The sequence below is a fragment of the Vibrio sp. Isolate34 genome (assembly GCF_022397915.1).
Classification (GTDB): Bacteria; Pseudomonadota; Gammaproteobacteria; order Enterobacterales; family Vibrionaceae; genus Vibrio.
Window position 1 is genome coordinate 1 of record NZ_JAKEUO010000028.1, and the last position, 41437, is coordinate 41437.

Genomic DNA, 41437 nt, shown 5'->3' on the forward strand with positions numbered 1-41437 from the left:
AGAAACGGTAATTTGCCAAACGCAATTATGGACAAGATATAGACAAAGGCAGTATGGATTGGTGTCTATACAAGTATCGTCACTTGGTCGAAAATGCCTTTGGGAGAATTAAGCATTATCGAGCTATTTCAAGTAGATATGACAAGCTAGAAAGGAATTATGCCAGCATGTTATCGCTGGCATTCATGTTAATGTGGCTACCGATGTATTGTTGAACGTAAAATGTACAGCAAAGATCAACACACCCTAATAATTATTGAATAAGGAACAGGCTCATGAATATTACAACGCATATTCTTGGCTACCCACGTATCGGCGAAAAACGCGAACTCAAATTCACACTAGAGAAGTACTGGCGCGGTGAAATTGACCAATCACAGCTTAAGCAGCTCGGCAGCGAACTGAGAAATCGTAACTGGAATGTACAAGCTGACGCGAATCTAAGCTTTGCAACTGCGGGTGACTTCGCATGGTACGACCATGTGTTAACAACAACTTTGCTTTTGGGTCATGTGCCAAAACGTCACGCTGGTGGATCTGAAGAAGAAAAAGCCTTCCCAGACTTAGATACCTTGTTCCGCGTTGGTCGCGGGCAATCTCAAACTCAAATACAATCTCAAAAACAGCCAACGTGTTGTGGCGGGAAACATGGTTCAGAAAGCGCCAAAGATGGTGCTGCAGCATCTGATATGACCAAGTGGTTCAATACTAACTATCACTACATTGTTCCCGAGTTCAGTAAAGATGATTCGTTTGAAGTGAGCTGGCCACAACTGTTTGATGAAGTGAATGAAGCCATTCAAGCTGGGCATAAGGTTAAGCCAGTCCTTCTTGGCCCGCTGTCTTACTTGTACTTGGGTAAGGAAGTAGAAGAGGGCTTTGATCGATTAGCCTTACTTCCACGTCTACTTACTGTCTACCAAGCGATTTTAGCTAAGCTTGCCAAATTGGGTGTTGAGTGGGTTCAAATCGACGAACCTATTCTGTCGCTCGAGCTTGAAAAACAGTGGGCAGATTCATTCAAATTGGCTTATCAAGTGATTCAAGGTGATGTGAAGTTACTATTGACCACTTACTTTGATTCGGTAACGGACACCTTAGACAAAATCGTAAAACTGCCAGTGAACGGTTTACATATTGACTTAGCCGCTGCGCCACAACAGCTCGATGAAGTCTTGAGTAAACTACCGGAAGAGTGGGTGTTGTCTGCTGGTGTCATCAACGGACGCAATGTTTGGCGAGCAGACTTGGCTACTCAGTTAGCGAAACTGCAACCTGTGAAAGAGAAGCTAGGTGATAAGCTGTGGGTGGCAAGTTCATGTTCGCTACTGCACAGCCCAGTTGACTTAGAGTTAGAAGATTCACTTAGCGATGAAGTGAAAAGCTGGTTTGCTTTCGCGAAACAGAAAGTCACAGAGGTTAGCTTATTGGGTGCGGCGCTAGACGGCGATCAAAATGCCATTTTAGCGTGTGAGACTTATAGCCAGCCGATTGTGGCTCGTAAGAGTGCAACTCATGTTAATAAGCCGCAGGTACAGGCTCGTATTAATACTATTACTAAAACATTAGCGGAGCGCAGTGCACCTTATGCAGAACGCGCCGCGCATCAATCAGAGGTACTAGGTTTACCTTTATTGCCAACTACAACCATTGGTTCGTTCCCACAGACAGGCGAGATCCGTGTTCAACGCAGCGCTTATCGCACTGGAAAGTTGAGTGAAGCGGAATACACCACCGCACTAAAAGGTCACATCGCGGACGCGGTCAAGCGCCAAGAAGCACTCGGCTTAGATGTGTTGGTGCATGGTGAAGCGGAACGTAACGATATGGTGGAATATTTTGCTGAAAACCTCGCAGGCTTCCAAACCACTAAATTTGGTTGGGTACAAAGCTACGGCTCTCGCTGCGTGAAACCAGCGATTGTGGTGGCAGATATCGAGCGTGAAAAACCGATGACGGTGGAGTGGTCGACCTACGCGCAATCACTGACTTCAAAGCAGATGAAAGGCATGCTAACTGGACCTGTCACTATCTTATGCTGGACGTTCCCACGTGAAGATATCTCACGTAAAGAGATCACTAATCAGTTGGCATTTGCGCTGCGTGATGAAGTGTCTGATTTACAAGATGCAGGAATCAACATTATTCAGATTGATGAACCAGCGATTCGTGAAGGTTTGCCGTTGAAAAAACGCGACCATGCAGAATATTTAGAGTGGGCGGTAGATGCCTTTAAGATCTCGGCTGCGAGTGCTAAGCCAGAGACTCAGATTCATACTCACATGTGTTACAGCGAATTCAACGAGATCATTGATTCAGTGGCCGCACTAGACGCCGACGTGATCACCATCGAGACTTCTCGCTCGAACATGGAACTGCTTAAAGCGTTTGAAGAGTTCAATTACCCGAATGCGATTGGTCCAGGTGTTTACGACATCCACTCACCAAACATTCCATCACAAGAGTGGATTGTTGATTTACTTAAGAAAGCGGCAGAGAAAATTCCAGCAGAACGCTTATGGGCAAACCCTGATTGCGGGCTGAAGACGCGGAATTGGGCTGAGGCGGAAGCGGCGCTGACTAACTTAGTTTCGGCAACTAAAGCATTGCGTAAAGAGTGGGAATCAGCAGAGGCATAATTCAGTCTAGTATTTAGATTGACCCGCTATTCCACGATGAACCACAAAAAGGCCTCGCAAATGCGAGGCCTTCTGGTTTTATACTTGTTCGATCGAATCTAGCTGCTGCTCTGACACGTCTCTTTGCTGATCAACTTCTCAACCATCAGTTGTCCGCGAGTGTTGCGAATCTTGATGTTGTAAGCCAAGCCCATATCGAGGTTTGCTCTCACTTCAGAGTTGGTGCAGTAGCTATTCACACTTATGTCTACAACTTGGTTTAAAGGTTTCGCACCTTTAGCATCTTGGTTGTAGATCATCATGATTTCAATCACGGTGTTTTTTGCGAGTACTCGCATGACCGACAGCGGGCCATATTCAATCGGTAGGCCTGCAGATAAAACACCAGCTCGGTGCTGCGCCATCATCTCGAGTTGTCTTTGTTGGTCTTGCTCACTTGAAGCACAGCCTGCAAGCAGAGCCATTGCTAGTGAGCCAATAATCCATTTTTTCACGTTAAAATACTTTCTTGAATGGTTTTACGATGACATTTTGGTAGACACCAGCTTCGATGTACGGATCTGCGTCTGCCCATGCCTGTGCGTCTTCTAAAGAGTTAAACTCAGCAATCACAGTAGAACCTGTGAAACCCGCTTCGCCAGGGTTATCCGAATCAATAGCTGGCATTGGACCTGCTGTCAAAAGTCGGCCTTCATCGTGAAGTGTTTGTAGGCGTTCTAGATGTTGTGGGCGAACACTTAGGCGCTTTTCTAATGAATTTTCGACGTCTTGAGAAAAAATCACGTACCACATATTGAGATATCCTTATTTTACTTCACTGAATTGGGGCGTTTAAATTCGCTATCTTGCTAATTTACGCGAACTAATTGGTATTGGAAGGGCTAATGATAAGAAATTGTGAAATGGTGCGAGAGAGCAGTATGGTCGTTAGGGCGTGTTGACCTTTCGTGGTTAAATTTTGTTCGGGTGGGGACGCCTAGTCAAAAGCGTTTTAATCGCGGCGAGGGGGAAGTAGCCTAGCATTCTAAGCAAATCTCCCTCAACAAAGAGTAAAACGCTTTTAGCTGAACCCTTCGGGCAGCGTTTGCTGGTCATTTCTACTACGTTATCGGCTTCTTATGGAGGCTAGCTACACATCAAAGCCTCTTCCTTGTATAAATACCCAGCAATTCGCTGCAAAAATCAGCTCGAAAGGTCAATACGCCCTAGTAATTTCATTTGCTGAAACTAAAGACCACTGACGTATATGACTTAGTGAAAAATACTATTTGTTGATAGGGCGAGGCTTGCCACTTTCATCAACAGCCACGTAGTTGAAGGTCGCGCCACAAACTTTGTAACGGTCGCCTATGCCGTGATCAAGCACAGGCTTAACCCATACTTCTAGGTCGATATTCATCGAGCTACGGCCAATTTTGGTACAGTCGCCATACACACACACCACATCGCCAACCGATACAGGTTGTTTGAATTCAATGCTTGATACTGAAACAGTCACAATCTTGCCGTTAGAGATCTCTTTCGCCAAGATGCCGCCAGCTAGGTCGAGCTGAGACATTATCCAACCACCGAAGATCTGACCCGCAGCATTGGTGTCAGAAGGCATCGCTAATGTGCGAAGAAGTAAAGAACCAATAGGGTTCAAAGTTGATTGAATCGTCATTGTAGTACTCTTGGTGGTATTGATTATCTTAAATAAAAACTGATGTGTTGACTGGTTAAGCACATTGGCAAATGAGTGCAATGAACAACAAGAAACCAGATGACCGCTAATTTAGTGAGATTATCATTAAATAATAGGTTTTATTTTGACCAGTTTCCGCAACACAAAAAAGCCAGTGGCCAATGATCACGAGTATCATTGGCCACTGTTAAATAGCATATTGATAAGAATTGTATCAAAAAGGGAATGAGGACTCATCCCTTAGGGTTACTTCTCGTCGGTATTTTTATCCGTTAACTCTTTCTGCTGGTCTTTTGGTAAATGCTGCTCTTTTGGTAAGTGCTTATAGATGTACACACCTGTCAGTAATGTGAACAACAAGGTCGCGATGAGCAAGCCAAACACCTTGAAGTTAACCCAGACATCCAACGGCAGGCTGAAAGCAACGTAAACGTTGAGAATGGCGCATAGGGTAAAGAACAGAGTCCAAGCCCAGTTGATTTTTCCCCATACGGCATCAGGCAGTGTGATCTCTTTCCCCAACATGCCTTTAATGGCTGATTTGCCCATGAGGTGGCTGGCTGTCAGGCCAATAGCGAACAGAGCGTAAACGATCGTCACTTTCCATTTAATGAAGTTGTCGTCGTGTAAGAAGATGGTCATGCCACCAAATACGGCAACCATAAGGAACGTGACCACCTGCATTTTCTCTACTTTTTTGTAGATGAAGTACGTCAAAACAATCTGTACTGCAGAGGCAACAATCAAAGCACCTGTCGCGGTGTAGATGTCGTACATCTTGTAGAGCGCAAAGAAAATGATGAGAGGGATGAAATCAAGAATTTGTTTCATGTGGACTGACTATCCAGTTAGTTGAGTTGCTAACAGTCTAACTAAAATTGCCCCGATGCTAAATAGCCCGAGGCAATTGGCTGTAAAACTAATTTTGTTAAGCACGAGTCAGCGGATTGACGACGTTTGGTAGCGAGGAATCAACTTCTTGATATCTTCTAAATAGCCTTCGCTTTTCAGATTATCTAAGGTGTTCTCTAGTTCTTGCTCGCTCATGGCGAAACACGTTGATTTTCCCGTCGTCAGGTCGAGATACTCGTGATATTCACGCTCAGTAAAGTGACCAACTCTATCCATTAGCAAGGTCTTAATTCCGTGGTGAATCAAGCCGTAATACGTATGTCTTTGTAAGGTCATAGCCTATCCTCCGTGACAAGCTGCATGATGAATAAGATGCAACCTGCTGTATATTGGTTGGGTTATCTATGACAAAGCAATTCGAATGCCATTTTCTCAATGAGGACAGATCTTTTAACCTAACGAAATGATTTGATTTGTATTTTCATTGAGCTAAAAGAAGGTTTCGTCTGCTCTCACCCAAACAATACGTTGCGGAAGAGGAATAGTTTTATTTTGAGAATCGATTTCTTACATCAATTTGGGAATCACTTGATTCTCATTCTGACGAGCTAGGGCGCTTTCCCTTTATAACGCCTTGTTTAAAATGATTTTATTTGATTCGTTTCAATTATTCCTTTAATCAACGAGCCAATCTACCAGAGTCGATAATGACGCATTTTGACGATTCTTAGGTTGCAGCAAGAAGTAACCGTTGCCGGAGAACACACTGCCTTCACTTACTTTCACCAATCTCCCCAAATCGATATCTTGCTTAGCGAGCGTAATATCGCCTATCGCTATACCAAATCCTTGAATGGCCGCGTTCATCGCTTGGTCGAGCGTGGCGAACTGTTGGTTGTTCTTACTGGAAAGATCATGGCTGCCGATGTGTTCTAACCAAAGTCGCCAGTCACTTTGTTCATTGTTGGCATGTAACCAAGTGTACTGAGCAAGCTTGTGTGGCTTGATAACAGTTGAAGTGCTGTCAATCAGGTGGCTTGGCACAATGCTCTGTGCTTGGCAGATAGGGGCGAGTTGTTCGTTGAACAGCAGTTGACTAACAATTGAGTGCTGGCTTGGTTTCTTGCCATAGGTGATCACCGCATCGAAGGGATCAAAGCTTGGCTCAAAAACGTGCTTGATGGTCGATGTGAGCTCGACGTCAATCTCAGGATAGGCCTGTTGAAACGACATCAACTTAGGTAATAGCCAAGAGGTAATACAACTCGGGGCATTGAGCTTTATCTTAGAGGGAGAGCTCGCGACCTGATTAAGTGCCGATTGCAGTTGTTGAATTGTCCCTTGAATGAGAGGAACCAGTTCTTCTCCTTTAGGCGTTAATGACAAACCACGAGCATGGCGATAGAAGAGATCACACCCCAGATTGTCTTCAAACGACAACACCTGGCGGCTCACTGCCCCTTGCGTCACATTGAGCTCATGTGCTGCGCGTGTAAAGTTGAGATGCCTTGCCGTAGACAAGAATGCGAGCAAGGTTTTGGTTGAAGGGAGTGTGTTGTTCATATCATTACCTATGACTTTTTATCATGGCTATTATGTGATTATTTCGATTCATTTATCAATAGTGTTCTGTTTGAATGTAAATACTTACTCATCATTAGTGATTCAATATGTGTATAAATCACATTTTTTGAATATGAAAGCAGTGGTGAAGACATTGTGACTATGTGAAAGGGATAGCTTCTTGACATCTTTTATTGATAACTTAGTGCCTCAGGCTGTAAAAAAATTAATACCTTATCAATCAGCAAGAAGAATTGGTGGTGATGGACGTGTCTGGTTAAACGCAAATGAATTGGAAAGCGCTTTGTTTCAACGAGAAGCCAGTCATAATCGTTACCCAGACTTTTTACCGCAAGACATTGCCAAGGGTTACCAAGCTTATTGCGGAACTGACGTTGCAACCGTTGCGGTGCGTGGTGCCGATGAAGCGATTGATTTACTGATCAGAACATTCTGCAAACCCGCTCAAGATAATATCCTTATTTGCTCACCAACGTATGCCATGTATGAGTTTTGCGCTGATGCATTAGCGATTGAAACGCTTGATTCTCCTTTGCAGGAAGATTTCAGTTTAGACGTTGCTGATATTCTGAATAAAGCTGAGTTGGCTAATATCGTTTTCCTTTGTTCGCCGAACAACCCAACAGGCAATGTGATTCCGAAATCGGATCTGATTCAGGTGCTTGAAGGGACTCAGGGTAAATCTTTGGTTGTGGTGGATGAAGCGTATATTGAGTTTGAACCGCAAACATCAGCCGTGAGCCTGATTGAACGCTACCCACATTTGGTTGTAATTCGCACCTTGTCTAAGGCATTTGGACTTGCAGCAGTACGCTGTGGTTTTATCTTGGCGAGTCAAAATGTGATGCAGTATGTCTCAAAGCTCATTCCGCCATATCCAATGCCAGATTGTTCGTCTCAGATAGTTCTAGAGGCGTTATCTAATGAGCGTGTAACTGTGATGCAAGAAGCAACCTCAAAGTTGGTTGAACTACGTAATCGCTTTGCTTCTGAACTGAATCAGTTTGATTTCATTGAGCGGGTTTACCCGTCTTCTACCAACTTTGTGTTAATACGCCACAAGCCTGAACATGAGCTGTTTAGTGTATTGGCGAAAGATGGCATTGTGACAAGGAATCAACATCATGAGCCTGCATTACGTCACTGCGTTCGAATCAGTATTGGTAGCCCAGAGAGCATGGCGGAAGTGATAGCGTCACTTACAAGTTACCAGACCGGATTAGAAAAGAAGCAACAAACTCAACAGCTTCAAGATAAAGAACCTCAATTTCAACTCGACAAAGATCATATCTAGGATGGCAATGATGAAAAAGATAATACTAGGACTTGCTTGTGCGGCCGCTTTACTTGGTACAACGGTACAGGCGAAAGAAATCCGTTTGGCGTCAGATTTTACCTATCCGCCATTCAACTACAAAAATAGTGAAGGCGTGCCTGTCGGGTTTGATATTGAGATAGCTGATGCTTTGTGTGAGCAAGCTAAACTAGATTGTACTTGGGTATCACAAAGCTGGGACTCTCTAATTCCAAGCCTATTGGCAAGAAAGTCAGATGTGATAATGGCTTCTATGCGTATTACCGAAGAGCGTAAACGCAAAATCTTGTTTACTGACAAGTACTACCAAACACCAGCTGTATTTGTTGCTGCCAAAAGCACAGAGTTTGCAATTGATGAGACAGGTTTAGCGGGCAAAACCATCGGTGTTCAGCAAGGCACAATTCACGATCGTTACGTAACAGATAAATTTGGTAGTGTTGCCAACATTAAGCGTTATACCGGGCAAGATGAAGTGTATCTGGATCTGAAAAATGGCCGTTTAGATCTCACCTTCGGCAATTCCGATCAACTGTCACTCGCTTTCTTAGATAAGAAAGAAGGAGAGGGCTTTGAATTCAAGGGTAAAGCGGTAACCGACAAAGCCTACATTGGCGAAGGCACGGCGTTAGCACTAAGAAAGCAAGATTCAAAACTGGCAAAACAGTTCAACAACGCCATCGAAGAGATCAGAGCCAATGGTACTTACGACAAGATTGCTTCTAAGTACTTCACGTTTGATATCTATGGTAGTGATTTGTAATTGAGCTAGCGCCTAAAGTTAAATCACCAAAAAATCCGAGAGCTGTTAGGCACTCGGATTTTTGTTACAAACAATTCTACCCAGTAAGATTCCCACCATTGCCCTCATACCCGTTGATCCACTCTTGTACACAAAGCTTTATCTTTATTTCCTCTCCCAAGCGCAGTTAACATCCCACTTTTCGACCGATGAAACCTTCTTTGTCCATGCTTTGAAATTGGGTTTTAAGTCTTAAAATAACACAAGTTTACGTGTGGTTTTTAGTTAAGAGCTTGTTCTTGAAGCAGTTGAAAGTACCCAGAATCCCAAATAAATCCTAAAGTAGGCTAATTAATGGCTCAAATAGTGCCAAATATGATTGGTATCACAATCAAATAAAGCATCAGGCTCACATACGAACCTTAGTTCACAAAACGTACAGGTGCTATTGTAATACAAAATTCATAAGGTAAGAATATTGTAATGAAGCGTTACACGAGTGAGCGGTATGCAATTGATTTTTAGATCTCAAGCTCGGCTCTAACGTGACATATAAAACTGTACCTCTTACAAAAATGGATTCTGGAGAAGAACATGAAAAAACACCTACTGACGATTGCTGCAGCATCAATTCTCATGACATTTGGAGCTCAAGCAAAAACTTTGACCCTAGGGCATGCAATGTCACTAGAAAGCGCTGCTCACCAAGGCATGGTGATCATGGCTGATAAAGTTAAAGAAAAATCGAATGGTGACCTTACGATTAAGATCTTTCCGAACGGTCAACTAGGCTCTGAGCGTGACCAAGCTGAGCAAGTTGTTACGGGCGCGATTGATATGGCGAAAATCAATGGTGGATTAGCTGAATCTTTTGAACCAACGTTTAAGGTTAATGCACTGCCTTTCTTATTCCGTGATGTTCCACATATGAGAACGTTCATGCGAAGTGAAGCTGCACAAGAGATGCTACTTTCAAGCGAAGGTAAAGGTTTCATTGGACTTACATTTTATGATTCAGGTACACGTAGCTTCTACGCTAAAAAAGCAATTAACTCGCCGGCCGATCTTGCAGGAATGAAAGTTCGAGTGCCTGGTTCTCCAACCATGATGGAAATGGTCAACCTATTAGGTGGTAAAGCAACACCTGTACCTTTCAATGAGGTATATACAGCACTGCAACAAGGCGTAATTGATGGTGCTGAAAACAATATTTCTAGCTTAGTTGAAATGAAACACAGTGAAGTTGCTAAATTTTACTCTATGGACCAGCACATGATGACACCCGATGTGATCATCATTTCAGAATATAAATGGGCTTCACTAACGCCAGACGAACAAAAAATCTTAAAGGAAGCAGCAGCAGAGTCTCTTGAAGAGCAGATCAAGATCTGGGACGCAACAGATGACATGAACAAAGAGAAAGGAATGAAAGCAGGCGTAACGTTTGTTGAGGTTGATAAAGCCCCTTTCCGTGCAGCTGTTAAACCTATGATTGATGAAGCGAAAAAAGACCCTAAATTAGCTTCATTCATTGAAAAAATTGAAGTTCTTTAACCAGTATTAGTGAAAATATAATTTTGCCTTGGCTTTGCTAAGGCAAAATTTTTTGAGGTATCACCCCATGTTAGCAACTTTCAGAAACCTACTTGATAGGTTGATTCTTTTTGTCTCTTCTTTTGCACTCATGTTACTGGTCGTGACGGTCACTTGGCAGGTTTTTAGTCGCTATGTGTTGAATGACCCAAGTAACTGGACTGATGAACTTGCTCGTTATGCGATGGTATGGCTGGGGTTATTGGGAGCAAGTTACTTATTTGGTATCAAAGGACACTTAGCAATAACGTTATTGGATGGTTATCTTAAGGGCAAAGCACACATAGCACTGCATTTACTCATCAATGTAATTTCTGGCGCATTTGTCTCTTTAGCAATGCTTCAAGGTGGTATTGCCTTAATGGGAAGAACCACACAACAACTATCTCCAGCACTGCAATTACCGATGTCGACGGTCTATTCAATATTGCCAATTTCAGCCGTTATTATCCTCATCTATTTGGTCATGAATACGTTTGATCTTTTTTGTGAACCCAATAAAAAGTAAGTTATAAAAGGACCTTATATTATGGATTTGTCCATTGGTGTTTGGCTGCTAGGCCTCTTCTTATTCATGATCGCGATAAGCATGCCCATTGCGATTGCAATTGCTATGTCATCTTTAACGATCATGTATTTCATCTTACCGTTTGAAGTCGCAAGTATTACTGCGGGTCAAAAAATTATTACCGGTATCGATAGTTTCAGTTTATTAGCAATCCCTTTCTTTATCCTCGCTGGGAATATAATGAATGTGGGTGGTATAGCGAGTCGACTGATCAACCTTGCAAAGCTCTTGGTGGGTTGGATTCCTGGTTCACTTTTCCACGTTAATATCTTTGCAAATATGATGTTTGGCGCCGTTTCAGGATCAGCCGTTGCAGCTGCAGCAGCGGTAGGCAAAACCTTAGGCCCTGAATTAGAAAAAGATGGTTATGATAAAAACTTAGCAACAGCAGTAAACGTTGCATCTTGCCCGGCTGGTTTATTAATACCGCCGAGTAATTCGCTGATCGTATTTTCAGTGGTATCGGGTGGAACATCCGTTGCGGCACTGTTTATCGCAGGTTATGTCCCAGGTATTTTAATGGGTCTAAGTTGTATGGTCGTAGCCTATTTCATCGCTAAAAAGAAAGGCTATAAAACAAGTGCCAATGACGGCTTTACAACGAAAGATGTGCTTAATATTGTTTGGCAAGCAACGCCAAGCTTGGGGCTTATTGTTGTTGTTATTGGCGGTATTATTGGTGGTGTGTTCACTGCAACAGAAGGGGCATGTATAGCGGTTCTGTACTCTTTTATACTGTCACTCTGTTACCGAACCCTCAAGTGGGAGCACTTCCCGGTAATTTGCAGAGAAACCGTTCAGGTGACTGGCATTATGTTGTTCTTGATTGGTGCTTCTACCATTATGTCATGGGCAATGGCTTTTACTGGTCTACCAACAATGATCAGTGATTGGATGCTCTCTATTTCAGATAATCCGATTATCATCTTTATTCTGATGAATCTGATTCTACTGATTGTGGGTATGTTTATGGATTTGACGCCAGCCGTATTGATCTTTACCCCTATCTTTATGCCGATAGCCGAGCATTTAGGCATGCATCCCATTCACTTTGCGATGATGATTATCTTCAACTTATGTATTGGCATTGCCACGCCACCCGTTGGTACTGCGCTATTTGTAGGCTGTAGTGTCAGTGGTTCTAAAATTGAGAATGTTATAAGAAGTATCATGCCGTTTTGTGCCGTATTGATCGTCACATTGTTGGCCATTACTTTTATTCCAGAAATCAGCTTGGCTCTTCCTCGTGCATTTGGGTTAATCAATTAACCTTTCAAGTACGAGATTAATCGACTCAACTAGAATAAGTATCTAATAAAAAACCGCCTTAAAATAAGGCGGTTTTTATTTATTCATTCAAAGTGAACGACAAGATTAAGCTTGCTGTTTTTGCAGCTCAGCTTCTTTCGCTTCGTCTTCGATTAGAGAATCAACGATGACTGCACATGCTGCATCACCAGTGATGTTCAGAGCAGTACGGATCATGTCGAAGATACGGTCTAGAGCGAACAACAGAGGTAGACCTTCGATAGGAATACCAGCCGCTAGAAGAACTGCAACCACTAGGAAAGAAGGACCTGGAACACCTGCTTGACCAACTGCACCTAGTGTAGACGTAACGATGATAGCAACGTAAGCGCCCATAGATAGGTCGATGTTGAATAGCTGAGCGAAGAAGATAGCCACTAGGCCGTAGTAGATCGCGTTACCAGACATGTTGATCGTTGCGCCAAGAGGCAGAACGAATGAAGCGGTAGAGTTACGAACGCCAAGTTCTTTCTCAACTGTTTCCATTGTTACTGGTAGTGTCGCCATTGATGAAGCCGTTGATAGTGCAACCGCTTGAGGCTTCTTCATTGCGACTAGGAACTTCTTAGCTGAAGTCTTAGTGAAGATTTGAATCATCAGTGGGTAAGCAACAAAGCCGAAGATAAGGATTGCAGCGATGTAAACGATGAACAGTTTGAATACAACCATTAGTGCGCCAAAACCGAACGTACCTACTGCTTCTGCCATTAGACCGAATACGCCAAGTGGTGCAATGATCATCACTTTGTTGATCATCCATACCATAGCGTCAACAATCGCGTTTACGCCATTGATGATAGGGTCACGTTTTTCTTTCGCTTGCTTAGAAAGCGCGATACCAAAGAATAAGCAGAAAACTAGAATTTGCAGAATGTTTGCTTCGTTCAATGATTGGAAAACGTTGGTAGGGATCATGCCAGTAATGGTTGCCCAGAACGTTGGAAGTTCGCCTTTCGCAGCGTATTCAGAAGAGAACATGCCTTCTACGCCAGAAACATCGATACCACGACCCGGTTCGAATACTTCACCCATTACAAGCGCTAGTGCTACAGCAAGTGCAGACGTTAGTGCGAAGTAACCCAGTGTTGTCACACCGACTTTACCAGCCGATGAGCTGTTACCTAGACCAGCAGCACCTGAAATTAGGGCAACCGCGACTAGAGGGATAACCAGCATCTTGATCAAGTTGATGAAGATAGCACCCAGTGGAGCGAACATAGTTGCGCTGTCACCCATCATCGCGCCGACTACGGTACCGATGATCATTGCAATAACGACTTGAACGCCGATGTTGCTTAGTAAATTCTTTTCTTTTAACACTTCCATAACCTCTGTGCTACTAAATATAAAAATCCCAGAACTACCCACCAATGTACGATGTACCATTGGATAAATATTTCGCGAAGAGTTTTACACGTATCCTTTACATTTATCAATATGAGCAGAGGTGAAAGACGTCTAAAAATAGGAAGTCTAATGTTATCTGTCGTTTTTTTGTACCGGTGCAAACGTTTGCTTTTGTTTTTATTGGTTAGTTATTTGTCGAGTTTATAAATGTAAATCTATCTGGTGTTATGTGAATGATTTCTATGCTTCGGTATTTAGTGGGTTTTGTTAACATTTTCGTTTCATCTTTGCGTTTTTTTTGCTCGTTGCGAACGAGGTGAGATTTTGAGCTGTGTGTTGTGTGAAATTCAGCCTGAACTATGCTTAAGATATCTATTTATTACCAAGATGTTACCTCTACGCTTTAAATAAAACGTCTATCTAGCATCTCAGTTGTAAGGAGAGGGGCTATGACTTTTATATTAAAGTGCTTGTTCGCGTTTCTTCTGTTGTTCGCCTCTGCTAATGTTCAGGCCGATGATGTCTGGGTGATAGAGGTGAATGGAGGTATAGGTCCGGCGACCAGTGACTACCTCACGAGAGAAATAGAACAAGCTCACGACGAGCAAGCTAAGCTCATCATATTGAAAATGAACACGCCCGGCGGGTTAGATACGTCGATGCGTGACATTATCAGATCCATCACCACGTCACCGATTCCGATAGCAACTTGGGTTGGACCAGCAGGTTCACGCGCAGCAAGCTGCAGGGACTTATATTTTATTCGCCAGTCACATCGCATCTATGGCTCCCGGAACCAACTTAGGCGCCGCGACTCCAGTGTCTCTTGGTGGAGGTAAAGGCCCTTCTAATCCGTTATCTCCACAAGAAGACGCCAATAAAGACGACAGCGCCACAGCCAGTGAGCAAAGTTCACCTAAAGAAGATAACTCTGAGCAAGTAAAAGCCACAACGGCGATTGAGAAGAAGGTGATCAACGATGCGTCCGCTTACATTATTAGCTTGGCTAAATTGCACAATCGTAATGAAGAGTGGGCAGAAAAGGCGGTAAGAGAAGCGGCGAGTTTAGATTCAGAGAATGCGCTCGAACTTAACGTCATTGATTTCATCGCGAGTGATTTACAGCAGCTAGTGGAAATGAGCAACGGACGCACCATCACAATCAATGGCGTCAGTCAGCAAGTTCAATTAAGTGATGTGGCGTTTGTCGAGCGAGAACAAGACTGGCGCTTTAGTTTGCTTTCTGTGATTACGAATCCAAACGTTGCTTATATCTTAATGCTGATTGGTATCTACGGCTTGTTGCTTGAGTTTTATAACCCAGGTGTCGGCTTGCCAGGGGTACTTGGTGGTATCTGCTTGGTGTTAGCTATGTACTCCTTACAAATGTTGCCTGTGAGCTATGCAGGTCTCGCCCTCATTCTACTCGGTATTGCCTTGATGGTCGCCGAAGCCTTTAGTCCGAGCTTTGGTATTTTTGGCTTAGGGGGCGTTGCTGCGTTTTCACTTGGTTCCATCATGTTGATGGACACTGAGGTGCCGGGTTACCAAATCGCATTACCGTTAATTATCGGAATCAGTTTGTTCTCTGTAGCGTTTATCGTCGTAACAATATCAATGCTAGTCCGAGTAAGAAACAAGCCAGTGACGACTGGGATGGAAGCGGTTGTCGGTGAGATTGGTAAAGTCGTCAGCGGTTTCCCAGGTGCGGGTCGTGTGCTGGTTGAAGGTGAGATCTGGCAAGCTAAGTGCGCTAATGAACTGAAAGCAGGGCAGAGTATCAGAGTCACCAAGCTCACAGGGCTTTCTTTGGATGTTGAAGCGCTGCCCGATGAGACACCATCGAAATCTAGTTAGCGCGAACTGTTAGCACGCACTGTTAGCGCGGAATGCTAGCACAAATTTGATTGAATTATTAATTGCTTAGCCATCGTTACCATTAGGGGGCGGTTATGTTTATACACACTATAGGTATTGTCATCGTGCTCGTTGTCTTGTTGATAGCCAGCATGTTCCGAGTTCTGCGCGAGTACGAGCGTGCAGTGGTGTTCTTCCTTGGGCGCTTTTATGGTGTGAATGCAGACACTAACCGAGGTCGCGAATGAACGCACCACAACCATCGTATTCCCGATGCCTGTCGATTTGGTGGATAAAATCACTGACCCGATCAAAGCGACACTCAATGAGGCTGCGATTAAGAAAGCGATGAAGTCGGAAGATTAACAAGTTTTTCCGACAGAAATAAAAAAGGCACCACATCTGTGGTGCCTTTTAGAATCTAAAGTCGTGTTTAGCGAATGCTAAAGATTACTTCTGTGTTGCGGCTTTCATTGGCGTTACAAACTCAGCCAATGCTTTAAGCATTGCTTCTGGTTGTTCAACATTGTTCTCAATGATTTTTACAACCGCTGAGCCAGAGATAGCACCGGCAGCGCCAGCTTGAATCGCTTCTTTTACTTGCTCAGGAGCAGATATACCAAAACCAAGCAGTGCTGGTGGCGCATCGAACTTGTTCAAACGATCAAGTAGTGCGGTTACTGGCATGTTCGCTTTTGTTTCTGCACCCGTTACGCCAGCACGAGAAAGTAGGTAAGTGTAGCCACCACCAAGTTCTGATACTGACTGAAGCGTTTCATCGCTCGCCGTCGGTGGAGCAATAAAGATTGGATGAACGCCAAATTTCTTCGCTGCTGCAACAAACTCGCTGCTTTCATTGGTTGGTACGTCTGCAATCAGTACTGAGTCGATACCTGCATTCGCACAACGCTCGTAGAAGTTCTCAATACCACGTGCGTAAACCAAGTTTGCGTACATCAGTAGGCCGATTGGTAGCTCTGGGTATTTCGCGCGGATTTGACCAATTAGATCAAAACACACATCAGGTGTTACTTTAGAATCTAACGCACGAATGTTCGCACCTTGGATTGTTGGGCCATCAGCCAGTGGATCAGAGAATGGGATACCAAGTTCAAGCGCATCAGCACCTGCTTCAACCAAAGTTTCCATGATCTTAAGAGACTGTTCAGGGTTAGGATCGCCAACCGTTACGAATGGTACAAATGCACCCTGATTCTTTTCAGCTAAGCGAGTGAATAGTGATTGATAGCGATCCATTATAATGCTCCTTTCTCTTTAAGGATGTCGTGTACAGAGAAAATGTCTTTGTCACCACGGCCAGACAAGTTAACAACTAACAGCTGTTCTTTTTCTGGTTCGTCGTGAGCCATTTTGATTGCATGAGCTAAAGCATGAGATGACTCTAGCGCTGCGAGGATACCTTCATTACGTGCGATAGATTGGAACGCTTCTAGCGCTTCATCATCGGTTACGTTTTCGTATTCAGCACGGCCAATAGCATTTAGGTGAGCATGCTGAGGGCCAACTGATGGGAAATCTAGACCTGCAGATACAGAGTAAGACTCTTCTACTTGGCCGTTCTCATCTTGCATCAATGGTGCTTTCATACCAAAGAAGATACCCGTTTTACCGTGCTTAAGCGGCGCGCCGTGTTGGTCGGTATCAATACCTTTACCAGCTGGCTCAACACCGATTAGGCGAACCGTTTCTTCTTCGATGAAATCAGCGAACATGCCGATAGCGTTTGAACCGCCGCCAACACAAGCGATAACGGCATCAGGAAGGCGACCTTCACGAGCTAGAATTTGGTTTTTCGTTTCTTCGCCAATCATACGCTGGAAATCACGAACGATGGTTGGGAATGGGTGAGGACCCGCAGCCGTACCTAGCAGGTAGTGCGCATCTTCATAAGTTGCAGACCAGTCACGTAGAGCTTCGTTACACGCATCTTTTAGCGTAGAAGAACCAGAATGAACAGGGATAACCTCTGCGCCCATTAGCTTCATACGGAACACGTTCGGGCTTTGACGTTCAACGTCTTTAGCACCCATGTAAACGCGACACTTAAGACCCAATAGAGCACATGCTAGCGCCGTCGCAACACCGTGTTGACCAGCGCCTGTTTCAGCTATGATTTCTTGCTTACCCATACGTTTAGCAAGTAGCGCCTGACCCAGTACTTGGTTCGTCTTGTGTGCGCCACCGTGAAGTAAGTCTTCACGCTTAAGGTACAGTTTGGTTTTTGTACCTTTAGTTAGGTTGCGAGTCAGCGTTAGTGCCGTTGGACGACCCGCGTACTCTTGAAGAAGCGTCATGAATTCACTGCGGAACTCAGGATCGGCTTGTGCATCGATAAATGCTTGTTCAAGTTGGTCTAGTGCTGGCACTAGGATCTGTGGTACGTATTGACCACCGTATTCACCGAAGTAGGCATCGAGTTTAGCCATTATCTTATTCCTTCAATTCTATTGGCGTGTCTTCACACCAAGTCGTTTAGTCTTGTTTGAGCCTCGCTAAGGCAAAGCTCACAAATATATTTTCTAGTTTCCGCTTTCTAGTTCTAGCTCTGGTTTTTGCTTTTAGAAGCCAGATTAGTAATTACGAATCTCTGCAAAAGCGCGTTGTAGTTTGTCTGCGTCTTTTTTACCCGGAGCAGATTCAACTCCAGAGTTTAGGTCTAATCCTAAGCAGCCCAACTTAGCGGCTTGATTAGCATTTTCTGGGTTTAGACCACCCGCCAACATGATTGCGCTTTGGTTGTTGATTAGGCTCCAATCGAACGCTTGACCTGTACCACCTGTTTGAGAACCCACTTTAGTATCTAGCAGGTGACGAGTCACGTTGCTTTCCAGTAATTCTGGTAATGCGCTCTCAGCGCCGCAAGCCACACCGTAAGCTTTCCAAATCTCAACGTTTTCAGGCAGTGATTGTTTTAGCTCATCGACATACGCTTGAGACTCATCACCGTGCAGTTGAACAGCAAACAAACCGAGCTCAGAAACCGTGTTAGCAACATCTACCACACTGTGGTTTTGGAACACACCGACGTAGTTCAGCGGTGCACCGCTCATCGTTAAACGAGCCGCTTCGATATCCACATGACGTTTAGACGCTTCAACGAAAATCAGACCACCTAATACCGCGCCTGCTTGATACGCTTTGGCAGCATCGTCAGAGTGAGTTAAACCACAAACCTTGTTTTCGCCCAGCGTAACTTTACGAACGGCCAGTTCAAGGTTCTTTTCAGCCATAAGAGAGCTGCCGATTAGGAAGCCATCTGCAAATGTTGAAAGGTCACGCACTTGTTGGTGGGTGTAGATGCCAGATTCTGAAATCACGATGGCGTTTGGAGCCAGTTCGCGAATCAGTGGAGCCAGCTCTTTGGTACGATTCAAATCAGTTGAAAGGTCACGTAGGTTACGGTTATTAATGCCGATCACCTTAGCGTTTAGAGCCACAGCACGGTGAAGTTCTTCTTCGTTGCTGACTTCAGTAAGCACACCCATGTTGAATGAGTGAGCAACCTCAGCAAGTGCTTTGTACTCTTCGTCATCCAATACCGATAGCATCAACAGGATAGCATCAGCTGAATAGTGACGAGCTAGGTAAACTTGGTAGGTGTCAACCATGAAGTCTTTACACAGGATTGGCTGCTTAGCAATGCTGCGAACCTTAGGTAAAAACTCAAAGTCACCTTGGAAGTACTTCTCATCGGTCAGCACTGAAATCGCGTTAGCGTGATTGTTGTAAACCGATGCAATGTAGTCCAAGTCGAACTCGTCACGGATCAAACCTTTTGACGGAGAGGCTTTCTTACATTCAGTAATGAAAACCGTCTGTTCGCCGCTCAGTGCATCATAAAAGCTGCGGTCTGTTGCAGTTAACGCCGCTTTAAACTCTTCCAGTGGTTGAGCTTGCTTACGCGCTTCAACCCATTGGTATTTATCACGAACGATTTTTGCTAATACTTCCGCCATTTCAGCTTCTTTGACTGAAACGTGGGTCGACAGTTTATCGGTAGTCTGTGTCATGTTCTTTGTCTCAATTCGTCGTTCGTTAGGCGTGCGCAGCAAGCTTTTGTACAAGCTCGTATGCTTTGCCAGAGTTCATCGCATCAATGGCTTGTTGTGCGTTGGCTTTTAGGTCTTCGTGACCAAATAGACGCATCAATAAAGCAACGTTCACAGCCACTGCACCAACTTGTGCCTCAGTGCCTTTACCCGTCAGGATATTGGTTGTGATGGCTTTGTTTTCTTCTGGCTCGCCGCCCTTGATAGCTTCAAGCGGGTGAGTGTTCAAACCAAAGTCTGCCGGTGTCACTGTGTATTCGTGAATCGCACCATCTTTGATTTCTGCAACCATGGTTTCACCGTGAATTGCGACTTCATCAAGGCCGCTACCGTGAACAACCGCCGCGCGCTTCATGCCCATTTGCAGCATGGTTTCCGCGATAGGGCGTACAAGCTCTTTGCTGTAAACACCCATTAGCTCGATGTTAGGGCGAGCAGGGTTAATCAGTGGGCCAAGGATGTTGAAGATAGTACGTGTTTTCATTGTTTGGCGAACAGGCATCGCGTGACGCACGCCACCGTGGTATTGCGGAGCAAATAGGAATGCTACGCCAAGCTCATCGACAGCTGTACGTGTATCTTCCGCGGTCATCGCTAGGTTAATACCAAATGAATCCAGTAGGTCAGAAGAGCCTGATTTGCTCGATACACTGCGGTTACCGTGCTTCGCGACTTTTAAGCCACAAGCGGCAGCAACGAATGCTGAAGTCGTCGAAATATTAATGGTGTTGTGACCGTCGCCGCCTGTACCTACGATATCTGCAAAATCGTAATCTGGGCGTGGGAACGGGTTTGCATTAGCAAGCAGTGCTTTCGCCGCACCGGCGATTTCTTCTGGCGTCTCGCCTTTGATTTTCAGTGCAGTCAGTGCAGAAGCCATCAGGATTGGGTCTAGTTCACCCTTGATGATAACGTCGAATAACTGTTGGCTTTCTTCTTGAGTAAGAGACTGCTGTTCGTAAAGTTTATTAATCTGTTCCATGATTTCGTCCTAGTTAGTCTTTTTATCAAGAGCGGCTTTCTTCTCAAGGCAGAGAGGCTTCTCTAGAGCCCATTCGATCGCGTTCGCTAGAAGCGTTGCACCGTAGGTCGTCATAATTGATTCAGGGTGGAATTGGAATCCACACACCTTGTCTTGTTCTTGAACCACAGACATGACCAGACCATCGACTTCAGCTGTTACCGTTAGGCTATCAGATACATGCGTAGCAACCAGAGAGTGGTAGCGAGCAATAGCCAGTGGAGAAGGTAAGCCTTGGTAAGTCGCATGATTTTGGTGTTCCATCATCGACACCTTACCATGAATGATTTCGCCTGCGCCTGCAACGGTACCGCCATAAGCTTCAACGATCGCTTGGTGGCCTAAACAAATACCAATCATTGGCACTTTGCCTTTTAGCAACTGAATCAGCTCAGGCATACAGCCCGCGTCAGCCGGAGCGCCAGGGCCCGGTGAAAGTAGGGCAACAGGGTTGTCTAATTCGTTAATCGCCGCTTCAACGACCTTTGCAGAGATGTTGTTACGGTAAATTTTTACGTTGTGACCCAATGAACGAAACTGGTCTACAAGGTTGTAAGTGAACGAGTCGAAGTTATCGATGAATACAATATCAGCCATGATTACAACTCCTTCTTATTTGAGATGTTCAGATTTGCTGCAGAGTTTTTAGTATGTGCAGCTTGAATCGCTGAGATGACCGCTTGTGCTTTGCCGCGAGTCTCATCTGCTTCTGCTTGTGGGTCTGAATCGAATACCACGCCCGCGCCAGCTTGTACTTGTGCTACACCATCTTCAACGTAAGCAGAGCGAATCACGATACAAGTATCTAACGTGCCTTTTCCTGTTAGGTAACCTACCGCACCGCCATAGCTACCACGACGCGTTTTTTCTACGTCACGGATAAGCTGCATTGCACGGATTTTAGGAGCGCCTGTTAGCGTCCCCATGTTCATACAAGCTTGGTAAGCGTGTAGGGCATCTAAGTCTTCACGTAGTTGACCAACAACACGAGAAACCAAGTGCATCACATGGCTGTAGCGGTCTACTTTTAGCAGGTCTGCTACGTGGCGAGTGCCAGCTTCAGCGATACGTGCCACATCGTTACGTGCTAGGTCGACCAGCATCATGTGTTCCGCGTTTTCTTTCTTGTCGGTGCGCAGTTCAAGCTCGATACGGCTGTCTAGGTCGAAATCGATTTGACCGTCAGGACGCTTACCGCGACGACGAGTGCCGGCAATTGGGTAGATCTCAATTTGGTTGGTTTCGGTTTCGTATTTCAGCGCGCTTTCGGGAGAAGCACCGAACAGAGTAAACAGCTCATCTTGCATGTAGAACATGTAAGGGCTTGGGTTGCTTTGCTTAAGTTCTTTGTAGGCTGCCAGTGGGGCAGGGCAAGGAAGCGTGAAGCGGCGTGAAGGTACCACTTGGAACACATCACCTTTTACTACGTACTCTTTTAGGTCACGAACCGTTTGGCAGAAGTCTTCATCAGAAACACTTGGTACAGCGTCAACGTTGTCTAGTGGCGTAACTTCTGTGATGGCTTTCAGCGACTGACATTGTGTTTGAATGTCGGTTAGGCGCTCAGTTAGCTGTGCTTTGACACTTTCATCTTGAGCAAACAAGCTTGCGTGTAGCAGACCTTCATTCTCTTGGTGATCGAAACGCAACAGGGTTTCAGCCACGTAGAATACAAAGTCAGGGCAGTTGTTGGTTGCTTCAGCATCGCCTAGTGGTTCGAAGTTCGCCACGATGTCGTAAGCGAATAAACCAGCCATGAATAACGCGTGCTTATTATCAGCGTCTTGCTCAAAGCTGTGCTGAACCAAACGCAGTGCATCGAAAGAAGAAGCTTCTCTTAAGCGTGAGTCTTCGTCTAATTCGTTGCTCGGCTCAACAAAAGTCAGCGTTAGTAAGTTATCCGTCAAATCAGATTTAATTTCAGATTTAACGTTTTGAGTTAGGTGTTCGATAAGCGCTTGACCGTTTTGAGTCAACGCTTGAAAGGTTACTTCATGTCCGCGGCATACAATACGAACAGCAGAGTCGATAAGGAGTAGGCTTGTCAGGTTCTGTTTAGATTCAATCTCAGCAGATTCCAACAGCAAACTGTCTGTTTTGTTCTCACACAAGGTATGAAAAACACTGGTTGGATCTTGCGAGTAAGGAACTGAAGAATTGATGACCTTAATGGTTCCCAGCTTTTTGATTTCAATGGCCTTGTTCACAAGACCTCCTTTATGATTCTTTAAATTTCCTGCCGTACATAGTCGCATAAAGATACCTTTCACCCAATCTAGAATATGGTCAATTCGATGATTTGTTAGTCAGTTGAATGTGAGATGTTCGACAAATTAAAAAGCCCGCTATTAAAGCGGGCTTAGTGATAACTTTTTTATAAACAAACTGTTTAATTAGAAGTACACGTTAGCCCACCAAGAACTTGTCCAAGTGCGCCACCAATTAAGCTCTGAACTTGCTTCTACTGAAGAAAGTTCTAAAACTTTATCTTTATGGTTTTGGTTAAATTCTTGTAACATGGTGAACCTATCAAATGTGATACTTCGTATTTGCGTACTAGTTAACTAGTTTTCTGCTTGCGGGTCAAGTGTGTTGACACAAATATAACGATAAAAATTGAAAACAATGAAAAAGAATATATGAGAATTGATCTACATAGTCATACAACAGCCTCAGATGGCCGACTTACTCCACCTGAGCTAATTGACCGAGCGCTAAGCTTTAACATCGAAGCGTTAGCGATTACAGATCATGATACGACTGATGGGCTTGCTGAAGCACGAAGCTATATTGCTGATAACAACCTTCCGATTCAGTTGATCAACGGCATTGAGATTTCGACTGTTTGGCAAAACAAAGATATCCATATTGTTGGGTTAAACGTTGATCCTGAGTCGCCTGAATTGAAAGCATTGATTGAACAACAGAAGCAACACCGTATCGGGCGTGCCGAGCTCATTGCTCAGCGTCTTGAGAAAGCGACCCGAGAAGGGGTGTTGGACGAAGTGAAGTTAATTGCTGGTGATGCGCCTATCACTCGTGCTCACTTTGCTAAGTGGTTAGTTGACAATGGCTACGCGAAAACCATGCAGCAGGTGTTTAAAAAGTTTCTGACTCGCAATAACCCAGGTTACGTTCCGCCAACGTGGTGTTCAATGAGTGATGCTGTCACGGCAATTCATGCTGCTGGTGGACAAGCAGTCTTGGCTCACCCTGGTCGATATGGCTTTACAGCGAAGTGGGTTAAGCGCCTGTTAGCGGCATTTGTTGAAGCAAAAGGGGATGCGATGGAAGTCGCTCAACCTCAGCAAGCGCAACAAGAAAGACGCACACTTGCGGATTATGCTATACAATACAAACTATTAGCCTCCCAAGGCAGCGATTTCCATTACCCATCTCCGTGGATGGAACTTGGACGTAATCTCTGGCTACCTTCTGGGGTAGAAGAAGTATGGAAAGATTGGGAGTTTCAAACGGTTTCACCATCTGAATAGTCTTTAGGTGATCCAGCTCCTTCTGATGATAGAGTCGAGAGATTCGATAACGAGGATCAACAATGAGCCAGTTTTTTTATGTACACCCAGATAACCCACAAGCACGTTTAATCAGCCAAGCGGTTGCGATTATCCGCAATGGCGGTGTTGTGGTTTATCCAACTGATTCCGGTTATGCACTGGGTTGTCAGCTTGAGAACAAACAAGCACTTGAACGTATTTGTAAAATTCGCCGTATCGACGATAAACATAACTTCACTCTGTTATGCCGTGACCTGTCTGAACTGTCACTGTATGCACGCGTGGATAACGTTGCATTCCGTCTGCTTAAGGCGCATACGCCGGGTGCTTACACGTTTATTTTCAAAGCAACCAAAGAAGTGCCAAAGCGTTTAATGAACGCGAAACGTAAAACCATTGGTATTCGTGTACCAGACAACAAGATCGCGCTAGACCTATTGGAAGCGATGGGCGAGCCGTTGATGTCGACGTCATTGATTCTGCCGGGTAACGAGACAACCGAATCGGATCCTGAAGAAATTCGTGACAGCCTTGAGCACGCCGTTGATGTTATCTTGAATGGTGGTTATTTGGGCGAGCAACCAACAACCGTTATTGACTTCAGTGACGATGACGCTGTGATTCTACGTCGTGGTGCTGGTGATCCTGCGCCGTTTGAATAATCGCTTTACTGATTAACAGTCTGTAACGATACAACGAACCTGCTATAGCAAATAACAAGTGCTTTTTAGCGGGTTCTTTGCGATAATACGCGACCGCGATTTGGTCGCGAAAAAATTCATTCGACGTCTGTGAAGACGACAATTAGGTAGAAAAGAGTAAATGAGCGAAAAATTACAGAAGGTTTTAGCGCGAGCTGGTCACGGTTCTCGTCGTGAACTAGAAGGTTTAATTAAATCTGGCCGTGTAAGTGTTAACGGACAAGTTGCGAAACTGGGCGAGCGTCTTGAAGACGAGAACTCAGTGATCCGTATCGATGGCCATACTGTTTCAGGCAAAGCTTCGGAAGAAGTTGTTTGTCGTGTACTTGCTTACTACAAACCTGAAGGTGAGCTTTGTACTCGTCACGATCCTGAAGGCCGCCGTACTGTTTTCGATCGTCTACCTAAGATCCGTGGTTCTCGTTGGATTTCAGTTGGTCGTCTTGATGCAAACACATCGGGTCTTTTGCTTTTCACTACTGATGGTGAACTTGCAAACCGTCTAATGCACCCAAGCCGTCAGGTTGAACGTGAGTACCTAGTACGTGTATTCGGTGAAGTGACTGAGCAGAAGGTTAAGAACCTTGTGCGTGGCGTTGAACTAGAAGATGGTATGGCTCGTTTCGAAGACGTGGTTTACGCTGGTGGTGAAGGTATGAACCATACTTTCTACGTAGCGATTAACGAAGGTCGTAACCGTGAGGTTCGTCGTCTTTGGGAATCACAAGAAACAACAGTAAGCCGCCTGAAACGTGTACGTTACGGTGATATCTACCTTGATAAGAAACTGCCTCGTGGCGGTTGGAAAGAGCTAGATCTTGAAGAAGTTAACTACCTACGTCAGCTAGTTGAACTGAACCCAGAGAAAGAAACTTTGTTGGATCTTGATCCTTCAAACACTTCTCGTAAGCGTGAGCGTTCTCGTAGTCAAAAAATTCGTCGTGCTGTTAAGCGTCACGAAGAGCGTGCAAATGCACCTAAAGGCCGTAGCAACCAACCTAAGCGTAAGAAGCCTGCGACTCGCGGTACTACAACACCTGATTCAGGTCGTAGCGCTCCAGCAGCTAAAGGCAAGCCTCAGGCTAACAAAAGCAAGCCTAAGATGAACAATGGTCGTCCGGCTAAACCAGCTAAGCCAAGAACACGTCAGTAAGTTCTTAACTTAACGTTTCATTAGCTGAAAGCACTGAATACTAAAATACCTGCTCATTGAGCAGGTATTTTTACATTTGAAGAAATAAAAGATGCGGTATGCGAGTAACCGAGTATCACTTACTCGTATCTTTTTATCTTTTCTCATCTAGTCACGCGTATCTCGCTCTTAGTCTTTTCGCATCTCGTTATTCGAATCTCGCATCTGCTCTTGTGCCTGCTTCTCTATCGCTTTCACCATCCCTTTGAAGATAAACAGGTGAGCTGGCATCATTGCGAACCAATACAGTAATCCTAGAAAGCCTTTAGGGTGCCACCAAGCTGATATGTTCAGTTCACGAGAATCTCCGTTGTCAGAAACGGTGATCTCCAGTCGTCCCAATCCTGGACCTTTCATGCCAAACAGTAGCGATAGAAATTGGTTCTCTTCACAACGAATGACTTTCCATGAATCGATTTTGTCGCCCACTTTTAGTTTTGGTCCTTCCGGCATTTGTCGAACGGGTACACCACTGCCAAACAGAAGATCTAACCATTCTCTTGTGCGCCATAAAGCGTTAGCGAAGAAGTAACCTTGCTTCGGGCTGCCTATCTGTTGAGCGACGTGCCAAAGCGACTCTAATGAGGCACTAGACGTGATACTTGCGCCTGTTTTCTTAGGATAGTAACCATATCCGGCCTGCCAGCGTTTAAAGGCGGTTTTATCAAAGCCCCACACATTACTTTTTACGAAGTTACCTTCTGCGTGAATCGCTTGTTCCACCATGCTCTCGAACGAGACGAGTTTTTGTGGATACTTTTCTTGGATGGTAGTCGAGTTGGCAATGAAGTCATGCTTTAAGCCTGCGAGCAAGGCTCTACCTATGTTGGAAGGGACAGAGGTCACCACGCCAAGCCAATAAGAAGCGATTTTAGGTGTGAGTAGGGAGGTTGCCCACAATCTGAGTGGACGGTCTGCGGTTTTGGCAATATGGGCGAATTGATTTCGATAAGAGACGATATCTGGCCCACCCACCTCAAAGGTTTGGCTTTCACTTGGAGTATCTTGCGCGAGCTTTAACAAATAGTAATTTAGGTTTTTCAATGCGATAGGGTTCGCTTTCGAATCGACCCATTTCGGCGCAATCATGATTGGCAGGTTGTAAACGAAGTCTCGCATTATCTCAAAGGCAGCAGAACCCGGGCCAATGATGACACCGGCTCGAAGCTCAGTAACAGGAACCGAGCCTTTACGAAGCAGCTCACCCGTTTTCTTTCTAGCTTGAAGATGCTCAGAGTCGCCGGTTTGAGGCTGAAGTGAACTCAGGTAGATAACATGCTGGTTTTTAGGGCCAAGTGCAGAGACAAAGTTGCGGGCTAGGTTTAACTCGTAATCAATGAAGTCATGCCCTTCAGCCATCCCGTGGACAAGGAAGAAGATAAGGTCAAAGTCGGGAACCAAAGCTTGTGTTGCCGCTTGGTCAGCTAGGTCGAGATATTCAAGTGACAAACTCTCATGAGGCTCAGTTCTCGCTTTTAAGTAGTCGATATGCCTTGCTGCTGCGGTTACTTGATAACCTTGCTCTAGCAGAAGGGGAAGTAGCTGTGAACCAACATATCCAGAAGCGCCTAAAACCAGTACTTTCTTCATTACTACTCCATTTATATCTGTGGTTAAAAACCGAACATTGATATAATAGCGCGATATTTATCTTTATTCATCAACACGTTCCGTTTAGGTATTCCTATGTTGCTCTCTTCAATTATCCATCACACACGCGGCGATTTTGTTCGCAGGTTGATTGCCATTGCTTTGCCAATCACCTTGCAGAGCATCATGTTTTCAAGTCGAGGCTTAGTGGATGTACTGATGTTAGGACAACTTGGGGAAGCAGATATTGCCGCAGTCGGCGTTGCAAGCCGTGCGATGTTCGTAACCACTATTATGCTGGTGGGCGTGACCACGGGCGGGGCTCTGCTTACCGCTCAATATTGGGGAGCAGGCAACAAGCAAGGTGTGAGAGAAAGCACAGCACTCACCTGGCTGGTTTCGACGCTGTTTGCGCTGTTGACCATCGTGTTCTTTGTCTCTTTCCCGGCACAAATTATGGGTGTGACTACCGACTCTCAAGAAGTGATTAACTTGGGCGTTGAATACATCGTTATCACCTCATTTAGCATGTTAGCCGTATCGTGTGTCAGCAGTATGGCCGTTGGCCTAAGAGCGATGCATAAACCTGGATTGAGTACTTTCTTCAGTGGTATTGGTATCCTGTCTAACGTCTTCTTAAACTGGGTGCTGATCTTCGGTAACTTAGGGTTTCCTGCTCTTGGCATCAAAGGCGCAGCGATTGCGACCGTACTGAGTGGCGCAATTGAAGTGGCGACCTTGTTTGGCTACCTCTATTTCTCTCAACATTTATTGGCCTTCAAATTTTGTGATATCAAAGCAGCGGCTACAGTGGAGAAAGTGGTTCGCTTCTTGAAATTGTCTCTGCCGACAACCTTCAACTTCTTGGCTTGGGCGGGGGGCTTATTCGCTTATCACGCCATTATGGGGCAATCAGGAGTGCAAGGTTTAGCAGCGCTATCGGTGATGACGCCAGTTGAATCGATCTCATTGAGTTTATTGATTGGTATGTCGAATGCAGCCGCGGTTTTGGTGGGTAACCAGCTAGGTGCGAAGAACAATGAAGCGGTTTACTATCAAGCGTTAGGCTTAACGATTTTGTGTTTCTTGACCAGTATTGTAGTGGCGATTTTCCTCTACTTTATACAAACGCCAATATTGAATGCCTTTAGTGCTTTGACTGAAGAAACCCGAGCACTTTCTGAGAAGTTTATTTTGATCCTGAGCGTGGGTATTGTCATCCGCTCTATTCCAATGACAGTGATCGTTGGTGTACTCAGAGCGGGTGGTGACGTTAAGTTCTGTCTATACCAAGATCTGATTGCTCAGTGGGTGATAGGTATTCCGTTGGCAGCCATCGCTGCTATTTACTTTAAGTTTCCACCTGAGTGGGTTTACCTGCTGTTCCTTACTGAAGAAGTGATTAAGTGGGGCGGGTCGCTCTATCGCATGAAAACAAGAAAATGGATTAAAAACTTGATAGGAAGTTGAAGTCGAGCGCACCAATCGCATCACTTTATCGTTGGTGTGTGATCTATCTTTCAAAATACTTCCTCCTAACAGGGAATTAGTGTAGATTCTCCTTCCAAATTCTAACTAATGCGAGCTGTTTAATGTTAAAGCTGTCAGACCTATGTAAAGGCTATGTCGATGGGGGGGAGTTCCACCCTGTTTTGCAAGGTGCTGAACTGACATTAAACCAAGGTGACCAGCTGGCATTAATGGGCGAAAGCGGTTCAGGTAAAAGTACTTTACTGAATCTTATCGCGGGTTTAGACCTAGCCGATTCAGGTGAAATCGCTTTCCCTCACTTCAACATGCACGACTCTACCGAGCGTGACCGCACCGCTTATCGCAGAAACAACATCGGCCATATCTTTCAGCAGTTCAACTTACTGCCGACATTGAATATCGCCGATAACATTCGTTTTTGCCGCCAATTAAAAGGCCTACCTGAAGACAAGGGGCTCTGGAGACAGATTCTTTCGGCTTTAGATCTTATGCCTTTGCTTGGTCGTTACCCTGAAGAAGCGTCTGGTGGGCAGCAACAACGTGCAGCAATCGCTCGTGCGTTGTATATGGAACCAAAAATCTTATTGGCCGATGAACCGACAGGTAGTCTAGATGAGCGTAATGCCGAAGCGGTAATGCGTTTGCTTACGTCTTTGGCTCGCCAATTAGAATGCACTTTGTTGCTGGTGACACACAGTGAAAAAGTAGCCTTACACATGGATGGCCGGATCCGTCTACAAGGAGGGCAACTGCATGTTATGGCCCGTAGTTAAGGCACTACTCGGTCATTATCGACGTTACCCACTTCAGATTATCTTGGTATGGCTTGGTTTAACCCTCGGCGTATCACTTTTGGTTGGTGTTACTGCTATTAACCAACACGCCAAACAAAGCTATACACATGGCGAAAAACTCTTTTCGAATCCTCTTCCTTACCGTATTCGACCAAAACACAACGCCAATAAAATCCCACAAGGCTTTTATATCCATCTTCGCCGTGAAGGCTTTCAGCAGTGTTCTCCTTTTGATCACCATCGTATCACTGATGAAAACGGTTCAAACTTCATGCTGATTGGCATAGACCCAGTTTCTATGCTTCAACTGCAACCGGGCGCCGCGTTAAAAGATCTCAATACGTTAAACCTCATGAAGCCGCCGTATCCGATTCTTGTGAGCGATGATCTCGCTGAACACATGCAATGGAACAATGGTGATTACATTCCTCTTCTGGATGGCTCTGAACTTGGCCCTGTGATGGTTGACGAGAACAACATTATCAATGGTACAAGATTGATTGCTGATATTTCGCTGCTGAGAATGCTCAAACGAAGTGCTGGTTTATCTGTGATTGCTTGCTCAGAGATGTCTACCGAGAAGTTTGAACGTCTCAAAAACATGCTGCCAAACGGTTTGACGATTTCGCGCAGCTCTAAAGCTGAACTTGAGTCGCTGACCAGTGCGTTCCACTTAAATTTAAAAGCGATGGGTATGCTGTCGTTTGTGGTTGGCTTATTCATTTTCTATCAAGCAATGTCGCTTTCTTTTATTCAACGTCAACCGTTAGTCGGAATTTTAAGACAGACGGGGGTGTCTGGTTGGCAACTGACTAAAGCGCTCTGTTTAGAATTACTGCTTTTGGTTTTACTGAGCTGGATCTGTGGCAATGTATTTGGCGTGATGTTAGCAAACCAATTGTTACCTGCCGTATCTTCAAGTTTGGGCGATTTATACGACGCTAATGTCGGCTTAACGATTGACTGGAACTGGCGTTGGAGCGGTTACAGCTTACTGATGGCATTGATCGGTGCTTTCTTAGCGTGTGCTTGGCCACTGGTTCGTTTACTTAAGTCTCAACCGATTCGTTTGTCTTCTCGTTTGTCTTTGATGCGTTTTGCTGGCACCGAGTTCACTTGGCAAGCGTTGATTGGTTGTGGCTTCTTGGTTGCTGCTGTTGCGGTGTATCAAGCTCCACAAACTCAAGAGTCTGGCTTTGCGATTATTGCACTGATGTTGGTGAGTGTGGCTCTGTTTACGCCATTCTTAATGTGGAAACTGTTTAACAGCCTGTCTTATTCATTACGTTGGGTTCGTGCTCGCTGGTTCTTCGCGGACGCAGCATCAAGCATGAGCTACCGCGGTGTGGCGACTATGGCATTTATGCTAGCGCTAACAGCGAACATTGGCGTAGAAACCATGGTAGGCAGCTTTAGGGATACCACCGACAAGTGGCTAACACAGCGTTTGGCGGCTGACCTCTATATTTACCCAACCAACAATGCAGCAGCTCGCATGAGTAGTTGGCTATCAGAACAGCCTGAGGTTGACTCTGTTTGGTGGCGTTGGGAGAAAGATGTCGCTTCTCCAGTCGGTAGTATTCAAGTAGTGAGTACGGGGCCTTCTGAAGGTGAACTAGAAGCGCTAACCATCAAACTCGGTATTCCTAATTACTGGTATCACTTACACCATTCTAAAGGTGTGTTGATCAGCGAGTCGATGTCTCTGAAGTTGGGTATTCGCCCGGGAGACTATATTGACCTCTATGACAACTTGGGCTCTGGTTGGCAAGTGGTGGGCGTTTATTACGATTATGGTAACCCTTACCATCAAGTGATGATGTCACACCGAAACTGGCTGTATGGTTTCGCGGGGCGGGGCAATGTTGGCCTTGGTGTGATACTCAAAGATGATGTCAATTCAATCGGTCTTAGAAGCCGATTAGAAAGCGTATTCAGGCTCGGCTCTGAACGCATCTTTGACAACAATAATATTCACAGTCAAGCGATGCGGGTATTTGATAGAACCTTCGCGATTGCTGACACGCTAGGCAATATAACTCTGGTTATTGCGGTGTTCGGTATCTTCTTTGCAACTGTTGCGGGTGAAGTATCGCGGCAAAGGCATATCTCGCTGCAGCGCTGTTTGGGTGTCTCTGCGAAAGAGCTGATTCTGACAGGCAGTTTACAACTGTTTGTGTTTGGACTTATTTCCTCTTTAATAGCGATTCCGCTTGGCTTAGCGTTAGCAAGCTTGATCGTTGATATCGTTATCAAGCAGTCTTTTGGGTGGTCACTCGAGTTACAAGTGCTCCCTTGGGACTATTTAGAGACATTTGCTTGGGCAATGGCAGCATTGATGCTAGCTGGTGCTTTACCAGTGATGAGAATGATTCGGAACACGCCGATGAAGTCACTGAGGGATGCCCTTTAATATGTTTCTACGGAATAGCTCAACCAAGTTAAGACAGCGGATTTTGTCTTCTCTATTGTTAATCAGTTTCTTCGGCATCTTTTTGAGTGTTTGGGGTTACTACTCCTATTTCATCGACCCTGGCGAAAAAGGGGTTAATGAGGTGAACTCTGTTTTGGTAAGCGAACACTTCAACGTGTTTGAACCTGTGTTACCAGACCGTAATGTTTCGCTACCACAAGATTTCAAGTTTCATCCTGAATTCCAGCACGAATGGTGGCACTACTTCGCGTCTTTGAAAGGGGACGATGGCAAAGACTATTCGGTTCAGTGGAGCTTTTTCCGTATCGCGACAGACGAACGTGAAACGCCCGGATGGCAGAGTCCGCAAGTCTATATCTCAAATGTGGTGGTCTCTTCCAAGTCTAAAGTATGGAAAGAGCAGCGCATGGCTCGTGGTGGTATTGGCCAAGCGGGAATGACCAGTCGTCCATTTAGAATTTGGATTGATAATTGGAATTGGCGTTCGCTGGGCAACACGCCGTTTCCTGGTCGCCTGCAAGTACAAACAGATACGTTCGATCTTCAATTAGATACAGTGGCGAAAGGGCCATATGTACTTAATGGGGAGAACGGCTATCAGAAAAAGCACGATTTACTACCTGTTGCATCTTATAACTTCAGCGCGCCGTTCTTATCACTGAGTGGCGTGTTGAATCTCGACGGTGTCGCCAAGGAAGTTGAAGGCACAGCGTGGGTACATAAAGAGTGGGGCAGTGGTTTGCTCGGAGTGGGTCAACAAGGTTGGGATTGGTTTGTATTCAATCTTGATGATGGTACAGCGCTGAGCATTAATCGCTATCGTCATAATCAACAGTTGCCTTATGTGTTCGGCACTTTAGCAACTCGTTCCGGTAAGGTATACCAGCTGACGGAAGGTGATATTTCGATTCAGCCTTTGCAAAACACAACCTTGATGAATGGTCGACGAATGCCACTTCAGTGGATCATTAACGTGCCTAAGCATGATATCAACCTGACTACGCGCATCATACGCAGAGACATGTGGCTTCCATTTGTCATACCATATTGGGAAGGGCCAGTCATGGCTAGCGGAAGCCATGAAGCGACTGGCTTTATGCAGCTCACTGGTTACTAAACTTCATCTAAGGCTATCATTTGATAGCCTTTTTTTGTGCCATCCACTTTCCTCTGCATGTAATGAATTCTGCATACAGGTTCGATGATCTCATCTATACTTAATTTATGGTGCATAACAACTTTATGGAATATACGACGTATTGTTTAGTATTTGTAGGAAAAACCGAAGTTAAACATCCAAAGAAGTGATTATCTATCGATAAAGCTTGGATATAAACTCGTGGTTATTCTTTGTTATTCGTTTATTTAAATAATAAATATAAGGGCGAAATCATGACCGACGTCATCCGTGACTTCTTTAAAATGGAATCTGCTGGCGGCATCATCCTAGTAATCGCTGCGGCGATCGCAATGTTTGTAGCAAACTCACCACTGAACGAAATGTACCAAGGTGTACTTCATAGTTACGTTCTTGGTATGTCTGTGTCTCACTGGATTAACGATGGCTTAATGGCTGTCTTCTTCCTTCTAATCGGCTTAGAAGTTAAGCGTGAACTTTTAGAAGGCGCATTAAAGTCTAAAGAGACTGCAATCTTCCCAGCTATCGCAGCTGTGGGTGGTATGCTAGCTCCTGCACTAATTTATGTGCTATTTAACTCAAGTAACCCTGAAGCGCTTCAAGGTTGGGCTATCCCGGCAGCAACAGATATCGCATTCGCATTGGGTATCATGGCACTTCTTGGGAACCGTGTACCAGTAAGCTTGAAAGTGTTCCTGCTGGCTCTAGCAATTATCGATGACCTAGGTGTTGTTGTTATCATTGCACTGTTCTACTCAGGTGATTTATCTACGCTTGCACTAACGGTTGGCTTTGTCGCGACTGGTGTCTTGTTCATGCTAAACAACAAGCATGTAACTAAGCTAAGTGTTTACCTCATTGTTGGTGCCATTCTGTGGTTCGCAGTATTGAAGTCTGGTGTTCACGCAACGCTAGCAGGCGTAGTCATTGGTTTTGCTATCCCACTGAAAGGTAATAAAGGGGAACATTCTCCGCTGAAACACCTAGAGCATGCTCTGCACCCATACGTAGCTTTTGCAATCTTGCCTATCTTTGCATTTGCAAACGCTGGTATCTCGCTAGAAGGCATCTCAATTTCAAACTTAACAGGCATGCTACCGCTTGGTATTGCAATGGGTTTATTGGTTGGTAAGCCACTGGGTATCTTCTTATTCAGCTGGGGTGCTGTGAAAACAGGTGTAGCTAAACTTCCTGAAGGTGTGAACTTCAGAAACATCTTCGCAGTGTCTGTGCTGTGTGGTATTGGCTTTACTATGTCTATCTTCATCTCTTCATTGGCATTTGGTCCAACGAACGCAGATTTTGATACGCTCGCTCGTCTAGGTATCCTGATGGGATCAACGACAGCAGCAATCCTGGGTTACTTCCTGCTAAGTATTTCTTTACCGAAAACTAAGCACCAAGAAGTAAAACTATAATTGGTAGTAGGCTCGCTAAATTAAATAGGAAGCCTATTCACTGAGTAACAAGCTAGTTCCCGAGTAGCAAGAAACGTCACAGATTCATCCCCTCGATTCATGTGACGACAAAGAACAAAAAAGCCGTGATGGGCAACCCTATCACGGCTTTATTGATCTTAGTTTCTGATAGTTAGTCTCGTTCCATTTTTGCTATTTCTCTAGGGTGGTGAATATGGTCCACTCCTCGATGATTTGTTCGCTTAGACCGACGACAGTTGCCGTAACTTTACGATTCAGTGCGTGAGAGGTCGGGTCGTCACCGTCACTCTCCAGTCGCTCTTCACCGTAACCCACAATCCTGACTCGGCTAGGGTCGACACCATTCGATAGTAGTTCATCTTCAACTTGATGGGCACGTTTCTTTGATAGCTCTAAATTGTATTCATTAGAACCAACTTTACTGGCGTAACCTTGAATCTCAATGGATGCGCTTTGGTAGGTTTCTAGGAACTCAGCCATAGTAGTGATTTGATCAGAGAAGATAGGATTCACATCATAAGAATCATTTGCGAAAAGTATTTTCAGCTGTCGGACTTCTTCTGAACGCATTGTTTCACCGCAGCCTTCATTATCAACTTGTGATGCTTCAGGCGTACCTGGGCAAGTATCACGTGCGTTAACCACTCCGTCCTTGTCATCATCTTGTAGGTCCGCAATCTGTTTTGCTTCAGGTGTCTCGATGTAGGCCTCGTTCTGCTGATTAGAGCAAGCAAATAAAGTCATCGTTAATACGGGAAGTAATAAGTAAGTTATTTTCATCATTAATACTCCACGGGCGTAGTCCACTCTTCTGGAATATCGACCAGCAGAGCATTCAATAAAGAACCCGTTGCGTTCATCACACGGTACTTAGCGTATTGTTCAGAATAATGCGCATCTAGGTAATCTTTACGGGCTTCAAATAGTTCGTTCTCTGTGTTTAGTAAGTCAAGCAGAGTGCGTTTGCCTATTCGGTATTGTTTTTCATAAGCGATAACGGTTTCTGACGCAGAATCTACGTGATCAGATAAGAAGTTCTTTTGTTGTAATGTAAGATCCAACGCACTCCAAGAGAGGCGAAGACCTTCTTCCACTTGACGATAAGCTCGGTCTCTTAAATCTTTTGCTTTGTTTAATTGGTAAGCTGCAGCTTCGGAGTTAGCACTGTCAGTACCACCGTTATACAAGTTGTATCGCATTCGTAGCATCGCTAAGGTTTCTTGGCTTGAACCTTGATCGCCACCAGCATCGTCACGCCATGACTGAGAAGCCTCAATGGAGAAAGTAGGGTAGTTCACGCCCTTCGATTGTTTGTATTGGAAGTGTGCTGAATCAACATCTGCAGTAGCGACTTTGATGACAGGGTGTTGATCCAAGGCTTCAACAAGGGCATCTGTTAATGACAGAGGAATCATAGAAATATCGGCTCTTGGGTAAACTAAGCCTAGCGGTTCTTGACCTACTATTCGTCTAAACTGAGTATGGGTATCAATCAAATTATTTTGTGCGGCCAATAAGTTACCGTGCGCCTTCGCGATCCTTGCTTCTACTTGGGAAACGTCCGCGGTTGATCCTATTCCTGAATTGGCTCGTTTTTTGATGTCTTTATAGATTTTCTTGTGTATCGAAAGATTGCTTTCAGACAGTGCAAGCACTTCAGTGGCTTTCACTGCGTCGAGATAGATTTGTGTCACCTCTAGCGCTTTATCTTCAGCATCCGCTAACAGTTGTAAGCGAACCGATTCTGCTTCTGCGGCAGTACGGTCAATGTCGTACAGGGTTGCAGAACCATCCCATAGCAATTGGGTGAGGGAAATCGTCGCTTCCTTTCTTGTTAGATCGGTATCGGGGCCGTTGTTTGGTGCAGGGTTTATGCCTTCGTAACCGATACCAGCATCAAGGTCGATACTGGGTTTGTACGCTCCTCCAGACGCATCATTACGTTTTCTTACGCTCACATATTCGTTGAAGATGCTTTTTATCTCTGGGTTTGTTGCCAAGGTAATAGCCACAGACTGCTCCAGAGTTTGAGCGGCGAGTGGTGTTGCAGCAACTAAGCAACACATGATGGATAATTTAAACAATTTCAAAGTAGCTCTCCTTCTACTTTCAATGTCTCATCCGTTTCCCAACCTACGTTTATCGCTGAATTGAGAGAAGGGTATTAAACGAAGCTTAGGACATTTGCAAAAAAATGCGAAGTTTGTTGGTTTTTTTTTTGAATGTAAGTCGCTATTGCTATTGACTAATTTGAAATTACCCTAACTTGCACCCTATTAGTGAGTTGATTATCAATAACCTCGCTACTAAATTTATTGTAGGAAATAGCCACAGCGCAGAGGGGCATTGAATCCGCGTTTGGCATGTTCTGGGCAGAAGTGGGAATATGGATATGGGAAATATCAACCTAAATATACTAGGCCTTGCTAGTGGGAGTGTCGTGCTCGACGCTCAAGGCCAAGTTAGACGTTTGTCTCCGGGCGAACAACCAGCTGCTAGCGATGTGATTATCAGTTTTGAAACTGGTGAAGAGAGCGTGCCAAGTGTTTCTGCACGTTTTGTCGATAACCAGGGTCAACAAAATGCACTAGATACTGATGATGCAATCGCTCAAGTTCAGCGTGCGATTGAAGATGGATTTGATCCAACGGAATTGGGAGATGAGTTTGATACTGCAGCGGGTGAGCAAGGTTCGAGTTTAACCAACAGCGGTAGGATTGAACGTACTGGGGCTGAAACTCAAGCTGCCACAAATTTTGAAACAGACGGATTTGAGTCGCAAGGATTGTCAGAAACTCAAAGTATTGCGCTTTTTGATATCATCGCTTTTGCGCTTATTTCTGGTGAAACTAACGTCATTGAGTTTGAACAGGATGAACCCATTGAGACTGGGGGCATGCTAACTAGTGACGATCCCGACATTACCTTTATTGGTAAAGAGGTCGTTGGAGACAATGAGCTAGGTACCTTTGTCGTCAATGAGGATGGTACTTGGACATTTGTCGCTAATAGTCCTTATGATGAACTTGCTGACGGCGAGCAGATTCAAGATACAACGACAGTGCAAACCTCTGATGGAGGAGAACAAGTCATTACAGTAACGATTATTGGTACTGATGATGCGGCTGTAGCTACTGATGGTTCAGGCAGTGTGACTGAGGACATTGATGTAGATGAAATCACTAACCAATTAGTGACGTCTGGTCAGATTGTAATTACAGATGTAGACAGCGACACCCCTACCTTTTCAGCTGACGGTGAGTTTAACCTCGTCGGTTCAACAAACGAATCGCAGCTAGGCGTATTGAGCATCGATCCCGATGGTGCTTGGACTTACGTAGTTAACAATGATGATGTTCAGTACTTGGATGACGATGAGTTCGTAACCGAGGTTTATACCGTGACAGCAAGTGACGGTACCACGAGCGAAGTGACCATTACTATCAACGGTGCAGATGACCCATCTGATATAACCGTTGGTGAAGGTGATTCAGACACAGGTGAAGTGACTGAGGATGTAGATGTTAACCAAGAAAGCAACAACTTAACAACCTCTGGAACGTTAACCATCACCGATGTAGACGACAACGACGTCGCTGCTTTTGAACCCACCGGAACGTTTAATCCAGAAGGCTCAACCAATGAGACAGCGCTGGGCATGTTGACCATTACCGATGATGGTGAATGGACATACGTAGTCAACAACGATGATGTGCAATATCTTGATGACGATGAGTTTGTCACCGAGGTGTATACAGTCACCGCGATTGATGGAACCACAAGTGAAGTGACCATCACCATTAACGGTGCCGATGACCCGTCTGAGATCACCGTTGGTGAAGGCGATTCTGACATGGGCGAGGTGACGGAAGATGTCGATGTTGATCCGGAAAGTAATGACTTGATGGCGACGGGAACACTGACGATTACTGATGTGGATGCTAACGATGTTGCGGCTTTTGAACCCAACGGAACGTTTAATCCAGAAGGTTCAACTAATGATACCGCGTTAGGTATGTTGACCATAACCGACGATGGAGCATGGACATACGTCGTAGACAACGACGATGTGCAATATCTTGATGACGATGAGTTCGTTACCGAGGTATACACTGTTACTGCGATAGACGGAACTACAAGTGAAGTGACCATCACCATCAACGGTGCCGATGATCCATCTGAGATAACCGTTGGTGAAGGTGATTCTGACATGGGTGAGGTGACGGAGGATGTCGATGTCGATCCTGAAAGCAATGACTTGATGGCGACGGGAACATTGACGATCACAGATGTTGACGCCAACGATGTCGCGGCTTTTGAACCCAACGGAACGTTTAATCCAGAAGGCTCAACCAATGATACCGCGTTAGGTATGTTGACCATAACCGATGATGGCGAATGGACGTACGTGGTAGATAACGATGATGTGCAATATCTCGATGACGATGAGTTCGTTACCGAGGTATACACTGTTACTGCCATTGACGGAACCACGAGCGAAGTGACCATCACCATTAACGGTGCAGATGATCCATCTGAGATCACCGTTGGAGAGGGTGATTCAGACATGGGTGAGGTGACGGAAGATGTTGATGTCGATCCTGCTACCAACGAGCTCTCGGTGTCTGGTACTTTAACGATTACTGATGTAGATACCAGCGACATGCCAGCCTTTAAACCCAATGGTGTGTTTACTCCGATTGGGTCTACTTATGCACTTGCTCTGGGTATGTTAACGATTACTCCGGAGGGGGCATGGAGTTATGTTGTTGATAATGATGCGGTTCAATACTTGAATGATGATGACGAGGTTATTGAGCGATATGTCGTAACCGCTATCGATGGTGTTGAGCATGTTATCGAGATAACAATCAATGGTGTCAACGATGCACCTGAAGCGACTAGCTTTACGGTGGTCAATGATGAGGATGCGATCATACCAATTCTTTTCGATTCTGAAGATGGTGGTATGCCAGATTACATCTCAGATGTGGAAGATGACCATGACGACATTCCACTTAATATTCGGATAGAAAGTTTGCCAACCAACGGCAGCCTTTTGTATACCGATGAAAATGGCGTCACGAGAGAAATCATGCAGTCTGATGTCGATAACGGTGTGTTGTTTGTTCCAAACAATATCAGCTTCGTTGCGGGGCCTGGAGAACCGTTTGAAATGGGCTTCAGTGGTGATCCAGACGATATGCCAGATCTCGTTGATGGTTTCTATAATTGGGGTGTCGCGGTATCACCAACTGAAAGGCTAATTACCTTAGCTAACGGAAATACCATTACGCTATCGATTGATGACAATAACGACAAACCCCTACAGCAGTATCAAGGTGAACAGCCTCATGTTGGTTATGGGATTGGTGATACTGATGGTAAAGGTATGAACATGCAGGAGACCTTGATCATCGACTTTACCAACAACCCACTTGATGTTGTTCATTTTGGATTAGATGGGTTGGGCGGAGAGTTCAATATGAATAGCAGTGTACATATTGAAGTGATTTATACCTTTGCTGACGGGACAACAGCTAGCGAGCAATACCAAAAAGATGAAGGCGATACAGGCAACCAGCAGATCCTGTACGAGTTCAGCTACTCGTCACCAAGTAATCCGATTGTTGGTATGGAGCTTTCATCTTCCGGTGGTAATTGGGAGTTGCGTTACGTACAAGGTAATGAAGCTGTAACCGATGACCCTCAATTTGACTATGTCGCAGTAGATTCAAATGGCGCTGAAAGTACAGTCGAAACGGTGACGGTTGATATTGAAGAACCACAACAATATAACGTGACTAGTGCTGCAAGCAACGAGCCTTTATTTGCGGGTTCGGGCAATGACTTACTGATTGGTGATGGCAATGACAACATTTTCACTTGGCTAGACTCTGCGCTCGATAACGGAACAGACATCATTAAGGACTTTGAACTTTACACTGGTGGTTCTGGTGACCTGATCGATCTCAATGACCTGCTTGAAGATCCTCAAGACGAAATTCAAATGGCTGAGCTACTTGATGCGATAGAGGTCTCTGTCGACGGCGAAGATATTGCGCTGTCCATCCCAATCAATGGAGGAGGCGATGTTCAAACTATCGTGGTTGAAGGGGTTGCGACTGAGTTAGGTGGTTCGGTTGATTTAGGGAATGATCTAGCTGTGCTGGGAGAGCTGATTAAAAATGATGCTGCCTAACTTGCTTGCTTAGCGAGTGTTTTAACTTAACTAAAAGCCCTCAATGCTGGGGGCTTTTCTGTGTCTTAAGTTTAGTCATGATTTTGTTGTGTCTGAGGGGGCAGGTTATAGGCAAAAAAAAGGTTCATCGCGGATTAGCGGGAACTAAAAACAAAAACGGTAGTAAGTGATATGGTTTAGTCGCCAAACAAAAATCATACACAAACTACCGTTTTCATGCCGAATCATACTTTCCTATCGTCATTCTGGGAAGGCTTTAAAATAGTAAAGTCTCACCAGACAGCATCACTTATTACACTAACTCTTAAACCGAACTCTGAGGCTAAATGCTTTTGCGGTCTTGAAGCCGAGGCTATCCATG

General features: G+C 44.9%; 32 protein-coding genes, 3 pseudogenes and 1 other annotated feature. Of the genes and pseudogenes, 18 read left to right on the forward strand and 17 right to left on the reverse strand.

Translation table 11 applies throughout. The annotated features are described in order from the left end of the window. Positions 1 to 53 precede the first annotated feature (53 nt). Positions 54 to 215 (forward strand): annotated as a pseudogene (locus tag L1D22_RS20715) (transposase); the annotation flags it as partial. 60 nt (positions 216 to 275) lie between these two features. Then, positions 276 to 2639, forward strand: a complete 2364-nt coding sequence (gene metE / locus L1D22_RS20720; protein WP_239831076.1) for a 5-methyltetrahydropteroyltriglutamate--homocysteine S-methyltransferase — start codon at positions 276 to 278, stop codon at positions 2637 to 2639. A gap of 98 nt (positions 2640 to 2737) precedes the next feature. Here the strand turns inward: metE and L1D22_RS20725 are convergent, their stop codons facing one another. From L1D22_RS20725 to L1D22_RS20750, 6 genes are all read right to left on the reverse strand, one after another. After that, a complete protein-coding gene (locus tag L1D22_RS20725) occupies positions 2738 to 3133 on the reverse strand; it encodes a GspS/AspS pilotin family protein (protein ID WP_239831078.1) in 396 nt (131 codons plus the stop codon). Between the two features lies 1 nt (position 3134). Then, positions 3135 to 3431: a YciI family protein gene (locus L1D22_RS20730; protein WP_017631803.1), complete on the reverse strand. Its 297-nt coding sequence runs from the start codon at positions 3429 to 3431 to the stop codon at positions 3135 to 3137. A gap of 472 nt (positions 3432 to 3903) precedes the next feature. Beyond that, positions 3904 to 4302, reverse strand: a complete 399-nt coding sequence (gene yciA, locus L1D22_RS20735; protein WP_017061510.1) for an acyl-CoA thioester hydrolase YciA — start codon at positions 4300 to 4302, stop codon at positions 3904 to 3906. A gap of 267 nt (positions 4303 to 4569) precedes the next feature. After that, complete coding sequence (locus tag L1D22_RS20740) at positions 4570 to 5154, reverse strand: septation protein A (protein WP_239831079.1); 585 nt, start codon at positions 5152 to 5154, stop codon at positions 4570 to 4572. Between the two features lie 108 nt (positions 5155 to 5262). Then, positions 5263 to 5511 (reverse strand): hypothetical protein, encoded by a 249-nt coding sequence (locus tag L1D22_RS20745; protein WP_176680104.1) that lies wholly within the window; start codon positions 5509 to 5511, stop codon positions 5263 to 5265. A gap of 339 nt (positions 5512 to 5850) precedes the next feature. Then, on the reverse strand, positions 5851 to 6738 hold the full coding sequence (locus L1D22_RS20750) for a LysR substrate-binding domain-containing protein (RefSeq protein WP_239831080.1): 888 nt from the start codon (positions 6736 to 6738) through the stop codon (positions 5851 to 5853). A 181-nt stretch (positions 6739 to 6919) separates the two neighbouring features. Between L1D22_RS20750 and hisC the strand changes: the two genes are divergently transcribed. From hisC to L1D22_RS20775, 5 genes are all read left to right on the forward strand, one after another. Further along, positions 6920 to 8053, forward strand: coding sequence for a histidinol-phosphate transaminase (gene hisC / locus L1D22_RS20755; RefSeq protein WP_239831081.1), 1134 nt, complete (start codon positions 6920 to 6922; stop codon positions 8051 to 8053). Positions 8054 to 8063: 10 nt separating this feature from the next. Continuing rightward, entirely contained in the window at positions 8064 to 8837 is a 774-nt protein-coding gene (locus L1D22_RS20760; RefSeq protein ID WP_239831082.1) for an ABC transporter substrate-binding protein, read from the forward strand. Between the two features lie 573 nt (positions 8838 to 9410). Continuing rightward, positions 9411 to 10370, forward strand: coding sequence for a TRAP transporter substrate-binding protein (locus L1D22_RS20765; RefSeq protein WP_239831083.1), 960 nt, complete (start codon positions 9411 to 9413; stop codon positions 10368 to 10370). A 67-nt stretch (positions 10371 to 10437) separates the two neighbouring features. Continuing rightward, a complete protein-coding gene (locus L1D22_RS20770; RefSeq protein ID WP_239831084.1) occupies positions 10438 to 10917 on the forward strand; it encodes a TRAP transporter small permease in 480 nt (159 codons plus the stop codon). Between the two features lie 21 nt (positions 10918 to 10938). Further along, positions 10939 to 12246, forward strand: a complete 1308-nt coding sequence (locus L1D22_RS20775; RefSeq protein WP_239831085.1) for a TRAP transporter large permease — start codon at positions 10939 to 10941, stop codon at positions 12244 to 12246. A 105-nt stretch (positions 12247 to 12351) separates the two neighbouring features. On the opposite strand, the gene L1D22_RS20780 is transcribed toward L1D22_RS20775, so the two are convergent. Then, a complete protein-coding gene (locus L1D22_RS20780) occupies positions 12352 to 13611 on the reverse strand; it encodes a dicarboxylate/amino acid:cation symporter (protein WP_239831086.1) in 1260 nt (419 codons plus the stop codon). Positions 13612 to 14081: 470 nt separating this feature from the next. On the opposite strand from L1D22_RS20780, the pseudogene L1D22_RS20785 reads away from it, so the two are divergent. Continuing rightward, positions 14082 to 15489: pseudogene (locus tag L1D22_RS20785) on the forward strand (nodulation protein NfeD). A gap of 95 nt (positions 15490 to 15584) precedes the next feature. Continuing rightward, positions 15585 to 15855, forward strand: a pseudogene (locus L1D22_RS20790) (hypothetical protein). A gap of 84 nt (positions 15856 to 15939) precedes the next feature. Here the strand turns inward: L1D22_RS20790 and trpA are convergent. The 7 genes from trpA to L1D22_RS20825 form a co-directional block, all read right to left on the reverse strand. Beyond that, on the reverse strand, positions 15940 to 16746 hold the full coding sequence (gene trpA, locus L1D22_RS20795) for a tryptophan synthase subunit alpha (protein WP_132968281.1): 807 nt from the start codon (positions 16744 to 16746) through the stop codon (positions 15940 to 15942). Further along, a complete protein-coding gene (gene trpB / locus L1D22_RS20800) occupies positions 16746 to 17936 on the reverse strand; it encodes a tryptophan synthase subunit beta (RefSeq protein WP_017631791.1) in 1191 nt (396 codons plus the stop codon). The genes trpA and trpB overlap by 1 nt, the downstream gene beginning before the upstream one ends. A 144-nt stretch (positions 17937 to 18080) precedes the next feature. Beyond that, positions 18081 to 19520 carry a bifunctional indole-3-glycerol-phosphate synthase TrpC/phosphoribosylanthranilate isomerase TrpF gene (gene trpCF, locus L1D22_RS20805; protein WP_239831087.1) on the reverse strand — a complete coding sequence of 480 codons (1440 nt, stop codon included), beginning with the start codon at positions 19518 to 19520 and terminating at the stop codon, positions 18081 to 18083. Between the two features lie 25 nt (positions 19521 to 19545). Further along, entirely contained in the window at positions 19546 to 20541 is a 996-nt protein-coding gene (gene trpD / locus L1D22_RS20810; RefSeq protein ID WP_128160078.1) for an anthranilate phosphoribosyltransferase, read from the reverse strand. 9 nt (positions 20542 to 20550) lie between these two features. Continuing rightward, the gene (locus tag L1D22_RS20815; protein WP_239831088.1) at positions 20551 to 21177 is read right to left on the reverse strand and encodes an aminodeoxychorismate/anthranilate synthase component II; all 627 of its coding nucleotides are present in this window, start codon (positions 21175 to 21177) and stop codon (positions 20551 to 20553) included. 2 nt (positions 21178 to 21179) lie between these two features. Continuing rightward, on the reverse strand, positions 21180 to 22787 hold the full coding sequence (locus L1D22_RS20820) for an anthranilate synthase component 1 (RefSeq protein WP_239831089.1): 1608 nt from the start codon (positions 22785 to 22787) through the stop codon (positions 21180 to 21182). A 125-nt stretch (positions 22788 to 22912) separates the two neighbouring features. Next, positions 22913 to 23027, reverse strand: a sequence feature (Trp leader region). Further along, positions 22974 to 23099 (reverse strand): trp operon leader peptide, encoded by a 126-nt coding sequence (locus L1D22_RS20825; protein WP_009848753.1) that lies wholly within the window; start codon positions 23097 to 23099, stop codon positions 22974 to 22976. (Overlaps the previous feature by 54 nt.) Positions 23100 to 23219: 120 nt before the next feature. Here L1D22_RS20825 and L1D22_RS20830 point away from each other — a divergent pair, with 120 nt between their 5' ends. The 3 genes from L1D22_RS20830 (at position 23220) to rluB (ending at position 25949) form a co-directional block, all read left to right on the forward strand. Further along, the gene (locus L1D22_RS20830) at positions 23220 to 24074 is read left to right on the forward strand and encodes a PHP domain-containing protein (RefSeq protein ID WP_017631786.1); all 855 of its coding nucleotides are present in this window, start codon (positions 23220 to 23222) and stop codon (positions 24072 to 24074) included. Between the two features lie 62 nt (positions 24075 to 24136). Further along, entirely contained in the window at positions 24137 to 24757 is a 621-nt protein-coding gene (locus tag L1D22_RS20835; RefSeq protein WP_060467459.1) for an L-threonylcarbamoyladenylate synthase, read from the forward strand. A gap of 160 nt (positions 24758 to 24917) precedes the next feature. Next, on the forward strand, positions 24918 to 25949 hold the full coding sequence (gene rluB, locus L1D22_RS20840) for a 23S rRNA pseudouridine(2605) synthase RluB (RefSeq protein WP_017631784.1): 1032 nt from the start codon (positions 24918 to 24920) through the stop codon (positions 25947 to 25949). Between the two features lie 168 nt (positions 25950 to 26117). On the opposite strand, the gene L1D22_RS20845 is transcribed toward rluB, so the two are convergent. After that, positions 26118 to 27578: a DUF2867 domain-containing protein gene (locus L1D22_RS20845; RefSeq protein WP_239831090.1), complete on the reverse strand. Its 1461-nt coding sequence runs from the start codon at positions 27576 to 27578 to the stop codon at positions 26118 to 26120. 96 nt (positions 27579 to 27674) lie between these two features. Here L1D22_RS20845 and L1D22_RS20850 point away from each other — a divergent pair, with 96 nt between their 5' ends. From L1D22_RS20850 to nhaA, 5 genes are all read left to right on the forward strand, one after another. Further along, positions 27675 to 29048 carry an MATE family efflux transporter gene (locus tag L1D22_RS20850; RefSeq protein ID WP_239831091.1) on the forward strand — a complete coding sequence of 458 codons (1374 nt, stop codon included), beginning with the start codon at positions 27675 to 27677 and terminating at the stop codon, positions 29046 to 29048. Between the two features lie 122 nt (positions 29049 to 29170). Further along, entirely contained in the window at positions 29171 to 29842 is a 672-nt protein-coding gene (locus L1D22_RS20855) for an ABC transporter ATP-binding protein (RefSeq protein ID WP_017060385.1), read from the forward strand. Continuing rightward, on the forward strand, positions 29823 to 32276 hold the full coding sequence (locus L1D22_RS20860) for an ABC transporter permease (RefSeq protein ID WP_239831092.1): 2454 nt from the start codon (positions 29823 to 29825) through the stop codon (positions 32274 to 32276). Before L1D22_RS20855 ends, L1D22_RS20860 begins: the two co-directional genes overlap by 20 nt. Then, positions 32266 to 33414: a lipocalin-like domain-containing protein gene (locus L1D22_RS20865; protein ID WP_239831093.1), complete on the forward strand. Its 1149-nt coding sequence runs from the start codon at positions 32266 to 32268 to the stop codon at positions 33412 to 33414. The genes L1D22_RS20860 and L1D22_RS20865 overlap by 11 nt, the downstream gene beginning before the upstream one ends. A gap of 275 nt (positions 33415 to 33689) precedes the next feature. Next, a complete protein-coding gene (nhaA, locus tag L1D22_RS20870; protein WP_239831094.1) occupies positions 33690 to 34853 on the forward strand; it encodes a Na+/H+ antiporter NhaA in 1164 nt (387 codons plus the stop codon). Between the two features lie 192 nt (positions 34854 to 35045). On the opposite strand, the gene L1D22_RS20875 is transcribed toward nhaA, so the two are convergent. Then, positions 35046 to 35657, reverse strand: coding sequence for an OmpA family protein (locus L1D22_RS20875; protein ID WP_239831095.1), 612 nt, complete (start codon positions 35655 to 35657; stop codon positions 35046 to 35048). Further along, positions 35657 to 36964, reverse strand: coding sequence for a TolC family outer membrane protein (locus L1D22_RS20880; RefSeq protein ID WP_239831096.1), 1308 nt, complete (start codon positions 36962 to 36964; stop codon positions 35657 to 35659). The genes L1D22_RS20875 and L1D22_RS20880 overlap by 1 nt, the downstream gene beginning before the upstream one ends. Positions 36965 to 37266: 302 nt before the next feature. Between L1D22_RS20880 and L1D22_RS20885 the strand changes: the two genes are divergently transcribed. Further along, positions 37267 to 41076 (forward strand): VCBS domain-containing protein, encoded by a 3810-nt coding sequence (locus tag L1D22_RS20885; protein WP_239831097.1) that lies wholly within the window; start codon positions 37267 to 37269, stop codon positions 41074 to 41076. The last annotated feature ends 361 nt before the right edge of the window (positions 41077 to 41437 follow it).

Coding starts and splice junctions, on each gene's coding strand:
- metE (WP_239831076.1), top strand. CDS start 276: ATGAATATTACAACGCATATTCTTGGCTACCCACGTATCGGCGAAAAA.
- L1D22_RS20730 (WP_017631803.1), bottom strand. CDS start 3,431: ATGTGGTACGTGATTTTTTCTCAAGACGTCGAAAATTCATTAGAAAAG.
- yciA (WP_017061510.1), bottom strand. CDS start 4,302: ATGACGATTCAATCAACTTTGAACCCTATTGGTTCTTTACTTCTTCGC.
- L1D22_RS20740 (WP_239831079.1), bottom strand. CDS start 5,154: ATGAAACAAATTCTTGATTTCATCCCTCTCATCATTTTCTTTGCGCTC.
- L1D22_RS20745 (WP_176680104.1), bottom strand. CDS start 5,511: ATGACCTTACAAAGACATACGTATTACGGCTTGATTCACCACGGAATT.
- L1D22_RS20750 (WP_239831080.1), bottom strand. CDS start 6,738: ATGAACAACACACTCCCTTCAACCAAAACCTTGCTCGCATTCTTGTCT.
- L1D22_RS20760 (WP_239831082.1), top strand. CDS start 8,064: ATGAAAAAGATAATACTAGGACTTGCTTGTGCGGCCGCTTTACTTGGT.
- L1D22_RS20765 (WP_239831083.1), top strand. CDS start 9,411: ATGAAAAAACACCTACTGACGATTGCTGCAGCATCAATTCTCATGACA.
- L1D22_RS20770 (WP_239831084.1), top strand. CDS start 10,438: ATGTTAGCAACTTTCAGAAACCTACTTGATAGGTTGATTCTTTTTGTC.
- L1D22_RS20775 (WP_239831085.1), top strand. CDS start 10,939: ATGGATTTGTCCATTGGTGTTTGGCTGCTAGGCCTCTTCTTATTCATG.
- L1D22_RS20780 (WP_239831086.1), bottom strand. CDS start 13,611: ATGGAAGTGTTAAAAGAAAAGAATTTACTAAGCAACATCGGCGTTCAA.
- trpA (WP_132968281.1), bottom strand. CDS start 16,746: ATGGATCGCTATCAATCACTATTCACTCGCTTAGCTGAAAAGAATCAG.
- trpB (WP_017631791.1), bottom strand. CDS start 17,936: ATGGCTAAACTCGATGCCTACTTCGGTGAATACGGTGGTCAATACGTA.
- trpCF (WP_239831087.1), bottom strand. CDS start 19,520: ATGACACAGACTACCGATAAACTGTCGACCCACGTTTCAGTCAAAGAA.
- trpD (WP_128160078.1), bottom strand. CDS start 20,541: ATGGAACAGATTAATAAACTTTACGAACAGCAGTCTCTTACTCAAGAA.
- L1D22_RS20815 (WP_239831088.1), bottom strand. CDS start 21,177: ATGGCTGATATTGTATTCATCGATAACTTCGACTCGTTCACTTACAAC.
- L1D22_RS20825 (WP_009848753.1), bottom strand. CDS start 23,099: ATGTTACAAGAATTTAACCAAAACCATAAAGATAAAGTTTTAGAACTT.
- L1D22_RS20830 (WP_017631786.1), top strand. CDS start 23,220: ATGAGAATTGATCTACATAGTCATACAACAGCCTCAGATGGCCGACTT.
- L1D22_RS20835 (WP_060467459.1), top strand. CDS start 24,137: ATGAGCCAGTTTTTTTATGTACACCCAGATAACCCACAAGCACGTTTA.
- rluB (WP_017631784.1), top strand. CDS start 24,918: ATGAGCGAAAAATTACAGAAGGTTTTAGCGCGAGCTGGTCACGGTTCT.
- L1D22_RS20845 (WP_239831090.1), bottom strand. CDS start 27,578: ATGAAGAAAGTACTGGTTTTAGGCGCTTCTGGATATGTTGGTTCACAG.
- L1D22_RS20850 (WP_239831091.1), top strand. CDS start 27,675: ATGTTGCTCTCTTCAATTATCCATCACACACGCGGCGATTTTGTTCGC.
- L1D22_RS20855 (WP_017060385.1), top strand. CDS start 29,171: ATGTTAAAGCTGTCAGACCTATGTAAAGGCTATGTCGATGGGGGGGAG.
- L1D22_RS20860 (WP_239831092.1), top strand. CDS start 29,823: ATGTTATGGCCCGTAGTTAAGGCACTACTCGGTCATTATCGACGTTAC.
- L1D22_RS20865 (WP_239831093.1), top strand. CDS start 32,266: ATGCCCTTTAATATGTTTCTACGGAATAGCTCAACCAAGTTAAGACAG.
- nhaA (WP_239831094.1), top strand. CDS start 33,690: ATGACCGACGTCATCCGTGACTTCTTTAAAATGGAATCTGCTGGCGGC.
- L1D22_RS20875 (WP_239831095.1), bottom strand. CDS start 35,657: ATGATGAAAATAACTTACTTATTACTTCCCGTATTAACGATGACTTTA.
- L1D22_RS20885 (WP_239831097.1), top strand. CDS start 37,267: ATGGGAAATATCAACCTAAATATACTAGGCCTTGCTAGTGGGAGTGTC.